At 67.3% G+C, this 56,142-nt stretch carries 53 protein-coding genes and 2 pseudogenes (2 of these 55 only partly in view); 35 read left to right on the top strand and 20 right to left on the bottom strand.

Annotated features, from left to right (window positions below; translation table 11 throughout):
* Positions 1-744, top strand: the 3' portion of a protein-coding gene (locus B1991_RS01140; protein WP_136256863.1) for an NADH:flavin oxidoreductase/NADH oxidase. Its footprint begins 318 nt before the window's first position; only the last 744 of its 1,062 coding nucleotides appear in the window; its start codon lies beyond the left edge, outside the window; it ends in the stop codon at positions 742-744.
* 54 nt (positions 745-798) lie between these two features.
* Positions 799-1,101 carry an Mpo1-like protein gene (locus B1991_RS01135; protein ID WP_136256862.1) on the top strand — a complete coding sequence of 101 codons (303 nt, stop codon included), beginning with the start codon at positions 799-801 and terminating at the stop codon, positions 1,099-1,101.
* A 13-nt stretch (positions 1,102-1,114) separates the two neighbouring features.
* Here the strand turns inward: B1991_RS01135 and B1991_RS01130 are convergent, their stop codons facing one another.
* Positions 1,115-1,504, bottom strand: coding sequence for a cytochrome c (locus B1991_RS01130; RefSeq protein ID WP_136256861.1), 390 nt, complete (start codon positions 1,502-1,504; stop codon positions 1,115-1,117).
* 140 nt (positions 1,505-1,644) lie between these two features.
* Between B1991_RS01130 and B1991_RS01125 the strand changes: the two genes are divergently transcribed.
* Complete coding sequence (locus tag B1991_RS01125) at positions 1,645-2,433, top strand: tRNA threonylcarbamoyladenosine dehydratase (RefSeq protein WP_136256860.1); 789 nt, start codon at positions 1,645-1,647, stop codon at positions 2,431-2,433.
* Positions 2,434-2,530: 97 nt separating this feature from the next.
* On the opposite strand, the gene phbB is transcribed toward B1991_RS01125, so the two are convergent.
* Positions 2,531-3,271 carry an acetoacetyl-CoA reductase gene (gene phbB / locus B1991_RS01120; protein WP_136256859.1) on the bottom strand — a complete coding sequence of 247 codons (741 nt, stop codon included), beginning with the start codon at positions 3,269-3,271 and terminating at the stop codon, positions 2,531-2,533.
* Positions 3,272-3,376: 105 nt separating this feature from the next.
* Positions 3,377-4,243: a tRNA glutamyl-Q(34) synthetase GluQRS gene (gluQRS, locus tag B1991_RS01115; RefSeq protein WP_136256858.1), complete on the bottom strand. Its 867-nt coding sequence runs from the start codon at positions 4,241-4,243 to the stop codon at positions 3,377-3,379.
* Between the two features lie 178 nt (positions 4,244-4,421).
* Here gluQRS and htpG point away from each other — a divergent pair, with 178 nt between their 5' ends.
* The 4 genes from htpG to B1991_RS01095 all read left to right on the top strand — a co-directional run bounded on the left by htpG (position 4,422) and on the right by B1991_RS01095 (position 9,706).
* The gene (gene htpG / locus B1991_RS01110; protein WP_136256857.1) at positions 4,422-6,293 is read left to right on the top strand and encodes a molecular chaperone HtpG; all 1,872 of its coding nucleotides are present in this window, start codon (positions 4,422-4,424) and stop codon (positions 6,291-6,293) included.
* A 176-nt stretch (positions 6,294-6,469) separates the two neighbouring features.
* Entirely contained in the window at positions 6,470-7,867 is a 1,398-nt protein-coding gene (locus B1991_RS01105; RefSeq protein ID WP_168709555.1) for an ATP-binding protein, read from the top strand.
* Complete coding sequence (locus tag B1991_RS01100; RefSeq protein WP_136256855.1) at positions 7,864-8,529, top strand: response regulator; 666 nt, start codon at positions 7,864-7,866, stop codon at positions 8,527-8,529. The genes B1991_RS01105 and B1991_RS01100 overlap by 4 nt, the downstream gene beginning before the upstream one ends.
* Before the next feature lie 79 nt (positions 8,530-8,608).
* Positions 8,609-9,706 (top strand): S41 family peptidase, encoded by a 1,098-nt coding sequence (locus B1991_RS01095; protein ID WP_168709554.1) that lies wholly within the window; start codon positions 8,609-8,611, stop codon positions 9,704-9,706.
* Between the two features lie 286 nt (positions 9,707-9,992).
* Here the strand turns inward: B1991_RS01095 and B1991_RS01090 are convergent, their stop codons facing one another.
* The 3 genes from B1991_RS01090 to B1991_RS01080 form a co-directional block, all read right to left on the bottom strand.
* On the bottom strand, positions 9,993-10,556 hold the full coding sequence (locus B1991_RS01090) for a hypothetical protein (protein WP_246031016.1): 564 nt from the start codon (positions 10,554-10,556) through the stop codon (positions 9,993-9,995).
* Between the two features lie 119 nt (positions 10,557-10,675).
* The gene (locus B1991_RS01085) at positions 10,676-10,972 is read right to left on the bottom strand and encodes a YciI family protein (RefSeq protein WP_136256853.1); all 297 of its coding nucleotides are present in this window, start codon (positions 10,970-10,972) and stop codon (positions 10,676-10,678) included.
* Positions 10,969-11,439 (bottom strand): MarR family winged helix-turn-helix transcriptional regulator, encoded by a 471-nt coding sequence (locus B1991_RS01080; RefSeq protein ID WP_168709553.1) that lies wholly within the window; start codon positions 11,437-11,439, stop codon positions 10,969-10,971. The genes B1991_RS01085 and B1991_RS01080 overlap by 4 nt, the downstream gene beginning before the upstream one ends.
* Before the next feature lie 207 nt (positions 11,440-11,646).
* Here B1991_RS01080 and B1991_RS01075 point away from each other — a divergent pair, with 207 nt between their 5' ends.
* The 4 genes from B1991_RS01075 to cycA all read left to right on the top strand — a co-directional run bounded on the left by B1991_RS01075 (position 11,647) and on the right by cycA (position 16,011).
* Positions 11,647-13,128, top strand: a complete 1,482-nt coding sequence (locus B1991_RS01075) for an amidohydrolase family protein (protein WP_136256851.1) — start codon at positions 11,647-11,649, stop codon at positions 13,126-13,128.
* Between the two features lie 78 nt (positions 13,129-13,206).
* The gene (locus tag B1991_RS01070; RefSeq protein ID WP_136256850.1) at positions 13,207-13,902 is read left to right on the top strand and encodes a histidine phosphatase family protein; all 696 of its coding nucleotides are present in this window, start codon (positions 13,207-13,209) and stop codon (positions 13,900-13,902) included.
* 67 nt (positions 13,903-13,969) lie between these two features.
* Positions 13,970-14,545, top strand: coding sequence for a 2'-5' RNA ligase family protein (locus B1991_RS01065; RefSeq protein WP_136256849.1), 576 nt, complete (start codon positions 13,970-13,972; stop codon positions 14,543-14,545).
* Positions 14,546-14,631: 86 nt separating this feature from the next.
* A complete protein-coding gene (gene cycA, locus B1991_RS01060) occupies positions 14,632-16,011 on the top strand; it encodes a D-serine/D-alanine/glycine transporter (protein WP_136256848.1) in 1,380 nt (459 codons plus the stop codon).
* Between the two features lie 168 nt (positions 16,012-16,179).
* On the opposite strand, the gene B1991_RS01055 is transcribed toward cycA, so the two are convergent.
* Positions 16,180-16,839: a glutathione S-transferase family protein gene (locus tag B1991_RS01055; protein WP_136256847.1), complete on the bottom strand. Its 660-nt coding sequence runs from the start codon at positions 16,837-16,839 to the stop codon at positions 16,180-16,182.
* Positions 16,840-16,949: 110 nt separating this feature from the next.
* On the opposite strand from B1991_RS01055, the gene B1991_RS01050 reads away from it, so the two are divergent.
* The 7 genes and pseudogenes from B1991_RS01050 (at position 16,950) to ubiM (ending at position 27,101) form a co-directional block, all read left to right on the top strand.
* Complete coding sequence (locus tag B1991_RS01050; RefSeq protein ID WP_484335226.1) at positions 16,950-18,653, top strand: AsmA family protein; 1,704 nt, start codon at positions 16,950-16,952, stop codon at positions 18,651-18,653.
* Positions 18,654-19,268: 615 nt separating this feature from the next.
* Positions 19,269-19,976, top strand: a pseudogene (locus tag B1991_RS18945) (M15 family metallopeptidase); the annotation flags it as partial.
* Complete coding sequence (locus B1991_RS01045) at positions 19,974-20,990, top strand: serine hydrolase domain-containing protein (RefSeq protein ID WP_246031017.1); 1,017 nt, start codon at positions 19,974-19,976, stop codon at positions 20,988-20,990. The pseudogene B1991_RS18945 and the gene B1991_RS01045, both read left to right, overlap by 3 nt.
* Positions 20,991-21,096: 106 nt before the next feature.
* Positions 21,097-23,967, top strand: a complete 2,871-nt coding sequence (locus B1991_RS01040; RefSeq protein WP_246031015.1) for a TonB-dependent receptor domain-containing protein — start codon at positions 21,097-21,099, stop codon at positions 23,965-23,967.
* Between the two features lie 52 nt (positions 23,968-24,019).
* Positions 24,020-25,273, top strand: a complete 1,254-nt coding sequence (alr, locus tag B1991_RS01035; RefSeq protein ID WP_136256844.1) for an alanine racemase — start codon at positions 24,020-24,022, stop codon at positions 25,271-25,273.
* A gap of 160 nt (positions 25,274-25,433) precedes the next feature.
* Entirely contained in the window at positions 25,434-25,673 is a 240-nt protein-coding gene (locus tag B1991_RS01030; RefSeq protein WP_136256843.1) for a hypothetical protein, read from the top strand.
* 204 nt (positions 25,674-25,877) lie between these two features.
* Positions 25,878-27,101 (top strand): 5-demethoxyubiquinol-8 5-hydroxylase UbiM, encoded by a 1,224-nt coding sequence (gene ubiM, locus B1991_RS01025; RefSeq protein WP_136256842.1) that lies wholly within the window; start codon positions 25,878-25,880, stop codon positions 27,099-27,101.
* A gap of 49 nt (positions 27,102-27,150) precedes the next feature.
* On the opposite strand, the gene B1991_RS01020 is transcribed toward ubiM, so the two are convergent.
* Positions 27,151-27,558 carry an OsmC family protein gene (locus tag B1991_RS01020; RefSeq protein WP_136256841.1) on the bottom strand — a complete coding sequence of 136 codons (408 nt, stop codon included), beginning with the start codon at positions 27,556-27,558 and terminating at the stop codon, positions 27,151-27,153.
* A gap of 23 nt (positions 27,559-27,581) precedes the next feature.
* The gene (locus tag B1991_RS01015; RefSeq protein WP_136256840.1) at positions 27,582-29,351 is read right to left on the bottom strand and encodes an acyl-CoA dehydrogenase family protein; all 1,770 of its coding nucleotides are present in this window, start codon (positions 29,349-29,351) and stop codon (positions 27,582-27,584) included.
* A gap of 194 nt (positions 29,352-29,545) precedes the next feature.
* Between B1991_RS01015 and B1991_RS01010 the strand changes: the two genes are divergently transcribed.
* Positions 29,546-29,809 (top strand): DksA/TraR family C4-type zinc finger protein, encoded by a 264-nt coding sequence (locus tag B1991_RS01010; protein WP_136256839.1) that lies wholly within the window; start codon positions 29,546-29,548, stop codon positions 29,807-29,809.
* Between the two features lie 156 nt (positions 29,810-29,965).
* Positions 29,966-30,616: a 2'-5' RNA ligase family protein gene (locus B1991_RS01005; RefSeq protein WP_136256838.1), complete on the top strand. Its 651-nt coding sequence runs from the start codon at positions 29,966-29,968 to the stop codon at positions 30,614-30,616.
* A 19-nt stretch (positions 30,617-30,635) separates the two neighbouring features.
* Here B1991_RS01005 and B1991_RS01000 read toward each other — a convergent pair whose 3' ends face one another.
* The 6 genes from B1991_RS01000 to B1991_RS00975 form a co-directional block, all read right to left on the bottom strand.
* The gene (locus tag B1991_RS01000; protein ID WP_168709552.1) at positions 30,636-31,505 is read right to left on the bottom strand and encodes a DMT family transporter; all 870 of its coding nucleotides are present in this window, start codon (positions 31,503-31,505) and stop codon (positions 30,636-30,638) included.
* 226 nt (positions 31,506-31,731) lie between these two features.
* On the bottom strand, positions 31,732-32,271 hold the full coding sequence (locus B1991_RS00995; RefSeq protein WP_136256837.1) for a protein tyrosine phosphatase family protein: 540 nt from the start codon (positions 32,269-32,271) through the stop codon (positions 31,732-31,734).
* Between the two features lie 49 nt (positions 32,272-32,320).
* Positions 32,321-33,802: an ABC transporter permease/substrate-binding protein gene (locus B1991_RS00990; protein ID WP_210772068.1), complete on the bottom strand. Its 1,482-nt coding sequence runs from the start codon at positions 33,800-33,802 to the stop codon at positions 32,321-32,323.
* 5 nt (positions 33,803-33,807) lie between these two features.
* Positions 33,808-34,575: an ATP-binding cassette domain-containing protein gene (locus B1991_RS00985; RefSeq protein ID WP_136256835.1), complete on the bottom strand. Its 768-nt coding sequence runs from the start codon at positions 34,573-34,575 to the stop codon at positions 33,808-33,810.
* Between the two features lie 48 nt (positions 34,576-34,623).
* The gene (locus tag B1991_RS00980) at positions 34,624-35,865 is read right to left on the bottom strand and encodes a putative bifunctional diguanylate cyclase/phosphodiesterase (protein WP_136256834.1); all 1,242 of its coding nucleotides are present in this window, start codon (positions 35,863-35,865) and stop codon (positions 34,624-34,626) included.
* 52 nt (positions 35,866-35,917) lie between these two features.
* Positions 35,918-37,129 (bottom strand): HD-GYP domain-containing protein, encoded by a 1,212-nt coding sequence (locus tag B1991_RS00975; protein WP_136256833.1) that lies wholly within the window; start codon positions 37,127-37,129, stop codon positions 35,918-35,920.
* A 162-nt stretch (positions 37,130-37,291) separates the two neighbouring features.
* Between B1991_RS00975 and B1991_RS00970 the strand changes: the two genes are divergently transcribed.
* Both B1991_RS00970 and B1991_RS00965 read left to right on the top strand, forming a co-directional pair.
* Positions 37,292-37,762 (top strand): PepSY domain-containing protein, encoded by a 471-nt coding sequence (locus B1991_RS00970; protein ID WP_136256832.1) that lies wholly within the window; start codon positions 37,292-37,294, stop codon positions 37,760-37,762.
* Between the two features lie 12 nt (positions 37,763-37,774).
* Positions 37,775-38,299, top strand: coding sequence for an RNA methyltransferase (locus tag B1991_RS00965; RefSeq protein WP_136256831.1), 525 nt, complete (start codon positions 37,775-37,777; stop codon positions 38,297-38,299).
* Between the two features lie 73 nt (positions 38,300-38,372).
* Here the strand turns inward: B1991_RS00965 and B1991_RS00960 are convergent.
* A pseudogene (locus B1991_RS00960) lies at positions 38,373-38,903 on the bottom strand (lipocalin family protein); the annotation flags it as partial.
* Positions 38,904-39,225: 322 nt separating this feature from the next.
* Between B1991_RS00960 and B1991_RS00955 the strand changes: the two are divergent.
* The 3 genes from B1991_RS00955 to B1991_RS00945 all read left to right on the top strand — a co-directional run bounded on the left by B1991_RS00955 (position 39,226) and on the right by B1991_RS00945 (position 41,846).
* Positions 39,226-40,152, top strand: a complete 927-nt coding sequence (locus B1991_RS00955; RefSeq protein WP_136256829.1) for an ABC transporter ATP-binding protein — start codon at positions 39,226-39,228, stop codon at positions 40,150-40,152.
* Positions 40,149-40,910, top strand: a complete 762-nt coding sequence (locus B1991_RS00950; protein ID WP_136256828.1) for an ABC transporter permease — start codon at positions 40,149-40,151, stop codon at positions 40,908-40,910. Before B1991_RS00955 ends, B1991_RS00950 begins: the two co-directional genes overlap by 4 nt.
* A gap of 72 nt (positions 40,911-40,982) precedes the next feature.
* The gene (locus B1991_RS00945; RefSeq protein WP_136256827.1) at positions 40,983-41,846 is read left to right on the top strand and encodes a DUF3014 domain-containing protein; all 864 of its coding nucleotides are present in this window, start codon (positions 40,983-40,985) and stop codon (positions 41,844-41,846) included.
* A gap of 99 nt (positions 41,847-41,945) precedes the next feature.
* On the opposite strand, the gene B1991_RS00940 is transcribed toward B1991_RS00945, so the two are convergent.
* The gene (locus B1991_RS00940) at positions 41,946-42,401 is read right to left on the bottom strand and encodes a cupin domain-containing protein (protein WP_136256826.1); all 456 of its coding nucleotides are present in this window, start codon (positions 42,399-42,401) and stop codon (positions 41,946-41,948) included.
* A gap of 125 nt (positions 42,402-42,526) precedes the next feature.
* Here B1991_RS00940 and B1991_RS00935 point away from each other — a divergent pair, with 125 nt between their 5' ends.
* From B1991_RS00935 to B1991_RS00900, 8 genes are all read left to right on the top strand, one after another.
* Complete coding sequence (locus tag B1991_RS00935; protein ID WP_136256825.1) at positions 42,527-43,939, top strand: NfeD family protein; 1,413 nt, start codon at positions 42,527-42,529, stop codon at positions 43,937-43,939.
* 21 nt (positions 43,940-43,960) lie between these two features.
* Entirely contained in the window at positions 43,961-44,719 is a 759-nt protein-coding gene (locus B1991_RS00930; RefSeq protein ID WP_136256824.1) for a slipin family protein, read from the top strand.
* Between the two features lie 120 nt (positions 44,720-44,839).
* Entirely contained in the window at positions 44,840-45,106 is a 267-nt protein-coding gene (locus B1991_RS00925; RefSeq protein ID WP_136256823.1) for a hypothetical protein, read from the top strand.
* Between the two features lie 381 nt (positions 45,107-45,487).
* Positions 45,488-46,297, top strand: a complete 810-nt coding sequence (locus B1991_RS00920) for an SAM-dependent methyltransferase (RefSeq protein ID WP_210772067.1) — start codon at positions 45,488-45,490, stop codon at positions 46,295-46,297.
* 5 nt (positions 46,298-46,302) lie between these two features.
* Positions 46,303-46,872, top strand: coding sequence for a GNAT family N-acetyltransferase (locus B1991_RS00915; protein ID WP_136256822.1), 570 nt, complete (start codon positions 46,303-46,305; stop codon positions 46,870-46,872).
* A gap of 3 nt (positions 46,873-46,875) precedes the next feature.
* On the top strand, positions 46,876-47,166 hold the full coding sequence (locus tag B1991_RS00910) for a hypothetical protein (protein ID WP_136256821.1): 291 nt from the start codon (positions 46,876-46,878) through the stop codon (positions 47,164-47,166).
* Positions 47,167-47,178: 12 nt separating this feature from the next.
* The gene (locus B1991_RS00905; RefSeq protein ID WP_136256820.1) at positions 47,179-48,954 is read left to right on the top strand and encodes a tetratricopeptide repeat-containing diguanylate cyclase; all 1,776 of its coding nucleotides are present in this window, start codon (positions 47,179-47,181) and stop codon (positions 48,952-48,954) included.
* A 76-nt stretch (positions 48,955-49,030) separates the two neighbouring features.
* A complete protein-coding gene (locus tag B1991_RS00900) occupies positions 49,031-50,704 on the top strand; it encodes a M28 family peptidase (RefSeq protein WP_246031014.1) in 1,674 nt (557 codons plus the stop codon).
* A gap of 227 nt (positions 50,705-50,931) precedes the next feature.
* Here the strand turns inward: B1991_RS00900 and B1991_RS00895 are convergent, their stop codons facing one another.
* Together B1991_RS00895 and B1991_RS00890 are read right to left on the bottom strand one after the other, a co-directional pair.
* The gene (locus B1991_RS00895) at positions 50,932-53,688 is read right to left on the bottom strand and encodes a M14 family zinc carboxypeptidase (protein WP_136256818.1); all 2,757 of its coding nucleotides are present in this window, start codon (positions 53,686-53,688) and stop codon (positions 50,932-50,934) included.
* 75 nt (positions 53,689-53,763) lie between these two features.
* Complete coding sequence (locus B1991_RS00890) at positions 53,764-54,681, bottom strand: alpha/beta hydrolase (RefSeq protein ID WP_136256817.1); 918 nt, start codon at positions 54,679-54,681, stop codon at positions 53,764-53,766.
* A gap of 171 nt (positions 54,682-54,852) precedes the next feature.
* Here B1991_RS00890 and B1991_RS00885 point away from each other — a divergent pair, with 171 nt between their 5' ends.
* Both B1991_RS00885 and B1991_RS00880 read left to right on the top strand, forming a co-directional pair.
* Entirely contained in the window at positions 54,853-55,365 is a 513-nt protein-coding gene (locus B1991_RS00885) for an RNA polymerase sigma factor (RefSeq protein ID WP_136256869.1), read from the top strand.
* A 2-nt stretch (positions 55,366-55,367) separates the two neighbouring features.
* On the top strand, positions 55,368-56,033 hold the full coding sequence (locus B1991_RS00880; RefSeq protein WP_136256816.1) for a hypothetical protein: 666 nt from the start codon (positions 55,368-55,370) through the stop codon (positions 56,031-56,033).
* Positions 56,034-56,071: 38 nt separating this feature from the next.
* Here B1991_RS00880 and B1991_RS00875 read toward each other — a convergent pair whose 3' ends face one another.
* Positions 56,072-56,142 carry the 3' end of a DUF4442 domain-containing protein gene (locus tag B1991_RS00875; RefSeq protein WP_136256815.1) on the bottom strand. 382 nt of this gene lie beyond the right edge of the window, so 71 of the gene's 453 nt are visible here — the last part of the coding sequence; its start codon lies beyond the right edge, outside the window; it ends in the stop codon at positions 56,072-56,074.

The raw sequence follows: 56,142 nt of genomic DNA, 5'->3' as shown, positions 1-56,142 counted from the left end.
AGCACGCTGCGGCCGTGGGATGGGCATGGCCCGGTGCCGGCCGGGCAGGGCGACTGGCTCACCGTGGCGCCCTCGGCGTTGCCGTTCGCTGCCGGCTGGCCGGCGCCGCAGGTGCTGGACGAGGCCGGTATCCGGGCGGTGATCGCGGACTTTCGCGCCGCCGCGCAACGCGCGCTGGCGGCGGGCTTCGAGTTGATCGAGGTGCACGCGGCGCATGGCTACCTGCTGCATCAGTTCCTGTCGCCCTTGAGCAACCGGCGCGAGGATGCCTACGGCGGCAGTTTCGAGAATCGCATCCGTCTGGTGCGCGAGGTGGTCGTCGCCGTGCGCGAGGTGTGGCCGGCCGCACTGCCATTGTGGCTGCGCGTCTCGGCCACCGATTGGGCGGATGCCGGCGGCTGGGACATCGGGCAGAGCGTGGAACTGGCGCGCCAGCTGAAGCCCTTGGGCGTGGACCTGATCGACGTCTCCAGCGGCGGCCTGTTGCCGCACGCGAAGATCCCGCTGGCGCCGGGCTACCAGGTGCCGTTCGCGGCGCAAATCCGCCGCGAGGCCGGAATCGCCACCGGCGCGGTGGGTCTGATCACCGGCGCGGAGCAGGCCGCGCAGATCGTCGCCAATGGCGACGCCGACGTGGTGCTGATCGCCCGCGAGAGCCTGCGCGATCCGTACTTCCCGCGCCGTGCCGCGCAACAGCTGGGTGCGAAGATCGCCCCACCGGCGCAGTACCAGCGCGCCTGGTAGTAACCGTCGCGCGAGGTTTGGCAGAATCGGGGCGTCCGGTCGCGGAGCAGCTGCATGTCAACCTTTCGCAATTTTGCCGAGTTCTACCCGTTCTACCTCGGCGAGCACGCCAATCGCAGCTGTCGCCGAATGCATTTCATCGGCAGCACGCTGGTGCTCGCGGCGCTGGCGCTGGCACTGGTCACGGGCCAGTGGCGCTGGCTGTGGCTGATGCCGGTGGCCGGTTACGGCTTCGCCTGGCTGGGCCACTACGTGTTCGAGAAAAACCGCCCGGCCACGTTCAAGCACCCGCTGTACAGCCTTGCCGGCGACTGGGTGATGTACGCACAGATGCTGCGCGGCAAGATCCGCTTCTGAGCTGCCCCCGCGATCAGCGATATTTGTCGTGGCAGCTCTTGCAGCTCTCGCCTACCGGCTTGAGCACGGTGGCCAGCGCGGCGCAGGTCGTCGGCGCTGCCGCCACGGCTTGGTGCAGGTGGTCCTGCAACTGGCTGGCGTGGTCGGCGAAATCCTTGACGTCCATGCCGAACACCGGCGTGATGTCGCTGGCAGTGGACTCGAGGCGGGCCAGGTGGTGCTGGATATTTGCCGCGTCGCACTGATTGGCCTTGATCGCCCCCTTCAATTCACCCACGTGGTAGCCCAGCGTATGCATCACCGCCGAGGGCATCGGGTTGCGCTCGCTCAGCACGTTCATCACGTTGACGGTGCCGATGATGCCAATCACCAGGCCGAGCAGGATCATCAGGGCAACGCGCATGGACCGACTCCACTTTGAGGATGCAGGCAAGCATAGCCTGCGTGGCTACCGCGAAGCCAAGCCGGGCGCGATAAAATGGCGTTTTTCGGCAGGTGAAATCACATGACCACTTTCACGTGGCCCGTCCGGGCGCGCACGCCATGAGCGAAGCCGATACATCTTCCGAGCGCTTCGCCGGCGTCGAGCGGCTGTACGGGCAGGGCAGCGTGGGTGCGCTCGCGCAGAAGCATGTCTGCGTGATCGGCGTGGGCGGCGTCGGCTCGTGGGCGGTCGAGGCGCTGGCGCGCAGCGGCGTGGGCCGGCTTACCCTGATCGACGCCGACGAGGTCTGCGTGTCCAACACCAATCGCCAATTGCATGCGCTGGACGGCGAGTACGGCAAGTCGAAAGTGGGCGTGATGGCGGCGCGCGCCCATGCGATCAACCCGGCGATCCGGCTGGAGGCGATCGAGCGCTTCCTCACCCCGACCACGTTGGACGAACTGCTCGACCGCGGCTACGACGTGGTGCTCGATGCCTGCGACGCGTTCCGGGTGAAGCTGGAAACCATCGCCTGGTGTCGCCGGCGCAAGCTGCCTATCGTCAGCGTGGGCTCGGCCGGCGGTCGCACCGACCCCACCCAGATCCGCGTGCGCGACTTGTCCCGCACCGAGCACGACGCGATGTTCAGCCTGATCCGCAAGAAGCTCCGTGCCGACTTCAATTTCCCGCGCAACCCGGATCGCTACTTCGGCGTTTCAGCCGTCTATTCGCTGCAGAACGTGCAATACCCGCAACCGGACGGCACCGTCTGCGGCACGCGCCCGCCGGGTGGCGATTCGCTGAACCTCGCCTGCGGCGGCGGTCTGGGTGCGGCCACCCACGTCACTGGCGCGTTCGCGTTCGCAGCGGTGGGCAAGGTGATCGAGAAGCTTCTCGACGAGTCGTAGGGCGGGCACTGCCCGCCATGCCTTTCCACGGAGTGCATCACCGAAGACGGCGGGCAGTGCCCGCCCTACGGTGCTTCCTCCCACGAACTCCGCGAAATCACCAGCCCATGTACTGCCCGCCGTTGATCGCCAGGTTGGCCCCGGTCATCCAGCTGGTTTCCTCGCCGGTGAGGAAGGCCACGGCGTGGGCGATTTCTTCCGGCTTGCCGAGCCGGCCGAGCGGGATCTGCGCCTCGATCTTGGCGCGCACTTCCGCCGGCACGGCCATCACCATGTCGGTGGCGACGTAGCCGGGCGAGACGGTGTTGACGGTGATGCCGAACTTGGCGTTTTCCTGCGCCAGCGAGATGGTGAAACCGTGCATGCCGGCTTTCGCGGCGGCGTAGTTGGCCTGACCGTACTGGCCCTTCTGGCCGTTGATCGAGCTGATCTGCACGATGCGGCCCCACTTGCGTGCGCGCATGCCCTCGATCACCGCGCGGGTGACGTTGAAGCAGGAGTTGAGGTTGGTGTTGATCACGTCCGTCCACTGCTGGTAGCTCATCTTGTGGAACGTGGTGTCGCGGGTAATGCCGGCGTTGTTGACCAGGATGTCCACCGGGCCGCATTTCTCCTCGATCGCGCGCACCATCGCCGCGCAGGATTCGGGATCGGACACATCGCCGCGCACCGTGCACACCTCGATGCCTTCCCGCGCCATCGCCTCGCGCCAGGCCCCGGCCTTGGCTTCGTCGCGGTAATTGGTGGCGACCTTGTGACCCTGTTTCGCCAGATGGCGCACGATGGCGCTGCCGATGCCCCCGGTTCCCCCGGTAACCAAAGCCGTACGCTGGGTCATGCCGTCGATCTCCTGTTTGCCTTAGCCGAACACGTGGATTTCGTCCTTCGCCGTTTGCCGGTCCCCATGGCGCAACGGCGTGGATGACCTCTCACTTATAGCCCATCAGCTGATGGAACTACCGCTGCAATGCGGCAATCGGGCGGGATCGAAATCGACCAGCGCATGGGCCAGCAACTCGTCCACAGCCACCGGACGGTCGGGCAGCGGCCGGCCCAGGAAAGCCAGCGCGCGTCGCAGCGTGGGGGCGGGATCGGCCGGGTCGATCGGCCAGGCACGGGAGGACTTGGAGAGCTTGTTGCCGCTGCTGTCGCGTACCAGCGGCAGGTGCCGGTAGGTGGGCGTGGCCAGGCCCAGGCAGCGCTGCAGCCAGATCTGCCGCGCGGTGGAATCGAGCAGGTCCTGGCCGCGCACGACGTCGGTGACGCCCTGGAAGGCATCGTCCACCACGCAGGCAAGCTGGTAGGAATAGAAGCCGTCGGCGCGGCGGATCACGAAATCGCCGACGGTCTCGCGCAGCCGCTCGCGTTGCGGGCCAAGCAGGGCGTCGGCGAAGGCGATCTCGACATCGGGCACGCGCAGGCGCCATGCCGGCTCACGATCCACCGGGCTGTCGTCGACGCATGCGCCATCGCGGTGGATGCCACCTCCGGCGGCGAGCTGGCTGCGGCTGCAGGTGCACGGGAACACCAGCCCGGTCGCGCGCAACTGCGCGAACGCCTCGTCGTAGGCCGCGCCACGGGTGGACTGGAACAGCACCGGCGCGTCCGGCGCCAGGCCGAACGCCGGCAGCGCGGCGAGGATCGCGGCCGCCGCGCCGGGGACCTCGCGTGGCGGGTCGATATCCTCCATCCGCACCAGCCAGGCACCGTCGGCGTGGCGGGCGCACAGCCAGCTGCCGACCGCGGCCACCAGTGAGCCGAAGTGCAAGGGCCCGGTGGGCGAGGGGGCGAAACGTCCGCAGTACGTCATCGGTTCATTTTATCGGCCGTGCAGCCTTGAAACCGCGGCCTGCCGCCCGAATCTCCGGGCCAGTTGTCGCGTTCCATGGCCGGTTCCGCCGGCGCGGGGATCGTGCGGGGTCGGTCCGCCGAGCATGCCCGAGGGGGCGACGACCCATCATTTCACTTGCACGGAGTTGAACCCGCCCATGAACGCGCCCGTCGCCGAAACCCGCCAGTTCGAAGCCGAGGTCGCCCAGGTCCTGCACCTGGTCACCCACTCGCTGTACTCGCACAAGGAGATCTTCCTGCGCGAGCTGATCTCCAACGCCTCCGACGCCTGCGACAAGCTTCGCTTCGAATCGATCGCCAAACCCGAGCTCTCGGCCGGCGACAGCGAGCTGCATATCGACGTCAGCTGGGATCCCGAGGCGCGCACCGTCACCGTGCGCGACAACGGCATCGGCATGACCCGCGACGAGGTGGTGGCGAACATCGGCACCATCGCCAGCTCGGGCACGCGGCGTTTCCTGGAGGCGATGTCGGGCGAGCAGAAGGCCGACGCGCGCCTGATCGGCCAGTTCGGCGTGGGCTTCTACTCCGCCTTCGTGGTGGCCGACAAGGTTACCGTGATCACCCGTCGCGCCGACGCGCCGGAAGGCGACGGCGTGAAGTGGGAGAGCGACGGCAAGGGCGAGTATTCGCTGGAGCAAGTCGAGCAGGCCGAGCGCGGCACTGCGGTGATCCTGCACTTGAAGGCCGACGAGGACGAGTTCCTCAAGGGCTGGCAACTGAAGTCGCTGATCCGCAAGTACTCCGACCACGTGGCGTTCCCGATCCGCATGCCGGTGGAAAAGGACGGCAAGCCCACCGACGAGTTCGAGAGCATCAACGCCGCATCCGCATTGTGGGCCAAGCCGAAGGCGGAGATTTCGGACGAGGATTACCGCAGCTTCTACAAGTCGCTCGGCCACGATTTCAACGATCCGCTGGTCTGGACGCACAACCGCGTCGAGGGCAGCCAGAGCTTCACCACCCTGCTGTACCTGCCGTCGCAGCCGCCGTTCGACCTGATGATGGGCGGGCGCGACGAGCGCAAGGGTCTCAAGCTCTACATCAAGCGCGTCTTCATCATGGACGCGGCCGAGGAGCTGCTGCCGAACTACCTGCGCTTCGTGCGCGGCGTGGTCGATGCCGACGACCTGCCGCTCAATGTCAGCCGCGAGATCCTGCAGCACAACCGCCAGCTCGACCGGATCAAGGCCGCCTGCGTCAAGCGCGTGCTCGACCTGATCGAGAAGCTAGCCCGCGACGAGCCGGAAAAATTCGCCACCTTCTACAAGGCCTTCGGCAACACCTTGAAGGAAGGCATCAGCGAAGACGCCAACAACCGCGAACGCATCGCCAAGTTGCTGCGCTTCGCCTCGACCAAGGGCGAAGGCGCCGCGCAGGCCGTTTCGCTGGACGACTACATCGGCCGCATGGCTGTCGGCCAGAATGCCATCTGGTACATCACCGCCGACAGCTACGCGGCCGCCGCCGGCAGCCCGCAGCTGGAAGCGTTCAAGGCCAAGGGCATCGAAGTGCTGCTGATGTCCGACCGCATCGACGAGTGGATGATCGGTTCCCTGAGCGAGTACGAGGGCAAGAAACTCAAGAGCGTGGCCAAGGGCGACGTGCCGCTGGACGAGGCCGACAAGAAGAAGCAGGAAGAGGCGGCCAAGGAGGCCGAGCCGCTGCTGAAGAAGCTCAAGGAGCTGCTCGGCGATCGCGTGGGCGAGGTGAAAGTATCCGCCCGCCTGACCGATTCACCGTCGTGCCTGGCGCTCTCCGACTACGAGATGGCCCCGCACCTGGCCCGCCTGTTGCGCGAAGCCGGGCAGGACATGCCGGAATCCAAGCCAACGCTGGAGATCAACCCGCGGCACGCCCTGGTCAAACGCGTCGAGGCCGAGGCGGACGAGGACAAGGCCCGCGACCTGGCCACCCTGCTGCTGGAACAGGCGGAGATTTCCGCGGGCGCGCAGTTGCCGGATCCGGCGGCGTTCGTTCAGCGGATGAATCGGGTGTTGCTGGGGTAAGTTGCCTCGCGCCTTGCCGAGAAGGGAAGCCCGCCGATTGGCGGGCTTTTCTTTGCCTGAGTCCTCGATCGGCACGCTTTACCCGCCAGAAGTCGCCGATGGACGGGCGCAGCGGGGCACCTTGCCTCCGTCCGGGTTCTCCCCTAGCGTGCGCCGACGGTTTGGGGGATCAAGCGGTGAAAGTGTCGATCGGCAAACGGCTGTTCTTCGCGGTACTGCTGGCCTTCCTCGTGGTGGCAGGGATCGGCGTGGAGCTGGTTCGCTGGAAATTGTCAGACCGCGTGCCGCGTCCCTCGACCGATGTGCAGGAAGTCAGCGGATGGGTGGAGCAGCTGTCCGCCCACTATCGAAAGCACGGCGACTGGTCGTTTCTGCCGGCCGACCCCGAGCAACGCCGACGCTGGTTCCTTGACCAGATGCCGGGCGTCGAAGCGAATGGGATGCCGGCTCTCCGTTACCGGTCACCGAACCTCGACTATCGCATCGGTTTGCTGGATGGCCACCGGCGCTTTCTCGCCGGGGTCATCGCGAGTCCGGCGCTGGTCGCCATCGCCTCGGTCGATACCGTGCGGCGATCGATCGTCGTCGACGGTGTCGAGGTGGGCTATCTCGTCGTGGCCAGGTCCCAGAATCCGGACGACGACCTGGCCATCGCGTTCCTGCTGGAGCAACAGAAGAATCTGCTGCTCGTGCTTGCCGTCGGCGTTCTGCTGAGTGCGTTTGCGGCCGCCCTGCTGGCAGCGCATTTCCGCCAACCGATCCGGCAACTGGCCGATGGTACGCGTCGGCTGGGGCAGGGGTATTTTGACGTGCAGCTGCCAACCCGGCGCAGCGACGAGCTGGGCGAGCTGGCGACAACATTCAACCGGGTCGCCGCCCGGTTGAAGGACACCGAGCACTGGCGTCAGCAATGGGTGGCCGATACCTCGCATGAACTGCGCACGCCGCTGTCGGTGTTGCGCGCGCAGCTGGAGGCGCTGCAGGACGGCGTCCGCGCCGCCACGCCCGACACCGTCGCGCTCATGTTGCGTCAGGTGTTGTCGCTGACGGCGCTGGTCGATGACCTGCATGAACTGGCGCGTGCGGATCGGGGGCAACTTCAGTGCGACAAGGCGACGGTGGACGCCTGGCAACTCGTGGCGGAAGTCTTCAAAAGTTTCGGCGAGAAATTTCGTGAGGCTGGGCTCACCCCTTCCCTCGGTGCCGCGCCGCGGCAATCCGCGGTGCTCGCGGATGCGACGCGACTGCGCCAGGTACTGGTCAACCTCTTTGCGAACAGCGTGCGCTACACCGACGCCGGCGGCCGCATCGACGTCCACGGCGACCTGTTCGAGCGCGAGTTGCATATCACGATCGACGACTCGGCGCCCGCCGTCCCGGCCGCCCTCATCGAGCGCCTCGGCGAACGCTTCTTCCGTGCGGAGCCTTCGCGCAACCGGCAACTCGGCGGCGCGGGCCTCGGGCTTGCGCTGAGCAGGCAGCTTGTCGACGCGCATGGTGGCCGCCTTGAATTCGCCGCCTCCGCATTGGGCGGTCTGCGCGTCACCGTCGCGCTGCCGCTGGAAAGCCGATGAGCGCCACCATTCTCATTGTCGAAGACGAAAGCGGGCTTTCCGCCATCGTTGCCGATTACGTCGCTGCGGCCGGATACCGGGCGCAGGCGATCGCCGACGGCCGCGAGGCGCTCGCCAGCATCCGGCGCCAGATGCCCGACCTGATCGTACTGGACCTCATGCTGCCGGGCCTCGACGGACTGTCGCTGTGCAGGACCGTGCGCGGGTTTTCCGCCGTGCCAATCATCATGGTTACCGCGCAGGTGCAGGAGATCGACCGGCTGCTCGGTCTGGAAACCGGCGCCGACGACTACCTGTGCAAGCCGTTCAGCCCGCGCGAGCTGGTCGCACGCATCAAGGCCGTGTTGCGTCGTTCAGGCCCGGCAGCGCCACCCACGCCACGGTTCGAGGTCGATGCCGGTTCGCGCACGGCGCGTATCCACGCGCAACCGCTGGAGCTGACGCCGACCGAGTTCAGCCTGCTCGCTGCGATGGCCAAACGCCCGGGCACGATCTTCTCGCGTGCGCAACTGCTCGACCTGGTCAGCCGCGACAACCTCGAGGTGACCGATCGCGCGATCGACAGCCACATCAAGAACCTGCGTCGCAAGCTCGCCGTGCACCTGCCGGAGGTCGACGTGATCCACTCCGTCTACGGACTCGGCTACCGGCTCGATCTCTGAGCCGTTTCCATCATTCCTCCACATTCCTTGACCACCCTGCGCTCGTCGATTACCGACGAACCTGATGAGGAATGCACAGATGAGCAAGCACAGGAAAACCGCAACACGCATCGCCACGCTGGCCGGCGCCGTCGCGCTGACTGGAGCCGGGCTGGTGCTGTTCGGCATGCCCGGCCACGCGCAATCCGGGCCGCCACAGAAAGACATGACGGTCGACAAGGCCATGCGCAGCGAGGTGGTGGAAAGCATCATCGCCAACCTGAATCAGTCCTACGTCTTTCCGGAAAAGGCCGCCGCGATGGGGAAGCGCCTGCGTGCCCAGCTGCAGCACGGCGACTTCGATGCGATCACCAGTGCCGACAAGCTTGCCGACACGCTGACCGAGACACTGCAACGCGACAGCAACGACAAGCACCTTGAAGTGCGCTACTTCGAACACGCGATCGCCCAGGGCGACGATCAATCTGACTCCGCCGAGAACAAGGCCGCCGAGCTGGCCGAAGGCAAGCACTTCAACTTCGGCATCAACGGTGTCGATCGCCTCAAGGGCGACATCGGCTACATCGACTTGCATCAGTTCGGCCGGCCGGCGATGGTCGCCACCCGCATCGCCGCCGCCATGACCCTGATGAGCGACACCGGTGCCCTGATCATCGACCTGCGCCACTGCGGCGGCGGCGATCCGGAAAGCGTGATGCTGTTTGCCAGTTACCTGTACGACAAGCCCACCCATCTCAACGACGTCTACTGGCGCGACGAGAACCGCACAGAACAGCGCTGGACCACCGCCACGGTTGCCGGCCCGCGCTACGGCGAGGCGCGCAAGCTTTACCTGCTGACCAGCAGCGATACGTTTTCCGGTTGCGAGGATTTCGCCTATGCACTGAAGAACAACAAGCGCGCCATCCTGGTCGGCGAGACTACCGGCGGTGGCGCGCACGGCGGCGGCCCGCATCGGCTGGACGCGCATTTCATGATGTTCGTTCCCTCGGGGCGGCCGATCAGCCCGGTCACGCATACGGACTGGGAGGATGTCGGCGTGGTGCCGGATGTGCAGACCTCGGCGAAGAAGGCGCTGGATGTGGCGCAGGTGGCCGCGCTGAAGGAATTGATTGCCGGGGAGAAGGATGCGGACTGGCGGCAGAGGTTGCGGGAGCGGCTGCACGATCTGGAGTGAGGTGAGGGAGCGTGGGCCGCGGCGTGGTGGGACGGCAGGCAGGCCCAGTGGATGGGTTCGACGGAAACCGTCTGCGGAGCGGGACTGAAGGCGCCGAAAGGCAGAAGCTTTCGGCCCGCTGCGCGGCCTGCCGTCCCCGACTCAACGCCGCGTAGGGACCCCGGATAGAGTGGCGGGCCATCCTGGCTCGCATTCGGTGCGGCGGCTGCGTGGGCGATGTGGGACCTAAGTCGAGCGACTGGTCACTAGAAGTGGCTCTGACCCAGGTACTTTCGGACGTCCGGATTCAGTGACCGCGTCCCGGTGTGCCCATCGGCAGGTCACGGGCGACCGTAGTGGTGCTCCGGATGGACGGAGAAGGCTCGGGGCGCTGGGCAGGGTGGTTCCCGCGGCGGTTCATGTCGTGGGCGTGATGCAGACGCACTCCGCGATCGAACGCGTCCTGGCGGGCGAGCGCGAGCCGGTGGCCGTCGACATGGACCCAGTGCCAGGAACCCGAAGGTACTGGGGAGCCGGACACGAAGGCGAAGCGGGCGTCGTAACCGCCTTCCCGGCGGGGCGTCACCGTCAGCGCCAGGTTGGCGACGAACTGGCTGGCCACGGGACGCCCGTGGTCGGTGGCCGGCTGGTTGATCAATTCGTCCAGGTTCTGGCGCAGCAGCCGATCGAGTCGCGGCGAAAGTTTCATCGCCGGCGAAGCGTCGGTGACCTTGCCCTTGGCGTTGACCTGCACCAGCACCGGCAGGACCTTGGGCGTGAATTCGTTGAGCGAGGCGGAGGACGCCATGGCGGTGCCGGTTCCGGCGAGCAACATCATGGCGGTGAACAGGGCGGGCTGAAGGAACTTCATGATGGCCTCCCGAATGACTCCTGGCGATGGCCGGGGCACGCGGCGGCGTGCCGCTTCCCACGGTCGTCAATGTCCTCTGCGCCAGGCGCTCCGTCAACCGGTCCCGGGCCTAAGCCGCCTCAGTCGCGCGGGAGCTCGCGCACCTCGACGGTGCCGCCCGCCTCGATCACGGGGTTTCCCTCGAGCAGGGCACAGGCATCCTCGATGGAATCCGCACTGACCCGGATGTAGCCGGTGAGCGAGGTCGACAGGGTAGGTGTGATGCCGCGGCTGGAGACGCATACGCCGGCACCGATGGAACTGCCGCCGTTGAACCGGCCCGTGTTGCGCAGGCGATGGAGGTAGGACGCCCAGTCGCCCGTGGGTTGCGCCGAGCCGGGCGGCAAGGCGTGCATCAGCAGGATGTAATCGTTCATTTGCATCGCTCCGACGTCGAACCCGGAATGACATCGTCGTTTCCGTTTTCCCGCTGCCGACCGAGGTCGATCAGCGCGGCGAGCGTCTTGCGGGTGGCGTTGACGCCGTTGACGCCCACGCGCGCGAGCAGCTCGGCGTCGATCTGCTCACGCGCTTTCGCCTGCACGGCCGCAGCGTTGCGGCCGCGTCTGGTCAGGGTCACGAGCAGTTTGCGCCGATCCTTCTCGTCCACGATGCGCTGCAGGTAGCCGCCCGTCACAAGGGCGTCGACGAGCTGGCTGGCGGCCTGCTTGGACACGCGCAAATCCTTGACCAGTTCCCCCAAGGGCATCTCGCCATCGTGCAGCGCCAGGCCGCCGATGAGGTAAAGGCCGTTCGCCGGAATGTCGTTGCAGCCCGCATCGGCCAGCGCACGGCGCATGGCTGCGCCGTATGTGGTTCGGGCATGGCGGAGCAGGGCGGGCATCACTATCTGGTCGTGCGGTGGCCGGGTGCGGGGCATTCGAGCAAATCTGTACGAGTAATTGACAGTCAATGTACTGGACTAAAATGGCGCCGGCAAGCTGGGTGACATGTTCCGCGGCGGGAGGCGTACATTCCATCCTGGCGGCGGCTCCGTGAAACCGCATGCCGGCGGCACGTGTTCACGTCGACAACAGCCTGGGGAACGGTCATGCGATTTCCGTTGAAACTTCGTGGCGTGCCTGCCGCGCCGCTTTTTGCGCTCGTCACGGTTTGCGCGGCCTTGGCGATCGCCACGCCGGCCACAGCCGCGATGCCCGCGTTGTCGCCGGCCGTGCAGGCCTATGTCGCGCATGCCCAGCCGCTGCTGGCGATCACTCATGTGCGGGTGATCGACGGGCATGGCGCCCGTGCGCGCGAGGAGCAGACGGTGTTGTTGCGCGATGGGCGCATCGCGGCGGTCGGGAGCCACGTGGATGTGCCCGAGGGCGCGACGTTCATCGACGGCAGCGGGCAGACGCTGATTCCCGGTCTGGTCGGCATGCACGACCACATGTTCTATCCGGCACCCCGGGTGAACCCGGCGGCGAAAGAGGCGATCTATCCGGAGCAGGCGTCGAGCTTTCCCAAGCTTTACCTCGCCGGCGGGGTCACTACCATCCGCACCACCGGCAGCACCGAGCCGTACACGGACCTGGAGCTGAGGAAGGCGATCGACGCCGGTCGCATTCCCGGACCGAAGATGCACACCACCGGGCCGTACCTGGAAGGCAAGGGCAGCTTTACGCCGCAGATGCACGAACTGGCGGATTCCACCGATGCGCGCAACACGGTGAACTACTGGATCGACGAGGGCGCGACCTCGTTCAAGGCGTACATGCACATCACCCGCGCCGAGTTGTCGGCGGCGATCGCGGCGGCGCATGCGCGCGGGATCAAGGTCACCGGTCACCTGTGTTCGATCGGCTTTGCCGAGGCGGCGGATCTGGGCATCGACAACCTCGAGCACGGCCTCTTCGTCGACACCGAATTCAGCGCCGGCAAGCAGCCGGATGTGTGTCCGGACACGAAGGCCGCCGTGGCGCACCTGGCGACGCTGAAGGTCGACGGTCCGGAAATCCGGGCACTGATCAAGCATCTGGTGGCGAAGCATGTTGCGGTGACCTCCACGCTGCCGGTGTTCGAGACCTTCGTGCCCGGCCGCGCGCCGCAGGATGCGCGGGTGCTGGACGCGATGCTGCCGCAGGCCCGCGTCGAATACCTGAAGACGCGCGAGCGCATCGCGACGATGAAGGATTCGCCGTGGCCGCAGGCGTTCCAGCTTGAGATGGCTTTCGAGCATGCCTTCGTCAAGGCCGGCGGCACCTTGCTTGCCGGTCTGGACCCCACCGGTTACGGCGGCGTGATCGCGGGTTATGGCGACCAGCGTGAGGTGGAGCTGCTGGTGGAGGCGGGCTTCACGCCGGTGGAGGCGATCCAGATCGCCACCTTGAACGGCGCCCGGTTCATGGGCGCGGACCGGGAGATCGGCTCGATCGACGTGGGCAAGGCGGCTGACCTGGTGCTGGTCAGGGGCAACCCGGCGAAGCACATCAAGGACATCGAGAACGTCACCCTGGTGTTCAAGGATGGCGTGGCTTACGACCCGGCGAAGCTGGTCAAGGCGTCGGAAGGTACGGTGGGGTTGCGTTGACGGAGCAGCCCCGTGCACGGGAATGACGGCGTGCAGCAGGTACCATTCGACGTCATACCCGCTGCAGGATGGCTCGTGATGAAGAGGCTGCTCCCCTGGTTGTGCCTGCTGTTGCTGATCGCCCCCTTGCACGCGGCCGACGTGGCGGCGCCGGCTGCACGCACCATCGTGCTGGTGCGCCACGGCTATTACCTGCCTGATACGAAGGCCGATCCGAAGCTGGGGCCGCACCTGGCGCCGCTCGGGGTGGCGCAGGCGCATCTGGCGGGTGCGCGGCTGGCCGGGTTGCCGACGCGTTTCGATGCGATGTACGTCAGCCCGGTGCAGCGAGCGCGCGACACTGCGGCGGTGATCGGCGAGGACTTGCCGGGGCGTCGCTTCGAGGTGGTCGACGACTTGGCCGAGTGCACGCCGCCGACGCGCCGGGCCGCGATCGTGGCGAAGGAAAAGCCGGCCGACCTGGCTGCCTGCAAGGCGCAATTCGATCGCTTGTTCGCGCGCTACTTCAAGCCCGCATCCGGCCACGAACAGACCGACCTGATGGTCTGCCACGGCAACGTGATCCGCAACATGGTGGTGCGCGCGATGGGCGTCGATCCGCAGGCGTGGCTGGAGATGTCGGTGGGCAACGCCAGCATCACCCGCCTCCGGGTGGAGGCCGACGGCAGCTTCAAGGTGATCTCGGTGGGCGACGTCGGACACATCCCGCCGAACCTGCGCACCGGTGCCAGCGGCGATCCCGAGCGCAGCCTGGCGATTCCGGCGTGGCCGTAGCGATGCGCGGGCATGGATTCAACTCGCCGGCGCCATGCGCTGGCAACGAGCACGGAGAGTAACGGGCATGGCGGCGCAGACTTCACTCCCGGGCTTTGCCCCCGCGGCGGCCACGGACCGGCTGTTCCTGGCGGTGTTCCCCGATCAGGCGACCGTGCCGCGATTGAGCGCGCTGGCTGCCGAGCAATGCGCCCGCCACGGGCTGCGCGGCAGGCCGCTGCTGCCGGAGCGTTTCCACGTCACCCTGCTGCATCTGGGCGACTGGGCCGGACTGCCGCCGGATGTGGTGGAGGCCACGATGAAGGCGGCAGCGCGGGTGCGGACCGCGCCTTTCGAAGTGGCATTCGACCGCGTGGCCAGTTTCGACGGCCGGCGCGACAAGCTGCCGTTCGTGCTGCGCGCCGACGGCGGCAATGCAGCGTTGCGCGCTTTCCAGGCGGAACTCGGCGTGCAGCTGCGCGAGGCGGGCGTGACCCCGGTGGGGACCGGTTTCGAACCGCACGTCACCCTGGCGTACGACGCGCGCAAGGTAGCCGCCGAGGCGGTGGCTCCAATCCGCTGGCGCGTCGACGAGTTCGTGCTGGTGCACAGCCTGCTGGGCAGGACGCGGCATATCCGGCTCGGGTGCTGGCCGCTGGCCTGAGCGCAGGCGGTACGCGTGACCCAGGAGTGCACGCGGGCCACGCTTTTCTGTATGTTGTCGCCTTCCTCACCGCAAAGGCACGACGCATGACCGCATTGCCGGGACAACCCGACCACCTGCGCCGCAGCCTTTCCAACCGACATCTGCAACTGATCGCCATCGGCGGTGCGATCGGCACCGGCCTGTTCATGGGTTCGGGCAAGACGATCAGCCTGGCCGGGCCGTCGATCCTGCTGGTCTACCTGATCATCGGCGTGATGCTGTTCTTCGTGATGCGGGCGATGGGCGAGCTGCTGCTGTCCAACCTCGAGTACAAGTCGTTCATCGATTTTTCCACCGACCTGCTCGGCCCGTGGGCCGGTTTCTTCTGCGGCTGGACCTACTGGTTCTGCTGGATCATCACCGCGATCGCCGACGTCATCGCCATCGCGGCGTACACGCAGTTCTGGTTCCCGGGGCTGGCGCCGTGGATTCCGGCGGTGCTGTGCGTGCTCCTGCTGCTCAGCCTCAACCTGGTCACGGTGAAGCTGTTCGGCGAGATGGAGTTCTGGTTCGCGCTGATCAAGATCGTGGCGATCTGCGCGCTGATCGTCACCGGCTTCGCGCTGGTCGCCTGGGGCTTCACCTCGCCCGCCGGGCACCAGGCCTCGATCGCCAACCTGTGGAACGACGACGGCTTCTTCCCCAAGGGAATGAGCGGCTTCTTCGCCGGCTTCCAGATCGCGGTGTTCGCCTTCGTCGGCATCGAGCTGGTCGGCACCACCGCCGCGGAAACCGCCAATCCGCAGCGCAACCTGCCCAAGGCGATCAACTCGATTCCGATCCGCATCATCATCTTCTACGTGCTGGCGCTGGTCGCGATCATGATGGTCACGCCGTGGCGTCTGGTGGAGCCGAGCAAGAGCCCGTTCGTGGAGTTGTTCGTGCTGGCCGGCATCCCCGCCGCGGCCAGCCTGATCAATTTCGTGGTGCTGACGTCGGCCACTTCGTCGGCCAACAGCGGCATCTTCTCGACCAGCCGCATGCTGTACGGCCTGGCCGCAGAGAAGCATGCGCCGAAGACTTTCGGGCGGCTGTCGCGCGCCGCGGTGCCGTCGCTGGGCCTGCTGTTTTCCTGCTTCTGCCTGCTGCTGGGTGCGGCGCTGATCTACCTGATCCCCGACCTGGTCACCGCCTTCACCCTGGTCACCACGCTGTCCGCGGTGCTGTTCATGTTCGTCTGGTCGCTGATCCTGTTCGCCTACATGGCCTACCGGCGCAAGCGCCCGCAACTGCATGAAGCATCCATCTACAAGATGCCCGGCGGCGTGTTCATGTGCTGGGTGTGCCTGGCGTTCTTCGTGTTCGTGCTGGTGCTGCTGAGCCTGCAGACGGACACGCGCGAGGCACTGATCGCCAGCCCGGTGTGGTTCGTGCTGCTGGGCATCGGTTACGCGTGGAAGGGGCGCCGGGCGCGCAAGGCGTAAGCGCGCGATCCATCGGCTCGGCGCGGCATTGACTTGCGCCGTCCCACGCTCCATGCCTCGTAGCCTCGTAGGGCGGGCACTGCCCGCCGCTCTTGATCACATGCAGTATCGAGAGTACGACGGGCAGTGCCCGCCCTGCGACGTTGCGGCGGTTTCCTTCGGATCCACTCAGTCGCGGTCGGGTGCACCGAGCGGGAAGTACGACCGATAGGGCCGCGCCTCGTCCACCGCGCGCGCGAACGAAGGGCGCGCCAGCAGGCGTTGCCGGTAGGCCTGCACGTTGGCGCATTCTGCCGGGATGCGCTGAACCCAGTCGGCATAGAACAGCGCGGGCGCGGCAGAACAGTCGGCCAGACTGAAGTCGCCGCCGGTGGCCCAGGTGCGGCCGGCCAGTTTCCCGTCCAGCCATGCGTAGGCGATGTCCAGCCTGGTGCGCGCTTCGTTCACGCCCCAGGGGTCGCGATCCGCGACGGGGCGCAGGCTGTCGAACACGACCTTTTGCAACGGCGTCTGCACGTAGTGGTCGAAGAAGCGGTCCATCGCGCGCGCCTCCAGCGCGGTGTCGACGTCGAAGGGAATCAGCGGTGTGGCGCCGGGATAATGCCGATCGAGGTACTCGATGATGATGCTCGATTCGATCACCGTGCGTTCGCCGTCGCGCAGCAGGGGCATGCGCCGGATCGGCCACAGCGCGGTGAACTCGGCGTCGGTGGCCGCGTCGTCCGGCGTGAGCACGCGCCATTCGAACGCAATGTCGTTCTCGTACAGCGCGATCAGCACCTTCTGGCAGTAGGAGGAGAAGGGGTGGGCATAGAGCTTGAGAGTCATCACGGAACACCTGGGGTGGGGAGGTACGCGAAGGCGACGAACGAAGGCGCGCGGAATCGACAGGTGAAGCGCGACGCCCCTAGTATCGGTACACCACGGAATTGCGCGAGGTGACGGCCATGAAACGCCTGCTGCTCGGTTTGCTCGGCCTGGTGCTGCTGGTGTTGATCGTGGGGGCCGGCGCCTTGCTGCTGGTCGACGCCAACCACTTCCGCCCGCAGATCCAGGCCAGCCTGGGCCAGGCGCTCGGCCGCGAGGTGACGCTGGGCCAGTTGCATGTGTCGATCTGGTCCGGTTCGTTGGATGCCGACGAGATCCGCATCGGCGACGATCCGGCGTTTGGCGACAAGCCGTTCGTCAGCGCGAAATCGTTGCAGCTCGGCGTGAAACTGTGGCCGTTGCTGCTGCACCGACAGGTGCAGATCACCTCGCTGGCGCTGGACCAGCCGATGGTGCGTCTGGTGGAGAATCGCGCCGGCCGGTGGAACTTCTCCAACTTCGGTGCCGGCAAGACCACGGCACCTGCCGCCAACGCTTCGACCGCGGCGCCACCCGCGTTCAGTGTCGACAGGTTGCGTATCAGCGATGGCCGCATCGACCTGCAGCGGGCGGCCGGCGATGCGCGCAGCTACCGGAAGGTGGATTTGCGCGCCGATCACGTCGGTCTCGGCGCGGCGTTCCCGTTCTCGATGGGCGCCGATATCGCCGGCGGCGGCAGCCTGAAACTGGACGGCACGCTCGGCCCGTGGGAGGCGAAGAATGCGCTGCTGACGCCGGTCGAGGCGCATCTGGTGATGCAGGGGCTGGACCTGGTCGGCGCCGGCCTGATGAGCAGCGCCGACGGCGTCGGTGGCGTGCTCGACATCGACACGCGGATCAGCTCGGCCAAGGGCGTGCTGACGTCGAAGGGCGGCATCGACGCGCGTCAGCTCAAGCTGGTGGCGTCCGGTTCGCCGTCGCCGCAGCCGCTGCGCATCGACTACCAGGCCAGCTACCGATTGCCAGACGGCACCGGCCGCATCGAACAAGGCACGCTGGGCAGCGGCGGCGCGAAGCTTGCCGTCGACGGCAGCTTCGACAACCGCGGCAAGGTGATCGCCCTGGATCTGCGCCTGCGCGGCCAGGCATTGCCGGTCGACGACCTGCAGCCGTTGCTGCCGGTGTTCGGCGTGGTGCTGCCGAAGGATTCGCGCCTCAGCGGCGGCAGCGTGGGCGTCGACCTGCGTGCGCGCGGGCCGCTCGATGCGCTGGTGATCAGCGGGCCGGTGACCCTCGACAACTCGCGCCTGGCCGGCTACAGCCTGGGCTCGAAACTCGGCGGGGTGCTGTCGCTGGCCGGCATCAAGGCGCCGAAGGACACGGTGATCCGGCACGCTGCCGCCACGCTGAAGATCGCTCCCTCCGGCATCCACGCCGATCCGGCCAGCGCGGAGATCGTCGAGCTGGGCAGCTTCACCGGCAAGGGCGGCATGGCTGTCGATGGCCGGCTCGACTTCAACATGCTGGTCAAGCTCGATCGGGCGATAGCCGGTGGGGACCAGGCAAGCGCCGGCCTGCTGCGCAACTCGAAGGCCGGGCGCCTGCTCGGTGGCGTGCTCGGCAGCGCTTCCGAACATGGCGTCGGCGTGCATGTCGGCGGCACCGCGAGCGCGCCCAGCTTCAAGGTCGATCCTTCGGCCGTCGCCGGCTTGCTGGGCGGTGGTGCCAGCCGCAACAGTCCGGCAGCCGAGACCCAGCCGGCGAGCAAGTCCACCAAGCAGGATGCCCTGAACAGCCTGCTGCAAGGCGTGCTGGATTCGCGCAAGAAGCAATAGGGAAGGGTTGATCCCGCGACCGTCGTCAAGTGCCTCGCGGGCAGGTCGGCTGCGTCGACGCAAGGGAAGCGACGAAAGTTCATGGAATGATTTGGGTGAACCCAAACCCCCGGTTATGGACTTTGTGGTGGTATCGGTACGCGTGACGCGACACGCGGGCGTGGCACGTTGCGGCGCCTGTCGTCGGCCGCCTCGGCAACTCGCGGATTCGCAAGATCTTTTGGTTGAGGACGCGGCGTCGTCGGTAGCCGGTTGTGCGAATTTCCTCGTCCCCGGTGCCCTTGCAGACCACCCGAAACACCCTCGCGGCGCCTCGTTGACGCTTCCGAAATGACCGTGCTACACAGCGACGGCAGGCCCCGGTACGGCGCCATGCCATGCGATTGATGGCATCAGGCCGGGGAGTCCGGGACCGGGGCCGGAGCGGGGGCAGGCGCGTACGGAGAGCTTGATCTGGTCAGGCGGCATGGATGCTGTTCATCCATCCACGTTGATCGGTTTTGGGGAGATGCCGTGCGTATCCGGGAATGTCTGCGCGTCGTGTCGCAATATATTGCGCCGGGTTTTCCCTTCGACCGTCCTTCCTCGCGCGAGCGGAAGCGACGCCAGGTTGTCATGCGCTCCGCCCTGCTGCTTGCACTGTGCCTGGCATCGGCGCCGGCGCCGGCGCAGGCCGACACCGCGCCCCACGTCTCGGCGGCGGCCACGATGGAGCAGGCCGGGATGGTCGACATCCGTAGCCTGGTGCCGGACATCTCGCAATCGATCGCCTATGCCGGCAGCGACAACTTCGTCGGCGCGCCGGTCAACGGCTACCAGGCACCGCGCTGCTGGCTGAAGCGCGAAGCCGCCGAGGCGCTGGCGCGGGTGGATGCCGCGCTGCGCGAACGCCACATGCGCCTGCGTGTGTTCGACTGCTACCGGCCGGCGCGCGCGGTGGCGCATTTCGTGCGCTGGGCGAACGACCCCGCCGACCAGCGCACCAAGCCCGCGCACTATCCGGACCTCGACAAGTCGAAGCTGCTCGATGGTTACATCGCGCCGGTCTCCGGCCACAGCCGCGGCGCCACCATCGACCTGACCGTCCTTCGCTGCGATGCAGACAACGCCGGTTGCGAGCCGCTGGACATGGGCACGGCTTTCGACTTCTTCGGAACCCGCGCACACACCGATACGAGCGAGGTCGACGCCGCGCAGCGTGCCAACCGCCACCTGCTGCGCGATGCGATGGAAGCGCAGGGTTTTCGCAACTACGCGATGGAGTGGTGGCACTACACGCTGCACCCCGAACCCACGCCCGACACCCTCTACGACGTTCCGGTGACGGCCCCCGACGGCACCGATCGGGAGTCGGAGATCCAGCGTCTGGTGCAGCCCTATGACGGCGATGTGCCGGGCGTGTCGCTGCTGGTGCTCAAGGACGGCAAGGCGGTGCTCAGTCGCGGCTACGGGCGATCCGATCTGACGCGCGGCACCGAGGCGGGCCCGGCGACCGACTATCGACTCGCCTCGGTGACCAAGCAGTTCACCGCCGCGGCGATCCTGCTGCTCGCGCAGGATGGCAAGCTTTCCATCGACGATCCGGTTAGGCGCTGGCTGCCCTCGCTGCCGCAGGTGGCCGACGGCATCACCTTGCACAACCTGCTCGACCACACCTCCGGCGTGCTGAACTACGAAGACCTGATGCCCGAGCCCTACGCCGGGCAGATCAGCGATGCCGGCGTGCTGGCCCTGCTGGAGAAGGAAAACCGGCTGTATTTCCCGCCGGGCAGCAAGTATCGCTACAGCAACAGCGGTTACGCGTTGCTGGCGCTGGTGGCGGAGCGCGCTTCCGGAATGAGCTTCGCGGACTATGTGCGCACGCGCATTTTCCAGCCGCTGGGCATGCGCAACACGCTGGCCTACGTGGCCGGCGGGCCGCAGGTGCCGCACCGGGCATGGGGTTACAGCAAGTCCTGCGATGGCTGGACACGCACCGACCAGAACGCCTACAGCGCGGTGCTTGGCGATGGCGGCATCTATTCCAACATTGCCGACATGGCGCGCTGGGACGCCGCGCTGTACGACGACCGGCTGCTCGGCGACGCCTCGCGTGCGCTGGCCTTTGGCCACCAGGCGCAGGTTTCCGACACGCCCGAAGCCACGTACTACGGCTTCGGCTGGCGTGTCGCCGGCGACCGGCTGTGGCACTCCGGCGAAAGCATCGGCTTCCGCAACACGATCGTGCGCTGGCCGAAGCAGCACCTGACCGTGGTCGTGCTGAGCAACCGCAACGATCCCACGCCGTATGACCTGGCCGTCTCGATTGGCCGGCTGTTCATGGAGGGCACCCAGTAACAGACCGGGTTTCGTCGACCCGATTCGCGCAGCAGAAAGTTGGTCCAACCGATCCGCCGTTCATCACCCTGAGGGGCACACCATGCACATCCGGCACGACCTCCGATTGAATCTCCTCTGCGCGGCGCTGCTGGTCGCGATTGCCGTCCCGGCCGCGGCGCAGGAGACTGCTCAGCCCTCGCAACCCGGCCAGCCCGCGCAGGTCACTACGCTCAAGGAAGTCACCGTCACCGGTTCGCGCATCAAGCGCACCGATCTGGAGCAGGCGCTGCCGATCACCATCATCGAAAAGCAGAAGATCGACGCGCAGGGCATCACCTCGGCGGAACAACTGCTGCAGTTCCTCAACATCGCCGGCAACGGCGCCGACGGACTCACCTCCGCCGCGGTCGACATGGACCTCGGCGAACTGCGCGGCACCGCCGGCGTGTCGGGCGCGAACCTGCGCGGGCAGGGCTCCGACGCGACCCTGGTGCTGCTGAACGGTCGCCGCGTCGCGACCCATGGCCTGCGCGGCCAGGCGGTGGACCTGAACTCGATTCCGTTCGCGGCAATCGATCGCGTGGAGGTACTGCGCGACGGCGCGTCGGCGATGTACGGCACCGACGCCATCGGCGGCGTGATCAACTTCATCACCCGCACCGACTATCGTGGCGTCACGCTCAACGCCGGTGTCGACGTGACCGCCGACGGCGGCGGTGGCATCACCACCTACAGCGTGCTGGGCGGCATCGGTGATCTGGATCGCGACGGCTGGAACGCGTGGGGCACGATCAACTACCGGCGCGCGCAGATCCTGCGCAGCGGCCAGCGCGACTTCGCCAACAGCTTCCAGCCCGACCGCGGCGTCTCGCCCGACACGCGCGGCACGCCGTTCGCGACGGTGACCAACGCCGCCGGCGGCATCATCAACGACTCGCTGACCGATCCGGATGGCGGCAACGCCATGCGCTACATCAACATCCTCAACCTGCCTGGCGGTGCCGGCTGCGAGAACGGTGGCGCCAACATGGGGCCGTACGATTACCGGCTGTGGGACGGCGGCAGTTCCAAGTACGCCTGCGCCTGGGATTATCCGGCCGCGCAGGCGCTGCAGCAGCCGCAGGACAGCGTGCAGTTCCTCGGCCACGCCACCCGCAAGCTCGGCGGGGATCACGAGTTCTACGTGGAGGCGATGAGCTCGCGCGTGAAGGTTCGGCGCGAGTACGAGCCGTTGCAGCTCACCTCCAGCGCGTCGTCCACCGCCGTGCTCGACCCGAGTACCTGGTATCCGCTGAACGCGGATACGCAGCCGACCTACGACATGATCTACAACGCCATCGCCGACTATTTCGGCACCGGCGACCTGGTGTATGGCAACAAGATTCCGTACCGCTGGCGCTGCATCCCCTGCGGCCGGCGCGAGATCGAGACCACCACCAAGGCCTATCGCCTGCTGGCCGGGGTGAAGGGCAGCATCGGCAGGTGGGATTACGACGTGGGTCTGTCGCGCGCGTCGAGCAAGGCCGAGTCGGTGCTCGCCGGGGGCTACTATTTCTCCAGCGGACTCAAGCAGGCGCTCGGCAGCGGCTTGCTGAATCCGTTCCTGATGCCGAACGAGGCGCAGAACCCGGCCGGCATTTCCGCGCTGCAGGCGGCGTCGGCCACGGGAATCCATCTCTACGGCGGCGAGTCCACGGTCACCTCGCTGGACGCCAGTTTCAGCGGTGGCCTGGGCTTCAGCCTGTGGGGCGGCGAAGCGCAGCTGGCGACCGGCTTCGAAGCGCGGCGCGAGGAGTTCGAGTTTGGCGGCGTGCAGGAGTTGAACGGCTTGCCGCTCAACTACGACACCATCTACCAGGCGCCGTTCGACGAAACGAGCGAGCTGCCCAAGGTGCATCGCAACGTGAAGGCGGTCTATGCGGAGGTCTACCTGCCGATCGTCAAGACGCTGGACGTGACCCTGGCCGTGCGTCGCGACCAGTACGACACCTTCGGCGGCACCACCAATCCGAAGTACTCGTTCAAGTGGCAGCCGATCGAGTCGCTGGCGTTTCGCGGTGCGTACAGCACCGGTTTCAAGGTGCCGGAGTTCACCAAGCTGTTTGCCGGCGTGAACGAGGTCGAGTACTTCGGCCTCGACCTGGCCGACCCGGCCAGTTGTCCCGGTGGCGTGGCCAATTCGACGGTGCCGGGCTGCGAGCTGATCCAGCCGACCATCATCACCGGCGGCAAGACCGACCTGCAGCCGGAGACGGCTCGACAGAAGAGCCTGGGCTTCGTCTACGCACCCACGCCGCGTTTCAACCTCAGCCTCGACTGGTGGGAGATCGAACGCAGCAACACGATCCGCTCGCCCAACCTGCCGACGCTGATCGAGAACTACGACCTGTTCGCGGCCAACTGGATCCGCGACAGCAGCGGCAAGGTGACCGCGATCGACCGTCGCTTCATCAACTCCGGCGGCACCCTGATGAGCGGCGTGGAACTGGATGCCAACCTCACCGGCGAACTGGCCGGCGGCCGCTGGCACGTCAACCTCAACGGCAGCTACATCAACACCTTCAAGGAGAAGCCGCTCGCCAACCAGCCCTACAGCAGCAATGAGGTGGGCGAGTACGTGCAGTTCTACAACCTGCCGCTGAAGTGGAAGCACACACTGAGCCTCGACTGGTCCAAGGGTGATTGGACACACACGCTGAGCCAGATCTATCGCGCCGGCTACAAGGACGAGGAGCCGATCAGCGTTGCCAACGGCAGCTACATCCCGCCGAACTGGAACCCCGACGTCGACGATTACATCCTCTACAACTACAGCCTGAACTGGACCGGCCTGCCGAACACCAAGCTCAGCTTCGCGGTGCGCAACCTGCTGAACACCGATCCGCCGTTCACCGCGCACCAGGTCGACTTCGCCTCGGGCGCCGCGTGGGAGCCGCGCGTGGCCGATCCGCGCGGCCGCTCGTTCTACCTGATGGCCGAATACACGTTCGATTGACCGCTGCATCCAGCTGCCGCCGGTGGACCGGCGGCGGCCACCGGAGAACTCCATGTCCGAGCGCCAGCCCACGCCTCCTTCTCCCGGCCGCCGCCGATTCCTGCTGGCCACCGCGGGGACGGCCGTGGCGCTGGCCGTCGACGCGCACGCCGCGCCTCTGCTCGGCCTGCCGGGGCAGCTCAGGGCGACGGGCGCGTTCAACGCCTGGATCGAAATCGATCCGGCGATTTTCGAGGACAACCTGCGACGGGTCGAGGCCGCCCTGGTCGGCCACCCGAAGATCTGCGCCATCATGAAGGCCGACGCCTACGGTGTCGGCATCGACCTGGTGATGCCCAGCGTCATCAAGGCGTGCATCCCCTATGTCGGCATCGCGAGCAACGAGGAAGCGCGCATGGTGCGCGCCTGCGGCTACAAGGGCCGCGTGATGCGCGTGCGTGCCGCCACGCTGGACGAGATCCACGACGGTCTGCGTTACGACCTGGAGGAGCTGGTGGGCAACCTCGCCCAGGCGCAGGCCATCGGCGCCTGGGCGCGCCAGCGCGGGCGCACATTGCGTGTGCACCTGGCGCTGAACTCGGCGGGCATGAGCCGCAACGGCATCGAGATGCAGACCGCGCGCGGCCGCAATGACGCCGAGGCGCTGGCGAAGATCGAAGGTCTGCGCATCGTCGGCCTGATGACCCACTTCCCGACCGAGCAGCGCGCCGACGCGCTGCAGGGCGTCGAGGCCTTCAAGACGCAGGCCGCGTGGATGTTCGCCCATACCGCCTTGCGGCGAGAACACGTGCTGCTGCATGCCGCCAACTCCTACGCCGTCCAGCACGTTCCCGAATCGCACCTGGACATGGTGCGCCCCGGCGGCGCGCTGTACGGCTATGGCGGCACGCCCAAGCCGCCGTTCGCGCATGTGGCCGCGTTCAAGTCGCGGGTGACCGAGGTGCAGGCCTATCCCGCCGGCGACACGGTGAGCTACGACCGCACCTGCGTGCTCAAGCGCGATTCGCTGCTGGCCAATATCCCCGTCGGCTATTCGGACGGCTACCGCCGCGCGTATTCCAACAAGGGAGCCATGCTGATCCGCGGCCAGCGCGCACCGGTGATGGGCAACGTCACCATGAACACCACCATGGTCGACGTGACCGATATCCCCGGTGTGCAGGCGGGCGACGAAGTGGTGATGTTCGGCAAGCAGGGCGATGCCGAAATCACCCAGGCGGAAGTCGAGCAGGTCACCGGCGTGATCCTGGCCGACCAGTACACGGTATGGGGCGCGTCGAACCCGAAGATCCTGCGCCGCCGCTGAGTGGGCCGCGCCGAGACCTGCGGCAATTTGCTGCAGGCCGGAGCATGGCGCGGATCGTTCGCCTTGGCAGGACTTGACTGGAGTCAAGGCATCGTCGTGCGGTGGGGACCAGCATCCCTCCTGACGGCACCGCACAGGTGCCGGTGAAGCGAGGTACCCCATGGAATTTCATATTGCGCTGACCAGCGCGTCGCCGGAACCGATGGTGGTGCAGGACGCCTTGTTCGACGTCGACCCGACTGCCGTGGTCGACCTGGACATGAGCGGCCTGGTAATGCGCGTGTCCGCGGCGGCGTCCGCGACGGACCTGGTCGAGGTGTTGCGCCAGGTCGGCTGGCCGGTGACGCCGGCGCAGGTAGTGCAGCTGCCGTCGATCTGCTGCGGCGGTTGCGGCGGCTGACGTCGATACGGTGCGGATCGACGAGCGTGCTGCTTGCCCGCCGCCGCCCGCCATTGCCCCAGGGGTGATTTTCAACGCCCCAGTGACGCCATTCCCGCGCAGGCGGGAATCCACTTTCGCCCCGGTGAAGCCAACCCGGATTCCCGCCTTGGCGGGAGCGGCGCACGCCAGGGCAGTCGTTCCCGTCCCCAGGAGCATCCCGCCATGTCGTTCGACATCGTGATCATCGGCGCCGGCCCGGCCGGCTTGTGCTTCGCCCGTTCGCTGAAAGGCAGCGGCCTGCGCATCGCGCTGGTGGAGCGGCAGGAAGAGGCGGCGCTGATCGCGCCGGCCGACGACGGCCGCGAGATCGCGATTACCCACCACTCGCAGCGGCTGCTGCGCGAGCTGGGCCTGTGGGCGCGCCTGCGCGAGGAGGAGATCGGCGCGCTGCGCGACGCCATGGTGCTCGACGGCAACGACCGCGACGGTCTGATGTTCCGCCACGGCGAGGCCGGCACGGAGCAGCTGGGCTGGCTGCTGTCGAACCACGCGATCCGTCGCGCCGCGTACGAAGAAGTGATGGCGCTACCCGAGGTCGAGCGCATCACCGGCGCGCGGGTCGAGGCGGTGCGCACCGGCAGCGAAGGCGCGGAGGTCGTGCTGGACAACGGCGACACGCTGCGCGCGCCACTGCTGGTGGCGGCGGACAGTCGTTTCTCCGAGACGCGGCGCGCGATGGGCATCGGCGCGCAGATGCGCGACTTCGGCAAGACCATGCTGGTGCTGCGCATGCGCCATCAGGTGCCGCACGAACAGGTGGCGTGGGAGTGGTTCGGCCACGGCCAGACCCTGGCCCTGCTGCCGCTGCACGATGCGCATGCATCCTCGGTGATGCTGACCCTGGCCCCGCCGGCGATGCGCGAGTTGCTGGCGCTGGACGATGCGGCGCTGGAAGCCGCCATGGCCGCACGCTTCGGACACCGGCTGGGCACGATGAGCGTGGCTGGCCCGCGCTGCGCCTACCCGCTGGTGGGTGTGTACGCGAAGCGTTTCGTGGCCGAGCGCTTTGCATTGGTCGGCGACGCGGCGGTGGGCATGCACCCGGTCACCGCGCATGGCTTCAATTTCGGCCTGCTCGGGCAGGATCTGCTGGCGCGCGAACTGCGTGCCGCGCACGCCGCCGGCCAGCCCATCGCCGCGCCGGCGCTGCTGGCGCGCTACGAACGCCGGCTGCGGCTGGCCACGCGGCCGCTGTACCTGGCCACCAACGCCCTGGCCGGCCTGTACACCGACGACCGCCGCCCCGCGCGCGCGTTGCGCAAGCTGGCGCTGGGCGCGGGCGCACGGCTGGCGCCGTTCCGGCGGCTGGTGATGGCGGGGCTGACCGCCGAACATGGCGGCGTGCCGGCGCCGCTGCGGCGGCTGCGTCCGCGCATCCCGGCCTGACCGGGGAGCGCAGCACGCCACGCTCCGGCCTGCGCCGGAGCACCGCCGGTCATGGTGCGAGGCTGGAGGCGATGCGCACCTCGCCGGTCAGCACCTTGTGGATCGGGCACTTGTTGGCGATCTGCAGCAGGCGCTCGCGCTGTTCGTCGTCCAGCGCGCCCTGCAGGGTGATCACGCGGGTGATGTCGTTGCCCGATTCGGGCGTGCCGTCGGGATTGAACGCGAGCTCGACGTCGACATGTTGCAGCGGCCACTGCTTGCGCGCCGCGTACATCTGCAGCGTGATCGCGGTGCAGGCGCCCAGCGCGGACAGCAGCAGCCGGTGCGGCGCCGGGCCGGTGTTGGCGCCGCCTTCCTCGAGTGGCTCGTCGGCGTGCCAGGTATTGCCCTGGTCGTCGGTGAAATCGACCGCGTACGGCGCATTGCCGGTGCTGGCGCGGACGGTGGGGATGCTCATGGCGGGTACTCCTTCGTCGGGTTTCAGATCACGTCCCACAGGTAGCCGTCGTGCACGAGCACCGCGCCGGCCAGCTGCTCGATCGCCGCGTCCTCGTTGCGCTCCAGCCCGCGCACGTTGCGTGCCATGCGCCGGCGCGCCTGCCGTGCGAACACTTCGGCGATGCTCACGGCTTCGTCCGCGGCCGGGTGCGACTGCTTGGCCAGGGCATCGGCGCGCGACAGCACGCACAGGCCCACGAACAGGTCGATCGCGATGTCGGCCAGGCGCTTCTGCGCGTACTGCATGTCGGCCGCCTTCTTGCCGTAGCGGCGCAGCAGCGCGTCGGACGACTTGGACAGCTCCACCGTGTACTTCTCGTAGGTGGCGGCCACCTTGCGCAGCCGCGGCGACAGCTCGTGCGCGATGCGGTCGATGCCGTAGCCGGTGGCCTCGCGCATGCGCCGGCCGGTGTAGCTGCCGAGCACGCCGAAGCCCTTGATCGGCTCGTTGAAGATGTCGCCCACCGCCGCCTTCAGCTCGCTGAGGCCCGCGCCCACGCCCTTCAGGCCGGACAGCGCGACGTACAGCCGCAGGATCTCGTTGGTGCCCTCGAAGATCGACAAAATGCGCGTGTCGCGGGTGATCTGCTCGTACGGGAACTCGCGCATGAAGCCGTTGCCGGCGGCGATCTGCAGCGCCTCGTAGGAGGCGCGCTGCACCGCCTCGCTGGCGAACACCTTGCTCATCGCCGCCTCGACCGAATAGTCGCTGCCGCCGGCGTCGATCAGGTGGGCCACCATCCACACCGCGCTCTCGGCGGCAAAGCAGTCCACCGTCATCTGCGCGATCTTCTCGCGCACCAGGCCGTACTCGGCGATCGGCTGGCCGAACTGCTTGCGCTCCTTCGCCTGCGCGCAGGCCAGGCGGATCAGCGTGCGCATGCCGCCCACCGCGCCGCCGCCCAGGCCGGTGCGGCCCGAGTTGAGGATGCTCATCGCCACCTTGAAGCCCTTGCCGACCGGGCCGAGCACGTTCTGAGCCGGCACCCGCACGTCGGCGAACGCGACCGTGGTGGTGCTCGATGCGCGGATACCCATCTTGTCCTCGTGCGGGCCGTGGCTGACGCCCGGCCACGCGGCTTCCACGATGAACGCGGTGAGCTTGCCCTCGGGCGTGTCGGTACGCGCGAACACGGTGTAGAAGCCGGCAATGCCGCCGTTGGTGATCCAAATCTTCTCGCCGGAAAGCGTCCAGCTGCCGTCGTCGTTGCGCGTCGCCTTGGTGCGGATCGAGGCGGCATCGGAGCCGGCGCCGGATTCGGTGAGGCAGAACGCGGCGATCATCTCGCCGGTGGCCAGCTTCGGCAGGTAGCGCTGCTTCTGCTCGTCGCTGCCGAACAGCAGCAGGCCCTTCATGCCGATCGAGCTGTGCGCGCCGATGGTCAGCGAGACCGAGCTGTCGTGGCTGGAGGTCTGGCCCAGCACGCGCGCGTAGGCGCCATTGGACAGCTCCATGCCGCCAAATTGCTCGGGGATGATCAGGCCGAACAGGCCCATCTCGCGCAGCGCCTGGATGAACTCGGCCGGCTGCTCGGCGTCGCGGTCGTACTGCTTCAGCGCGGCGGCCTTGTCGGCCAGGAATTCGTCGATCGCGTCGGTCATCGCCCCCAGCATCTCGCGGTCGCGCGCGCGGATCTGCGGGTAGGGGAACAGGTTCTCCTCCAGGATGTTGCCGAGGAACAGCTGTTTGGCGATGCTGTCGTCGCTGCGCAATGCCGTGTCAGCGGGGGTGGCGGGCGACGACGGATTCATGGCAAGTTCTCGGTGGCGGAATCTTTCCCATTCTGGCACTTCCACCGGGCCGGGCCATGCCGCCCATTGCCGCACCCGGCGCCGCGTGCCCGGCCATCGGCGCTGGGCGCGGGAAACGGCTTGAAACGCTGCGTCGGCGCACCCAAGTCTTCAGCGAGACAGTGTCGTACTGTCGGGTTTGCGGAGGTGGAATCATGGCAACCGGCTGGGCCGGAGACGGCGCCGTGCAGGATCAGATCGACGCCACCGTCAACGACGGTGTGCAGCGGGCGCGCCAGCAATTGCGCCAGGGTCCGGGCCTGACCCATTGCGAGGAATGCGAGGCGCCGATCCCCGCGGCGCGCCGCGCCGCCGTGCCCGGCGTGCGTCTGTGCGTGGCCTGCCAGCAGGAGCGCGACAGCGAGCGCGCCGCCGGCCTGTACAACCGCCGCGGCAGCAAGGACAGCCAACTGCGCTGAGCCGGGGTCGGGAGCCGGGCAGCATGGATGGCGGCGGGTGTTCCGGTCACTGGCGAACGCCGCGGCCGGCGACGCGGATCACACCCGGCTTGCAGGGCAGCGGAGTATCGTGTTGCGACCAGCATTCGTCACAGCGACTGTCGTGGAGGTACCGGTTTGACCCCGACGCCCCCCGCCGAACTTGCCGCAGGCATCGACTATTTCTTCGCGGTGCGCCCCGACAGCCAGGCGCGCGCGGAGATCGCCAACGCGGCTGCACGTTTTCGCCGCTCGCAGCGTGCCAGCGGCGTGCCGGTGGCGGTCGACAACCTGCACCTCGCCTTGTGTCCGGTGGGCCGGCCCGAACGGCCGCAGCTGTCGCTGGAGCGCGCCATGCTGGCCGCTGGCGCCGCGGTGCGGGGCAACGCGTTCACGGTCACGCTGGACGCCGCTATGCGCTGCATCCCCAGCGGGGGACAGTTTCCCTTCGTGCTGTGCGCGGACCCGGTCACCGCCGTGGCGGCGCTGGAGCTGCGCAAGGCGATCGCCGCCGCGCAGCGCGCGCAGGGTCTGCAGGTCAGCGGCGTCTCCAGTTTCCATCCGCACGTGGCCTTGCAGCACGGACCGGCGATCGACGCGATCGAGGAGTCGATCAGCCCGATCCAGTGGCGCGCGGCGGAGTTCGTGCTGATCCGCAGCTTCTTCGGCCAGGCCAGCCACGAAGTGATCGGTCGCTGGCCGCTGGCGAGCGCACCCGCCCCGGCCGTGGTCGACATGTTGGCCGAACTGGCCAACATGCCTGACTTGCCGGCACCTCCTGACGAATGAGGCGCCGGTCCGCGGATAGCTAGATCGGCGGCTCTGCCCGGGCCTGCGGCGTGCTTGCACGCCGCTGCCGCGCCAGCGCGTGTTCGCGCTGGGCGATGTAGAGGCTGGCGCCGATGATGATGGCCGCGCCCAGCGCGGTGTAGTGATCCACCGCCTCGCCGAAGATCCACCACGCCAGCACCGCCACGATCAGCAACTGCAGGTAGCTGAAGGGCGCCAGCATGGAGGCTTCGGCCAGGCGCAGGGCGCGCGTCCAGCAATAGTGGCCGCCGGTGCCCAGCGCACCGGAAAGCCCCAGCCACGGCCAGATGTCCGCGTGCGGCCATTGCCACACCGCCAGCGCCGCGGGCAGCGACAGCGGCACCCACAGCAAGGTGGTCAGCAGCACGATGCGGTCGGCCGGTTCGCTGCCGGTCAGCGACTTGATGCTGATCGTCACCGCGCCGGTGAGGCCCGCCGCCAGCAGCGCCACCAGGCTGCCCGGCGCAAACGCGGCGCTGCCCGGGCGCACGATCACCAGCACGCCGATGAAGCCGGCGATCACCGCACTCCAGCGGCGCAGTCGCACCACCTCGCCGAGAAAGATCACCGCGCCGATGGTCACGAACAGCGGCGAGGAATACGACAGCGCCACCGCCTCGGCCAGCGGCAGGTTCACGATCGCCCAGAAGCCGGCCAGCATGCCGCCCATGCCCAGCACGCAGCGCATCACGTAGAAGCCGAAGCGCGGCGTGCGCAGCAGCGACCAGCCCGGCCCGATCAGCAGCGGCAGCGCGAACAGCGCGCCGAACGCACTGCGGAAAAACGTGATCTGGAACGGATGCAATTGCGCCGAGGCCAGCCGGATCGACACCGCCATCAGCGCGAACAGGCTGGCGCTGGCCAGCATCAGCAGCACCGCGCGTGAGGGCAGCGCGGAAGGTGGCGACGAGGGGAGGGTGGGAGCCAGGGCCGGTCGCCGCAACGATGAAGGTGGCGCGCATGGTAACGCAACCGCTCTTCGCAGCCGTAGGGCGGGCACCGCCCGCCGCTTTTGGTCACGGGACCACGAAGAGCCGGCGGGCAGTGCCCGCCCTACGGCACCGCTGGATGGGCGCGGCGCGGGGTGGTTTTCCTTACCTTCCGTGTTCCTTGCCGCCCGACCACGCCTGCAGGCGTTCGCGCACGGCCGGCTCCAGGCTCTTCATGCCCCAGCGACGGCCTTCCGCCAGCGCCGCGTCGCTCGATTTGCCGCCGATCAAGGCGGCGCGCAGCGCGATCATCGCACCGACCCGATTGCTGCTGGCGCAATGCACCAGGGTCTCCCGCACGCCGGCCTCGCGCAGCAGGCGATCGAACTGCGCCACGTTGTGGCGGGTCAGGTCGGCGGCGCCGTGGATCGGCAGGTTGTGATAGCCGATGCCGGCCGCGCGCATCGCGGCGGCCTCGTCGAAGCGCGGCGTCTCGCTGTCGACGCTGAGGTCGATCACCTGCGCGATGCCGGCCGCCTTCAGCGCGGCAACGTCACCCGCCTGCAAGCGGCCCGAGGCCACCCGATGCGGCGCCGGGAACGACGCGTTCGGCAGACCGGCCAGCGCGGCCTCGGCCGGTGCGGCAGCGTGCACGGCGAGCGGGGTGATCGCCAGAAGCAATGACCACAACAGGGATCGAAGCATGTATGCAATCTCGCGATGAGCCATCCACAGGATAGCCGACGCCACCGGCCTACTGCCGCGGCTGCAGCCGCAGCCCGCGCGGCGTCAACCATCGCTCGACCAGTTCGAACAGGCCTTGCACCAGCAGCGCCAGCACCGCGGCCGGGATCGCGCCTTCCAGGATCAGCGGGATGCTGTCCAGCCGGATGCCGGTGAGAATCGGCTGGCCGTAGCCGCCGGCGCCGATCAGCGCGGCCAGGGTGGCCGTGCCCACGTTGATGACCGCGGCGGTCTTGATCCCGGCCAGGATCGAGCGCATCGCCAGCGGCAATTCGATGCGGCGCAGCCGTACCCGCTGCGGCAGGCCCAGTGCCGCGGCCGATTCCATCAGTTCAGGCGCAATGCCGACCAGGCCGGCATGCGTGTTGCGCACGATCGGCAGCAGGCTGTACAGGAACAGCGCGGCCACCGCCGGCCAGGTGCCGATACCCAGCAACGGGATCATGAACACGAACATCGCCAGCGACGGCACCGTCTGCAGCACGCCGGTGGCGGCGATCACCAGTTGCCCAAGCCGGCGTCGACGTGCGGCGACGATACCCAGCGGGATGGCCAGCGCCAGCGCCAGGCCGAGCGAGATCGCCACCAGTTCGACGTGTTCCACGCTGCGCTGGCGCAGCCGCTGCCACAGGCCGCGCCGCCCCGCCTCGATGCGGGTACCGAGGAAGTCGGCGGCCACCACGCTGTCGCGGCGACCGTCCAGCTTCACCGCGGCGTTCATCGCGCGCATCGCCTGCTCGTAAATGCGGTCGGCGAGGTGGCGCAGTGCGGCGACGAAGGCGGGTTCGTCCCGCTCCAGCGCCAAGCGGTACAGGAACACTGCCTGGTAGCGCGGAAAGTAGTGCTGGTCGTCGATCAGGGTACGCAAGTGGTAATACGGGATCTCCGCGTCGGTGCTGTACAGGTCGATCGCATCCACCGCGCCGCTGGCCACGGCGCGGTAGGACAGCGCGTGGTCCAGCCCGCTGACCTTCGTTTGCGGCAGGGCGTAGGCGCGGCGCAAACCCGGCCAGCCGTCGCCGCGATCCATGAACTCGTTGGAGAAGCCGAAGCGCAATGACGGGTGCGCGCGCAGGTCGGAGATGCGGCGGATGCCCAGCCGCGTCGCCTCGTCCTGGCGCATGCCGATCGCATAGGTGTTGTCGAAACCGAGCGAGTCGGTGATGCCGATGCCCAGCGGCTTCAGCCGGGCGCGCAAGGTGGCGATGTCGGCGTCCGCCGCCACGCCGTGCAGCAGCTCCTGGGTCAGTGTGCCGGTGTATTCGGGGTAGGCGTCGATGTCGCCCTGCTGCAAGGCCTTCCACAGGATGCGGGTGCCACCCAGTTCGCGCTCGTGCACGGCCTGGACGCCGGCATCGCGTGCGGCCAGGCGCGCGATCTCGCCCAGGATCACCGACTCGGTGAATTGCTTGGAGCCGATCCGCACCGGTTGTGCGAGTGCCCGCACGGGCAGCACGCACGCGAGCAGCACGATGGCGAGGCGGGCAGGCATGCCGGTCATGGCGCGGCCGGCAGCGTGCGTTGCGCCTGCACGAACTGGCGCACGAAATCGTCGGCCGGACGGTCGCGCAGATCCGCGTAGCTGCCGTCCTGCACCACTGCGCCGCGGCGCAGCAGCACCAGCCGGGGGGCGAACCAGGCCGCCTCGGCCAGGTCGTGGGTGACCACGATCACGGTCTTGCCCAGCTCGCCGAAGAGGCGCTGCAGTTGCCCCTGCAGTTCGTGGCGCACGATCGGGTCCAGCGCACCCAGCGGTTCGTCCAGCAGCAAGGCGTCGGGGTCGACCATCAGTGCACGCATCAGCGCCACGCGCTGGCGCTGGCCGCCGGAGAGTTCGGCCGGGTAGCGCGCCAGCGCGTCCGGCGGCAACCGGGTGAGTTGGGCCAGCGCCTGCGCGCGCTCGCGGATACGTTGCGGTTCCCAGCCCAGGTGTTGCGGCAGCAAGCCCAGATTGCCCAGTGCGGTGAGGTGCGGGAACAGCCCGCCGTCCTGGATCACGTAGCCCACGCGGCGGCGCAGGGCGAGCACGTCGGCCGGCTGCAGGGCGTGGCCGTCCACGCGAACGCAGCCGCTGTCGCTGCGCTCCAGCCCCAGCAGCAGGCGCAACACGGTGGACTTGCCCGAACCGCTGCTGCCGATCAGCGCGGTGGTGCTGCCGGCCTCGAATGTCAGCTCGATCGGCTGCAGCGCCACGACGTTGCCGTAGCGCTTGCTGGCGCCGTCGAGCGCGAAACGGATGCCGCCATCGACCTCAGCGGCGGACATGGTTCCGGTCGCGGTGGGAGCCAACCCGCAGCGTGGTCCGGCGCGCGTTCACGCGGGCGGCACCGTCGTGGCGAAACGGGCGAGGAATTCGGCGGCCGGTTGCGGCCGGCCCAGGTGGAAGCCCTGGCCGAAGTCGCACCCCATCTCGACCAGCAGCGCCTGCGTGACCGGATCCTCGATGCCTTCGGCAGTGGTGGTCAGGTCCATGTGGTGGGCCATGTTGATGATCGCGCGCACCAGCTTGGCGGTGTGCGGCTCGCTGCGGATCGCGCCGATCAGCGACTGGTCGATCTTCAGCTCGGTGGCCGGGAACTGGCGCAGGTAGGCGATCGAGGCGTAACCGGTGCCGAAATCGTCGATCGCGATGCCGATGCCGCGGTCGCGCAGCCGGCGCAGCACCTGCACGCTCAGATCGAGGTCGTTGACCAGGGTGGTTTCGGTGATCTCCACGATCACCGCGGTCGGCGGCACGCCCCAGATTTCCAGCGCACCGAGCAGTTGCTCGACCATGCCCGGGCGCGACAGCACGCGCGGCGAGAAATTGATCGCGAAGCGCAGGCCCTGGAACGACGACAGGCTGGCCACGTGGCGCAGGGTGGTGTTCATGCTCCAGCGGGTGAGCACCGAGATCAGGTCGCTCTGCTCGGAGAACGGCACGAAGTTGGCCGGCGAGACCTCGCCGTGGCTGGGGCTGCTCCAGCGCGCCAGCGATTCGGCGCCGGCCAGGCGGTCGCTCTGCAGGTTCCAGATCGGCTGGAAGAACACCTGCAGGCGGTTGGCGTCCAGCGCCTCGCGCAGTTCGTCGTAGAAGATCTCGACCTGGGTGTCGTGCGGCTCATAGACCACGTACAGCTCGCCGCGCCGCTGCGCCTCGTCCAGCGCCATGCTGGCGCGGCGGCACAGGCGGTCGGCGCCGGGGCCGTGGTCGGGGTACAGCGCGATGCCCATCACCGGCCGCACCAGCCAGGGTGAGGCGGTGCCGTCCAGCGGTTGCTCGAAGGCATGGATCAGGCGTGTGCCGGCGAGCAAGGCGTGGTTGGCGCTCAGCATCGCCGGCAGCAGCACCACGAAGCCGTCGTCGCCCGCGCGGAACACGCGATCGATCGGGCGCAGCGAACGCTGGATCAGCGCATGCGCCATGTCCTCGGCCTGTTCGCCCTGGGCGTAGCCGAAGCGCAGGCTGATCTCGCGCAGGCCGGGCACGCGCAGCATCAGCACGGCGAAGCGCTCGTCCTCGCCGGCGGCGATGTGGGCGTCGATCTGCTCGAAGATGTGTTCGCGATTCAGCATGCGGCGGCGGGCCAGTGGGGGAGCGGGCGGACGGGCGGCAAGGTTGCCATCATTACAGGAAGAAGCGGCTGGCATCGATGCCGTAGTCGCCGACCGCCAGGCTGCGCACGATGTCGACCTCGTCCTTGTCGCCCAGCTGCATCAGGTCCACCGGGCGAAAGTCCTCCAGCGGCTGCTTGTTCGGCGTGCTCAGGATCGCCACGCGCGGGCGCAGCCGGCGCACCTGGTTCTGCGCCATCACGATCGCCACCTCGCCGGTGCTCAGCTCCACCAGCGAACCGGTGGGATAGACGCCCAGGCAAACCTGGAATTGCTCGACCACCTCGGCCTGGTGCAGGCGGTTGCGCGCGGCGTAGATCTGCTGCAGCGCCTGGGTGCGGGAAATGGGTGCGCGATAGGGGCGGGCGCTGGACATCGCATCGTAGCTGTCGATGATGCCCAGCATGCGCCCGCTGATCGGGATGGCGTGGCCGGCCAGGCCATCCGGATAGCCGCTGCCGTCGTGCCGCTCGTGGTGGGTGCGCACGATGTCGAGCACGTCGAGGTTGGCGATGCCGGCTTCGTCCAGCAGGGCCAGTCCGTGATCCACGTGCGAGCGGATGATGTCCACCTCGCTGGGCGCCAGCGAGCCCGGGTATTGCAGCAGCTGCTCCGGCAGGCGCGTCTTGCCCACGTCCATCAGCAGGCCGCCGGCGGCGAGGCTGAAGATGGTTTCTTCATCGAAACCCATGTGCCGGCCGAATGCCGCGGCCAGCGCGCTGCAGCTCACTGCGTGGCTGTAGGAGTAACTGTCGCTGCGGCGCAGGCCCTCGACCAGGAAGAACGCGTCCGCGCTGCGCAGCACGGTGGCCACCAGCGGGCGCACCGCCTGTTCGACGTGTTCCACCGACAACTCGCGACCACTGGTCACGTCCTCGAACAGGCCGTCGATGATCTGCGAGGCGTTCTCCAGCGCGGCGCGGGCGCGCGGCGCCTCATCTTCGACCGCTGCCAGGTCGGCGTAGTGGGTGCTGCTGTTGAAGCGGAAGCGCGAGGCATCGGAGCGCGTCAGCGCCAGCGGGGCATCCTGCGGCACCAGTCGGCGGGCGTCGATCCAGACCTCGCGACACAGTCGCTGCAGGATATCGATATCTTCCAGCCGGGTCAGCGCGACACCTTGCAGCGCGAACGGTGTCTCTTCCCATGGCCGATCCAGCCGGCACACGAACATGCCCAGCTGCAGATCGGCCACGTCGATTCGACGCTCTTCGATTTCGAAAGCCACGCTTGCTCCGGCCGGGTGGTGGGCGCCGAATTCCGGCAGCGCGGTCGCGCTTCAGCGTCCAGCGGCGAGGTTAGCAGCAGTGCGGATCGTCGCGCCAACGGCTGGCCGCTGCACCGTGCGGCGGCGTACCCTGTGCGCCCTCGTTCCGTGGACGCCGCCTCCATGCCGCTGTCGCACCGCCTGATACGTTTCGTTCGTACCGGCCATCTCTACCTCGGCGTGTTCACCGCGCCGATGCTGCTGTTCCTGGCGCTGAGCGGTGGCCTGCAGACTTTCGGCCTGCATGAGGCCAGCCGCGGCAGCAGCTACGCGCCTCCGGCGTGGCTGGCCAGCATGGCGCAACTGCACAAGAAGCAGACCCTGCAGGTGCCGGTGCGGCGCCCGCGCCCGGCGGCAACGGCGGCCGAGGCGGCGCCGGTCGCGCGGGCAGCGGTGCAGGTTGCGCCCGCGGCGCCAGGGACGCGGCGCAACCTGCTGCCGATGAAGATCTTCTTCGCCGTGGTCGCGCTGGGCCTGCTCGTGTCGGTATGCAGCGGGCTGTACATGGCCTGGCGCTTCACTCGCCGGCCGCAGCTGTTCGGCGCCGTGCTGCTGGGCGGGGTGGCCGCGCCCCTGCTGTTGTTGCTGGTCTGAGCCGGCTGCGGCATGCCGAACCGCCAGCTCGACCACACGCAGCATCGACCGGCGCGCCCCGCGTTCGCGCTGCGCTACCTGGTGCACGACTTCGAGGTGCCGATGAACGTGGGCAGCGTGTTCCGCATTGCCGACGCGCTGGGGGTGGAGATGATCCACCTCACCGGCGCTTCGGCGGTGCCGCCCAACCGCAAGTTGCGCAGGACCTCGCGCGCGACCGAGCAGCACGTGCCGTTCCGCCACGACGACGATCCGCTGCCGCTGCTGCACGAACTGAAAGCCGCCGGCTACCGCATTGTCAGCCTGGAGCTCACCAGCGCCAGCATCGACATCCGCGACCTGCCGGTAGCCGCGGGCGAGCGCATCTGCCTGGTACTCGGTTCGGAAAACCGCGGCGTGAGCCAGGCCCTGCTGGATGGCTCCGACCAGACCGTGCACATTCCCATGCTGGGCGTGCATTCGTCGATGAACGTGGCCACCGCCTGCGCGATCGCCACGTTCGAGATCATCCGCGCGTTTCCGGTGCCGCCGGCTTGATGTCGCGGTCGTGGAGAGGTGGGGTTTCGGTCGGCGCGGGCGCGCGTCCCGCGGGTCGATCCGGCGCACCGGCGGGTGCGGTCATCATCAATCGGTCGACCGGATAACCACGCTGGCGCGAGTGTTCCACGAGGGTCTGCAACAGCGCGGGATCCATCGTGGGCCGGCGCGAGAGGATCCACAGGTGGTTGCGACCAGGGCCGCCGATGACCGCCCACCGGTAGTCGGCGTCCACCTCGATCACCCAGTAGTCGGCCCATGCCATCGGCAGCCAGGTCAGCCAGGCGGGCGCGAAGCGCACTTCCAGCGCGGCAGGCTGGCGTTTCTTCATCCGCGCCACCCCATCGACGGACATCCGGCCCTTGCGGGTGCGGCAGGTGTTGTGCACGTGGATGGTGCCGTCGGGGTTCGGCGTGTACGTGGCGGTGACGGCATCGAGGCACTCGCGCTCGAAGTACATCGGCAGGCGCGCGATTTCGTGCCACTGGCCGGCGTAGCGATGCAGGTCCAGCGACGGCACCGGCCGGTTCGGCAAGCTGGTGGCGGCAGCGGACCAGGCGATGGCCATGCTCGCCACGATCAGCAGCCGGCAGCACATGCGCATGGTCTGGCTCCGCAGGAAGTGCGTGGCGCGATGGGGGAAGGATTGCGGAACTTCGGTGTCCGGTCTAGCGGTAGCGCGCTTCCTGCAGGTCGATCTCGCGTACCAACCGGCGCGAGACTTCATCGGAAACAACGGCGACGCGTCGGTACTGCTGGAAGGGATCCCCAATCCGCGAGCGCAACGCACCCGCCCCGAATGGTCACCGCTCCTGCGGAGGCAGGGGCGCGGGGAAATTGGCCGTATTGCCGGCGGCTGGTCGTGGCGCGGCCAAGGGCATACCATCGCCCGTTCCCGTCGCCCGTCCCCAGGCCCAGGAGATCGCGTGCAGCCGATCATCGACGTCAGACAGCTCAGCAAGACCTACGCCTCCGGTTTCCAGGCGCTCAAGCCGATCGACCTGCAGATCCGCCAGGGCGAAATCTTCGCGCTGCTCGGCCCCAACGGCGCCGGCAAGACCACCCTGATCAGCATCGTCTGCGGCATCGTCAACCCCAGCGCGGGCAGCGTGCTGGCCGGCGGCCACGACGTGGTGCGCGAGTACCGCGCCGCGCGCTCGCAGATCGGCCTGGTGCCGCAGGAGCTGACCACCGACTCGTTCGAGACGGTGTGGAATACGGTCAGCTTCAGCCGCGGCCTGTTCGGCAAGGCGCCAGACCCGGCGTACATCGAAAAGGTGCTGAAGGACCTCTCGCTGTGGAGCAAGAAGGACAGCAAGATGATCACGCTGTCCGGCGGCATGAAGCGCCGGGTAATGATCGCCAAGGCGCTGTCGCACGAGCCGCGCATCCTGTTCCTGGACGAACCCACCGCCGGCGTCGACGTGGAGCTGCGCCGCGACATGTGGACGATGGTGCGCGCGCTGCGCGCCAGCGGCGTCACCATCATCCTGACCACGCACTACATCGACGAGGCCGAGGAGATGGCCGACCGCATCGGCGTGATCAACAAGGGCGAGCTGATCCTGGTGCAGGACAAGGCCGAGCTGATGAACAGGCTCGGCCGGCGGCAGCTCACCTTGCAGTTGCAGTCGCCGCTGGCGGCCATCCCTGCCGGACTTGCCGGCCACGCGCTGGAGCTGTCCGCTGACGGCCAGCAACTGGTCTACACCTTCGATGCGCAGGCCGAGCGCAGCGGCATCGACGTGCTGCTGCGCCGGCTGGCCGAACTGGGCATCGACTTCAAGGATCTCAGGACCAGCCAGAGTTCGCTGGAGGACATCTTCGTGGACCTGGTCAGGGAGCGCGCATGAACATCCATGGCATCCGCGCGATCTACCGTTTCGAGATGGCGCGCACGCGGCGCACGCTGCTGCAGAGCATCGTCTCGCCGGTGATCTCCACCTCGCTGTACTTCGTGGTGTTCGGCGCGGCGATCGGCGCGCACATGAACGGCATCGACGGGGTCAGCTACGGCGCCTTCATCGTGCCGGGCCTGATCATGCTGTCGCTGCTCACCCAGAGCATTTCCAACGCCTCGTTCGGGATCTATTTCCCCAAGTTCGTCGGCACCATCTACGAGATCCTGTCGGCACCGGTGTCGCCGTTCGAGATCGTCGCCGGCTACGTCGGCGCGGCGGCCAGCAAGTCGATCATCCTGGGCACGATCATCCTGGCCACCGCGCGGCTGTTCGTCACCTTCGAGATCGCGCACCCGCTGTGGATGGTCGCGTTCCTGGTGCTCACCGCGGTGACTTTCAGCCTGTTCGGCTTCATCATCGGCATCTGGGCGGACAACTTCGAGAAGCTGCAACTGGTGCCGCTGCTGATCGTCACGCCGCTGACCTTCCTCGGCGGCAGTTTCTACTCGATCCACATGCTGTCGCCGTTGTGGCAGAAGGTGACCCTGTTCAACCCGGTGGTGTACCTGATCAGCGGGTTCCGCTGGAGTTTCTACGGCGTGTCCGACGTCGGCGTGGGGATCAGCCTGGGCATGACCCTGGTGTTCCTCGGCATCTGCCTGGGGCTGGTGTGGTGGATCTTCCGCAGCGGCTACCGGCTGAAGGCGTGAACCGTGCCGGTTGAACGAATCGAGCGGGCGCCAGTCCCAGCATTATCCTGAAGACAACCCGAGGGGAATCGCATGCGCAAGCAGGCATCAACCGGAAGCTGGATCGCCGCGGCGATCGTGGTGATCGTGCTGGTCGGCGCGGGCGTGTGGCTGGTGCGCCGGGCCATGCAGCCGGAGCTGACCAGCCCGCCGGCGGCGGAAACCGCGACCCCGGCATCGAGCCGCAGTGCAGCGGCGGCACCGATCCAGCATCCGATCGCGCAGGTGCAGGCCGCCCCGGCCAGCGCCTCCACCGCACCGCTGCCGGCGCTGGATCAGAGCGACGACGACGTGCTGGCCGCCTTGCAGCGGCTGGCCGGCGACAACGAGCTGTCGCTGCTGCTGGTGCGCCCGCAGATCATCAACCGCATCGTGGCCAGCATCGACGCCATGCCCGGGCGCAGCCTCGGCGGCATCATGATGCCTGCGCGCCCGCCCAAGGGCGCCTTCGTCACCGGTGAAATGGACGGCCAGACCGTGATCGGCGACGCCAACGCCGCGCGCTATGCGCCGTACATGGCGATCGTCGAGCAGGTCGACCCGCAGGCGCTGGTGGCCTGGTACGTGCACGCCTATCCGCTGTTCCAGCAGGCCTACGAAAACCTGGGCTATCCGCACGGCTACTTCAACGACCGCCTGATCGTGGTGATCGACAACCTGCTGGCCGCGCCCGAACCCGCCGCGCCGCCGGCACTGCTGCCGTCCAAGGGCCAGTACGTGTTCGCCGATCCGGCGCTGGAGGCGCGCTCCGCCGGCCAGCGCCTGCTGCTGCGCACCGGAGCGGCCAACGAGGCGAAGATCAAGGAGCGACTGCGCACGATCCGCAGCCTGCTGGTCGGCCAGCACCTGCAGCCTGCCGCAGCGGGTTCGGCCACTGGAGCCGCCACGCCGAAATAGCCAGGCTGCCGACTCATTGACGGGTAGGAGCCCGCTTGCGGGCGATGCTCTCGCGAATCCCGAATCCCGGCTACGAAAGCATCGCCCGCAAGCGGGTTCCTACGGATACGGCGAGCCGTCCTTGTGCGTGTAGACGCCGGCGGCGCTGTCCCAGTGCAGGTCGATGTCGGGGTAGTGGCAGCGGTCGTTCGCGTGGCGACTGCCGATCTCCAGATAGACGGCTGTTTGCGCGCTCCGGTTGACCAGGTGATGACCGTCGGAACAGTTCTTCGGGAACGCCGCGAACTCGCCCGTGTGCAGCGGCTGCTCGCCGTCGTCGGTGATCAGCACCAGCTCGCCGGACAGCACGCAGACGAACTCGTCCTCCTCGGTATGCCAGTGTCGCTGGCTCGACCACGTGCCGGGCGGAAGCCGGGTGAGATTGACGCCGAAATCGACGAGGCCGCCGGCATCGCCCAGCGCCTGCTTGATGCGCGCGCCGGCGAGTGCGGCGAACGGCGGCGGATAGCCGGAGCCCTTGCGCTCGGGCACCTGGTTGATGTCGATCTTGGGCATGGTGGTTCTCCGGAGTGGACGGCGATTGTCCATCGAACGCATGCCGCCCCGTGAATGAGCGCTTTCTGTACACGGGACCGGCTACAGTGGGCCACGTCGCGAAACCGTGCGTGGAGGACGGAATCATGATGCGTCGCTGCGCTGTGCTCGTTCTGATGCTGGGCTGGCTCGTGCCATTGGCCTCGCTGCACGCCGACGCTCCGGTCGCGGGCACCACGGCGGCGCCTTCGGCGATGGTGGCGCGGATCACCCTGGACGGGCCGATCGGACCGGCCGCGGCGGAATACTTCGACGATGCGGCGCAGCGCGCGGTGGCCGACGGGGCGGTGGCGATCATGTTGCAACTGGACACCCCGGGCGGGCTGTCCGAGTCGATGCGCCAGATCATCGGCCGCATGCTGGCGCTGCCGGTGCCGGTAATGGTCTACGTGGCGCCCGGTGGTGCCCGCGCCGCTTCGGCCGGCACCTACATCCTCTACGCCGGGCAGATTGCCGCGATGGCGCCGGCCACCCACCTGGGCGCGGCCACGCCGGTATCGCTGGGCGGCGCCACGCCGTTGCCGTTGCCGGTGCCGAAGGCGGAGCCGGCCAAGGCCGGCTCCGCCGCACCGCCCGCGCCGGACGAGGCTGGCGGCAGTGCCGAATCGAACAAGGTGCTGAACGACGCGATCGCCTACATCCGCTCGCTGGCGCAGCTGCGCGGCCGCAACGCGGCCTGGGCCGAGCAGGCGGTGCGCGGTGCCGCCACGCTGACCGCCAGCGAGGCGGCGCAGCAACACGTGATCGACTTCGTCGCCAGCGACGTGGCCGACCTGCTGGCGAAAGCCGACGGACGCGTGGTGCGCGTCGGCGAGCGCCAGCTGACCCTGCAGCTGAAGGGCGCCACCGTGCGCGACTACGCGCCGGGCGCGCGCACGCGCTTCCTCGGCATCATCACCAACCCGACCATCGCCTACCTGCTGCTGCTCGGCGGCATCTTCGGCCTGGCGCTGGAGGCGATGCACCCCGGTGCAATGCTGCCGGGCATCGTGGGTGCGATCAGCCTGCTGGTGGGGCTGTACGCCTTGCAGTTGCTGCCGGTGAATTACGCCGGGCTGGCGCTGATGGCGCTGGGCATCGGCCTGCTGGTGGCCGAGGCGGTCAATCCCACGGTGGGTGCGTTCGGCGTGGGCGGGCTGGTGGCCTTCGTGATCGGCTCGGTGATGCTGATGAAGACCGGCGTGCCCGGCTACGCGGTCAACCTGGGCGTGATCGGCGGCATCGCGGTGGGCTTCGCGGCGCTGCTGGGCACGGTGGTGTGGCTGGTTTTTCGCGCGCGCCGCGCACCGCCGTTCGGCGGCGAGGCCGCGATGGTCGAGGAAACCGGCCGCCTGCTGGAACCGGTGACCGCCGACGGCGAGAGCTGGGCGATGCTGCACGGCGAGCGCTGGCGCGTGCGCTGCGCGGTCGAGCTGCCGGCAGGCGCGGCGGTGCGGGTGGTGTCGCGGCAGGGTTTGCTGTTGCGGGTCGAGCCGGCCGCTGCCGTCGCGGCCGTCTGAGATTTTTGACAGGAGAAAACCATGTTCGGATTCGTCGGTGTACTGATCATCCTCGGCATACTGCTGCTGTTTGCCGCGATCAAGATCCTGCCGGAGTACCAGCGCGGCGTGGTGCTGACCCTGGGCCGCTATACCGGCACCAAGGGCCCCGGCCTGGTGCTGCTGATCCCGGTGGTGCAGCACATGATCCGGGTGGATCTGCGCGTCACCGTGCTGGACGTGCCGCCGCAGGACGTGATCTCGCGCGACAACGTCTCGGTGCGCGTCAACGCGGTGGTGTATTTCCGCGTGGTCGACTCGGACAAGTCGGTGCTGGAGGTGGAGAACTTCCTGCAGGCCACCAGCCAGCTGGCGCAGACGCGGCTGCGCTCGGTGCTGGGCCAGCACGAGCTGGACGAGATCCTGTCCCAGCGCGAGTCGATCAACCACACCTTGCAGGTCACCCTGGACGAGGCCACCGACCCGTGGGGCATCAAGGTGATGAACGTCGAGATCAAGGACGTCGACCTCAACGAGACCATGGTGCGGGCGATCGCGCGCCAGGCGGAGGCCGAGCGCGAGCGCCGCGCCAAGGTGATCCATGCCGAGGGCGAGTTCCAGGCCGCCGAGAAACTGCGCGATGCCGCCGGCGTGCTGGCGCAGCAGCCGCAGGCGCTGCAGTTGCGCTACCTGCAGACGCTGGCGGACATGTCCAGCGGCGGCAAATCCTCCACCGTGGTGTTCCCGCTGCCGCTGGACCTTATCCGGCCGCTGATGGAGGCATTCCCGTCGAAGCAATGAAACTGATCCGCGATGGTGGTATCAATCCGCTGAAGTCTATGGCGGGTGATCTGCCGCCTGTGGCAGTATGAAACGCGCAGTTGCGGATGCGCTGCACAAACCATTCCAAGGGAACTATCAATGTCGAACATTATCGATCTACTCGAAAAGATTGGGCAGGATGCAAGGCTTCGTCACGCCTCATCCGACGATATGGATCAAGTCCTCACACGTGCTGAAATTGATCCAGAGGTGCAGGCTGCGATCTTGGCCAAGGATCAGTCACGCCTGGAGGACTTGTTGGCAGCAAGTAACGTCTGTCTGGCGCTAATTCCAAGTATCGAATGCTTGATGCTGATTGGCACGAATACAGATGAGGACGATCGAGACCAGAGGCAGTGCGCCTGAGTGGAGACACTGAGATAGTAGACACGGCGGTGGCTTAGCGCCTCTCGCAGCGTTGCACGGTGTGGAAGCTCTTGCGGTCAGATCAAACTGATTCAGTCGTGCGGTATCTGAAAAGACGCAGGCTATGCCTGCGTCTTTTCGCACCAGAACAAGCTTAACCGAAGCTTGGCAGGTGTACCCAAGTGTCTCTCAGATACCTCGCCGTTCACCCTGAGCGTAGGCCTGTAGTAGGGCCGGAGTCGAAGGGTGATGGCCGGCGCGCGCTTCGACCGCGCTTGCTATCGCAAGCTACGCTCAGCGCGAACAGTCATGGTTGGCTGAGTTTCGTCGCTAATCAGGTAATCCCATGAGTTTTTCATCAAGCTTAAGGGCAGACAATAAATGAAAGAGCTAGATCCTACGGGTAGCCTGGTCTGCGTGGGCCTGGGCATGACCCTGGGTTCGCACCTCGGCCCGCTGGCGCGCAGCTACATCGAGCAGGCCGACGTGGTCTTCGCCGGCCTCTCCGACGGCGTCGTCGAGCTGTGGCTGCAACGCATGCATCATGACGTGCGCAGCCTGCAGCCGTACTACCGCGAGGGCAAGTCGCGCATGCAGACCTACCGGCAGATGGTCGAGGCCATCCTCGCCGAGGTGCGCGCAGGCAAGAAGGTGTGCGGCGTGTTCTACGGCCACCCGGGCGTGTTCGCCTGGGCACCGCACAAGGCGATCGAGGTGGCGCGCGGCGAAGGCTATGCCGCGCGCATGGAGCCGGGCATTTCAGCGGAGGACTGCCTGTACGCTGACCTGGGCATCGACCCTGGCCGCGTCGGCTGCCAGCACTACGAGGCCAGTCAGCTGCTGTTCTACCGGCGCCGGATCGACCCCACCGCCTACCTGGTGCTGTGGCAAGTGGGTCTGGTCGGCGACCAGTCGCTGGCGCGCTTCTCCACCGGCCCGGCCTACCGGCAGCTGCTGGTCGAGGTGCTGGCGCGTGACTACCCGCTGGATCACCCACTGACCATCTATCGCACACCGACCCTGCCGATCCACGCGGCACGCATCGAGCAGTGCACATTGGCGGGTCTGCCGCAGGCGGAGATCGACATGGCTGACACCGTGGTGCTTCCGCCGGCGCGGCCCCTGGAGGTGGATGCGGCGATGCGGGCGCGGCTGGCCGAACTCGATCAAGCCGAATCCGTCCGAGCCTGAGATCGATGTCCATACCGACACCGGAAACGCTTTCATGCGAGGCCGAGCGGCCGCGCCTGCGTCCGCTGGAGGCAGGCGATGAAGCCTTGTTCCATGCGCTCTATACCAATCCCGAGACCATGCGTTACATCGACGAGCCTTGGACACCAGTGGCGGCTGCAAAGCGGTTCCGGGAAGTCATTCGCCGCCAGGGCAAATCGCCCCTTTGCGGCCGCTTCCTGATCATTCTGGGGGGCAGCGCCCAGACGCCATTGGGTATTTGTGGCATGACACACTATGATCCGGTGACCATGCGGATCGAGGTCGGTATGGTGCTGCTGCGGGAGGGACGCCGATCGGGGATCGGGAGAGGAGCATTGACGGCCCTGGTGGATCTTGCGTTTGAAGAAGCGCAGGTCAACGAGGTGTACGCTCGCTTCGCTCCGCAGAACGTGGCGGCCAGGAATTTGGTGACCCGCATCGGCTTTGAGCCGAGCCGTGCAGTCAATAATGGGGAACAGACGTCGACCATGAGCGAATACTCAGTTTCCCGTTCGATATGGTGCATCGACAAGACGACAAATATTCAGGGGTAACCAATGTCCAAAGTGATCGATTTTCTTGAGCGGATGGGTCAGGACGCGCGACTGCGCGCTGCACCCTTGGAAGAGGTGCAGCTTGCGCTAGAGCAGGCGCAAGTTGGCCCCGAGGCAAGGGCTGTGATTCTGGCCGGGGATCAGCAACGCTTGGATGCGTTGTTGGAGGGACTCAATGTCTGTCTGGCGTTGTGTCCGGCGGAGGAAGAAGAGGATGGGGGTACAGAGGAAGAGCCATCCAGAGAGGACGACGAAGAGACCGCGTCCAAGTCCCTGTCCCACGTCGTGGCGTAGGCGGACTGGATCATGGTCTACCGAGGCAGCGGCGTCTTGGTGTTCCTCGCCGGGTGTGCGCTGTCTTTTCGCTTGTTCGCGGGGGTATCTCCGGAGGTTACTGGTGGCACGGCCGAAGTACTGCTCAAGCAGGCGGATGGCATCAAGACGTCGAATCAGGGCGAGTTCACTGCGTTGCTGCGGCGCTTGGGTGACGGCTCGCTTGAATTGTCCCAGGAGCAGCGGCTGTATCTGGAATACCTCGAGGCTTGGCAAGTCGCCTACCGCGGTGACTACAAGACTGCGATAACTTTGCTTGACCGGGTCATGGCTCAGTCCGGTGACCCGACCTTGCGGGTTCGGGCAGGCTTCACTGCGGTCAACATACTGGGCATCGCAAGTCGCTACGAGGAGGCGTTCGCGCAATTGGATCCGCTGGTGGACCAACTGCCCCAGGTTGCGGACAAGGAAACTCGGCTGACGGGCCTGAGTGTCGCCGCGCAGTTCTATTCCGAAGCCGGGCAGTACGATCTGGCTACGGACTATGCAAACAAGCTGCTCTCGGAAAATCCGGTTGGTCAGGGGGCCTGCAGGGGCAGGTATTTCAAGCTGGAAGCCCTCTTCAAAAGCGGCCAGTTGCGGTCGGTTGGCGAACAATTTCGCGACGGTGTCGAGGTGTGTGCGAAAGCAGCCGAGCCGATCTTCGGAAATCTGATCCGAAGCTATGCCGCCAAGGCCGAGCTGGATCAAGGCAAGCCTGACAATGCCATCAAGCTCCTTCGGCAGGGATACGCGGAGGTAAAGGAAACACACTACCCGCCTTTGATCGCTCTCTTCGATGCAACCTTTGCGCAGGCGTTCTGGAAGGTGGGGGACCAAACATCGGCGAGGCGTTTTGCGCAAAGTGCGATCGATAGTGGAATAAAAAACGAGTACACGGAACCGCTGGTTACTGCCTATCGGTTGCTGTATGAACTGGACAAGCAGCGGGGGGATTTGGCGTCGGCGCTTGCCTGGCACGAAAAGTACATGGCGGCGAACAAGGGCTATCTGAATACTGTCAGTGCCAAGGCCTTGGCTTATCAGACGGTCGCGCAGCAGGTACTGACCACGAAGATGCAGGTCGACACCCTGGCCGAGCAGAACAAGATCCTGCAACTGCAGCAGGCGCTCGGCAAGAAGGCGATGGAGGCCAGCCGGTTGTGGATCATCCTGCTGGTGCTGCTGCTTGGCTTCATCGGATTCGTCGCCTACCGGATCAAGCGTTCGCAGCTCAAGTTCATGAAGCTGGCGCGACGCGACGGGCTCACCGGCATCTTCAACCGGCAGCATTTCGTCAGCGAGGCCGAGCGGTTGCTGCAGTACTGCTGCAAGTCCAATCGTGATGCTTGCCTGGTCCTGCTCGACCTGGACCACTTCAAGCTGGTCAACGACACCCACGGTCATGCGGTGGGCGATCGGGTGTTGAGGCGCGCGGTCGCGGCGTGCCAGGCGCACTTGCGTTCCACCGACCTGTTCGGGCGACTGGGTGGCGAGGAGTTCGGCATGCTGCTGCCTGAGTGCAGCCCGGATCAGGTGCTCGCCCGGGTCGAGCAGATGCGCCTGGCGATCGCCGCGGTATCGATCGGCGAGGGCGGCGCGATCGTGACGGTTTCGGCCAGTTTCGGCGTGGCGTCAGCGGCAGCCTCGGGCTATGAGCTGCGCCAGCTGATGACCGATGCCGATGACGCGCTGTACGAGGCCAAGCGCGAAGGCCGCAACCGGGTCAATCTGTCGACGAGTCGCGGGGCGCAGTTGAGCCTGGTGTGAGTCGGCCGGCCTCCCTGCGTGTGACGCGTGTTGTGACGACCATCGTTTTGCCCACGGGAGCCCACCGATGCGCACCATGAGTTTTTTCCTGCCTGTCGCCGTTTGCCTGGCCGTGCTGTCGCCGCCGGCCGCCGCCGGGGAACCCGCCGCCGATTCGGTAACGCTGGCGCCTGCGATCAACGCCACCGATTTTGCCCGCTACGAGAAGACGCTCAGTTCCGACGACTTCGGCGGGCGCAAGCCCGGCACGGTCGGGGAGCAGCGCACGCTGGATTTCCTGATCGGCGAGTTCAAGCGCATGGGCCTGCAACCGGGCAACCACGGCTCGTGGTTCCAGACCGTCCCGGCGGAAAGCACCCTGCTGCTCAACGACAAGGTGAAGCTGCAGATCACCGCCGGTGCGCAGCACGTCAGTTTCGCCAACCAGGACGACATGGTGGTGCAGACCCTGCAGGGGAAAGCGCAGGTCGACTTGAAGGACTCGCCGGTGGTGTTCCTCGGCTACGGCGCGGATGCGCCGAACTGGCACTGGAACGATTACAACGGCGTGGACGTGAAGGGCAAGACGGTGATCGTGCTGGTCAACGATCCGGGCTTTGCCAGTCGCGATCCGAAATTGTTCAACGGTCGCGCCATGACCTATTACGGACGCTGGACCTACAAATATGCCGAGGCCGCGTTGCAGGGCGCGGCGGCGTGCTTCATCGTGCACACCAGCGACGCGGCTGCGGGTTATCCCTTCACCGTGCTGCAGAACGGCAATCGTGGTCCGCAGCTGAGCTTGCCCTCCAGCGTCGATCCCGCGCCGCGCCTGCCGGTAGCCGGCTGGCTCACCCATGCCGCCGCCACGCGCCTGTTCGCCGCCGCCGGCAAGGACTTTGACGCGCTCGCCGCGGCGGCCGCGAAACCGGGGTTCAAGGCCGTGCCGCTCGGCGCGACCGCCTCGATCAGCCTGAAGAACAAGATCGGCCACTTCGAATCGAAGAACGTGCTGGCGATGATCCCCGGCGACTACAAGCCCGACGAGGTGGTGGTCTACACCGCGCACTGGGATCACCTGGGCACCGATCCGTCGCGGCCGGGACACAAGGTGTACGGCGGTGCGATCGACAACGGCACCGGCCTGAGCATGCTGCTGGAAATCGCCGGCGCTTTCGCGCAGCAGCGCACGCCGCCCGAGCGCAGCATCCTGTTCTTCATGCCCACGCTGGAGGAATCGGGCCTGCTCGGCTCGCAGTACTACGCGGCGCAGCCGGTGTTCGCGCTCAACCGCACCGTGGCCGACATCGCCGTGGACGCGCTGCCGATCATCGGCCGTGCGCACGACATGACGGTGATCGGCAAGGGCCAGTCGCAACTGGAGGACATGCTGGCCGACGTGCTGAAGAGCCAAGGCCGGGTGATCTCGCCGGAGACCACGCCGGAGAACGGTTTCTACTTCCGCTCCGACCATTTCAATTTCGCCCGCGCCGGCGTGCCGGCCATGCTGGCCAGTTCGGGCCTGGATTTGCTTGACGGGGGCGAGGCGGCCGGTCGCAAGGCGGCGGAGGATTACACCGCGCACCGCTACCACACGCCGAACGACGTATTCGATCCGGCCTGGGATTACTCGGGCATCCTCGAAGACACCCAGGCGCTGTACGAACTGGGCCAGTACCTGAGCCACGCCGGCGTGTGGCCGGCCTGGTATGCCGACAGCCCGTTCAAGGCCAAACGCGACAAGATGATGGCGCCGCCGGCCAAGCCGTAGGCACGTTTCGCCTAGTTGCTGTAGGAGCGCACCCTGTGCGCGATGCTCTTCGGCCACGCGGCAAAGGCATCGCGCACAGAGTGCGCTCCTACAAGGAACCCGCGCATCGTAGGGCAGGCACGGCCCGCCGGCTTTTGCTTTTGCCGAATCCCGAATCCCGAATCCCGAATCCCGAATCCCGGCTCAGGAGCATCGCCCGCGAGCGGGCTCCTGCGCGGGTGCCCGGCTCAAGGTTTCGCGGGCCCATCCAGCTTGTCGAAATGGACGATGGCGTTGAGCACCAGCGGGTAGCTGCCGATGGTCTCGCCGCGCCACATCGGGTTGCTGGCGAACAGCAGCACGTGGCCCTTGCCGTAGCGCGCGTCCACCACGGCGGCGCGCTCGGCCATCTCGCTGCCATGGTCGAGCAGGCCGGCGATCAGCAGCTTGTCGGCAGCGGCGAAGCGCAGGATCACCTTGGGCCGCTGGTCCGTCGGAATCACCCAGGGATTGTTGCGCAGCTGCTCGGCGTTGAGCGGCGTGGCCTGCCATGGCTTGACGTCGGGCAATGTCTCGGGTTCGACGGCGGCGCGGCCCTCGGGCGTGTCGGTGTCGTGCGGGCCACCGCGGCCGGTGGCGCGCTGGAAATCCTTCGCGGTCGGCAGGCCGCGGTCGCCGGTGATCAGGTTGGACACCTTGAACGATTGCCCCTCGGCGCTGTACATCGCCAGGTCGTCGCGCGTGTAGCTGGCGGCGATCGGGCTCTTGCGGTCGACGAACTGCGCCTGCAGCACGCTGCCGACCACCTTCAACTTGTCGGTCGGCGTGATCGAGACGCCCGGCGCCAGGCCCACGTCGATCGCGAAGCGCGCGCTGTCCTCGGCGGTGATCAGCAGGCCGCCTTCGTGCACGAAACGCTTGAGGTTAACCACGCCGGATTCGCCCAGGCCGGGTCGGATGTCGTCGGTGCTGTCGATGCGGCCGATGTTGGGCGTCAGTTCGGTGGTCTTCCACGGCATCGGCTCGCCCCACATCGGCAGGCCGTCGATGATGCGGCGGCTGCCGGTGCCGCCGATCGGGCCGAACAGGATCACGTCGTACTTCGCGCGCAGGTCGCCGAGTTTCGCCACGTCCTGGGTGCTGATGTAGTCGTACTTCACCTGCAACCGGTCCAGCGCCATGCGCCACCAGCCCTCGGTCTGCGTGCTGAGCCAGGTGTGCATCACCGCGATGCGCGGGAGTTTCGCGTTCGGCAGGTCGATCGCGGCCAGCCCCGCCGGCACGTCCACCACGGCATCCAATTTGCGCATCGGCGCCTTCAGAATGGCATTGTCGGTGACGCGCACCACCTCCACGTCGAACAGGTCGCCCATCGACCAAGCGGTATCGTCGTAGGGGTGCTGCTGCGGATCCTTCGGCGACCAGTACTGGCGATCGAGCAGGGTGTCGGCGATGCGCGAGTAGGGCTGGTCCATGCGCACGACGATGCTGCCGGCTGGGAAGCGGCGCGTGTCAGCCTTCTTTTCCTTGCCGTCCTCATCCCTGGTCGCCGGCAGCGTGATCTTGATCGCTGCGGTGCTGCGGCTCAGCTCCACGTGCTGGCGTTGCAGGATGCGCAGCAACTGCGCCTGCGAGCCTGGGCGCGCGTCGTCAGCGGGGAACACGTAGGCGGCCGGGCCGGCGTTCTGCGGCTTCTCGATCGAGCGCTTGCTCTTCAGGTAGTAGTTCTTCAGGAACAGCTGGCCGTTGTCGGAGAAGTACTTCAGCGCGGTGAGCAGGCCGGTCTGCTGGTAGTTGTTGTTGTTGCGCTGCGACCAGGTCACCACCGGCAGCGGCGGGTTCGGCTTGTACCAGGTGCGCTGGTATTCCTCCGGCTCCAGGATGCGCTTGACGGTGTCGGCGCCGTCGTTGCCGAAGGTTTCGTAAAGCCGGCTGATGCCGTTGTGCATGGCGGCGATGAACATCAGGTAGCCCGGGCTCCAGGTGTCGAAGTCGCCGTGGGTGAACACGCCGGGCATGCCGAACTTGGTCATCTGCTGCACGTTGTCCCAGCCCAGCTGTTGCCATTCGCCGGTGAGGATGGGATCGATCCAGGCGTTGTACGGGCCGTCGCCGACGGTGTTGTCGTACAGGAAAGGCACCGACTCGTGCAGGTCGTGCAGCACCTGCGCATGCCATCCGACGAAGGTGTCGGCGACGTTGCGGGTGAGGTTCAACGTCATCGCCATCGCGTCGCGGTTGTTGTCGTGCGCCACGTAGTGGCCCCAGTACAGCAGCCGCGGATAGTTCTGGTCCGGGTGGGCGCGGTGCCAGTTGTAGCGGTCCACCTGGCGGTCGCGGCCGTCGACCTCGACGATCGGCGTGATCAGGGTGATCACGTGCGAGCGGATGTGCTGGATGTACGGCGCGTCGTCCACCGCCAGCCGGTAGGCCAGTTCCATCAGCGCGGTGGGCGAGCCGGTCTCGGTGGAGTGGATGGTGCCGGTGATGTAGTAGACCGGGGTGGACTGGGCGATCAGCGCGTCGGCGGTAGCGTCGTCCATGGCGATCGTGCGCGGGTCGGCCAGCTTGGCCAGGCGCGCGTTGTTGGCGTCCAGCTCGGCCAGCAGATTCTCGTCGGCCACCGCCACCGCGATCATCGGGCGGCCCTCCTCGCTCTCGCCGATGGTGAACACCTTCACCCGCGGACTGGCCGCAGCCAGCGCGCGGAAGTAGCGATAGACGTCGGTCGAGTAGGGCAGGTAATCCGGTGCGCCGGCGATGTGGCCGAGCACCTTCAGCGGCGTGGGTACGGTGGCCGAGGCGGGCAGGTAGTCGGTCAGCGGCGAGTTGAACTGCGCATCGGTGGTGTCCTTCAGGATCTGCGCCGTGTACGCCTGGTCGATCGGCTGCGCCGGGTCACGGGCGTAGGTGATCGAGCCGTTCGGATCGGTGGCGGCGAAGACACTGCAACTGGCCAATGCCAGCAGGGCGATCAGCGGCAGGCGGCGGGCGGGCATGGCCATGGTTTCCCCTTCGGCAACGTGGCAACGGATTGCCGCACTGTGCCAGAAAGGAGGCGCGCGTGCCGCGCCCCTGTTTCATCGCCGATGGCTTGCGAGCTTGCCTCCGGGTGTTCCTTCCGGAGGCGCGCGAGCGGGCGTCGACCGTTCCACCCGGAGGAATCCATCGGCCTGCAACCAGTCGCGGAATTCCTCGATCCAGTGGTCGCTGCTGGTGCCCTGGTGCAGCATGCCGAAGCCATGGCCGCCGGCGCTGAAGACGTGCACCTCCGGGCGCGTGCCGGCCTTGAGCAGGGCATCGCGGAATTGCGCAACGGCGCCGCGGGCGATCGGATCGTCCTGCGCCCAAGCCATGAACACGGGCGGCAGCTTCGCCGGGATGGCCGGCATCGTGCCGAACGGGGCGCCGTAGATCAGTGCGGCGAAATCGGGCCGGGCCGCTGCATCGGCTTGCAGCAAGGCGCCGCTGGCAACCATGCCGCCGGCGGAGAAGCCGACGATGCCGACCCGATCCGGTGCCAGCCGCCATTCCCGTGCATGCCGGCGTACCAGCCCGATCGCCTGGATGGCATCGGCGATGCCGTAGTGGCAGGCCTGGTCCATGTCCAGGTCCTTCGGTATGCCTTGCTCGCGTTTTTGCTGCGTGCGGTATTTCAGTACGAAGGCGGCAATGCCGCGGTGCTGCAACCAGCGTGCTACCTCGTTGCCCTCGCGATCGATGGCCAACGCGACGCAATAGCCGCCCGGCGCAACGATCACTCCGGCGCCACTGGCCTGGTCGGGACGGGGCAGGTAGACGGTCAGCGTGGGCTTGACGACGTTGATGATGACGGTGCCGGACGGGGTGTCGTGCGCCACGATCTCGCGCTGGGTCCAGTGTTCGGACCCCGGCGCGACGCCGGGCCAGAGTTCCAGCGTGCTCTGCGCGCAGACCATGCTGGTCAGCAGCGACAAGGCGACTGCCATGCAGAACCGCGGATGCCAGGCACGTTGCACGGGTCCTCCGGACGGTTGCGGCGGCTTTGGCCGCGTCGGGCAGGTATCGTCCTCCGCTGCGGGGTGGCGTCAAGTGCCTGATTTCCGATCGAAGGAATGCGGCAAGTCGTTCCCGTGATTTTTTTTGCCGCCCGGCGAATCATGGATGAAACCGACGGAGACGCCACGCCGATGACCAGCCGGGAACACCAGCGACGCTTCGAATCGCTGCTGCGCGAGCATCGCCGCATCGTGTTCAAGGTGGCCGGGTTGTACAGCCGCAGCGTGGCCGACCGCGAGGACCTGGTGCAGGAGATCAGTGCCCAGCTTTGGCGATCGTTCGGTCGCTACGACGAGGCGCGGGCGAAGTTCTCCACCTGGCTGTACCGCATTGCGCTGAACGTGGCGATCTCGCAGGCGCGGCGCTGGCCCGCGATGGACCGCCATGAAGCGCTGGACGCCCATCACCTGGACTCCATCGGCGGCGAGCCGGTGGCCGAACCCGACGAGCGCGTGGAGGCGTTGCACGCCTTCATCGGCCAGCTCGATCCGCTCAACCGCGCGCTGATCCTGCTGTACCTGGAAGACCGCAGCTACTCCGAAATGGCCGAGGTCCTCGGCATCAGTGAAACCAACGTGGCGACCAAGATCAGCCGCATCAAGCAGAAACTGCGCGGCCAGATGACCGCATCCTCCGGAGCATGACGATGGAACTCGACGAGATGAAGCAGGCCTGGGCCCGCATGGAAACCCGCCAGGACGGCATCGAGGAACTGCTGCGGCAGGATTTCCGCGATCGACGCATGGAGAAGTCGCGCGCCTCGATGCGCCGCACGATGTGGTGGCTGGGGCTGGAAGTGACCGGCTGGATCGTCTTCGTGGTGTGGGCGGCCTCGTTCTGGGTGGCGCACCGGCATGTGCCGCATCTGCTGGTGATGGGCCTGCTGCTGCACGTTTACGGCATCGGTGCGATCTGGTCGTGCGCCACGCAGCTGTTCCTGCTGGCGCGGATCTACCTGTTCGATGCGCCGGTGCTGGTGTTGCAGCGGTGGCTGGCGCAACTGCGGCGGTTTCGCGTCTACAGCACGTTGGCGCTCGGCCTGCCGTGGTGGTGCCTGTGGTTGCTGGTGACGCTGGTGGCCATCGCGGATTTCACTGGTGTGGATCTTTACGCGGCGGGGGAGTCGTGGATCTGGACCACCATGGCGGTAGGACTGGTCGGTATCGGCATCAGCGTGTGGCTGGCGCGGCGTCTTGCGGGGAAGCCGGTTCGCTCGCGGTTCCTGCAGCGCATCGTCGACGACATGAGCGGCCGCAACCTGCTCGGCGCGTCGCGGCAGCTGGAGGAGATCGCACGTTTCGAACGGGCGTGATGACCCGCTGGGCGCAGGGCGGACGCCGCCCGCCGCGATCAGCGCGCCTTGGGCTTGAGCCGGACGTAGATCTGCTTGCGTACGACGGCGATGACCTTGCCGGAGGCGG

The sequence above is a fragment of the Rhodanobacter lindaniclasticus genome, assembly GCF_004799035.1.
Taxonomy (GTDB): Bacteria; Pseudomonadota; Gammaproteobacteria; order Xanthomonadales; family Rhodanobacteraceae; genus Rhodanobacter; species Rhodanobacter lindaniclasticus.
Note: the sequence above shows the minus strand (reverse complement) of the source record. Positions and strands in the feature narration are given on the sequence as shown.

Bases quoted from the DNA above. Each gene is read 5' to 3' on its own strand.
- B1991_RS01135 (WP_136256862.1), top strand. From the start codon at position 799: ATGTCAACCTTTCGCAATTTTGCCGAGTTCTACCCGTTCTACCTCGGC.
- B1991_RS01130 (WP_136256861.1), bottom strand. From the start codon at position 1,504: ATGCGCGTTGCCCTGATGATCCTGCTCGGCCTGGTGATTGGCATCATC.
- B1991_RS01125 (WP_136256860.1), top strand. From the start codon at position 1,645: ATGAGCGAAGCCGATACATCTTCCGAGCGCTTCGCCGGCGTCGAGCGG.
- phbB (WP_136256859.1), bottom strand. From the start codon at position 3,271: ATGACCCAGCGTACGGCTTTGGTTACCGGGGGAACCGGGGGCATCGGC.
- gluQRS (WP_136256858.1), bottom strand. From the start codon at position 4,243: ATGACGTACTGCGGACGTTTCGCCCCCTCGCCCACCGGGCCCTTGCAC.
- htpG (WP_136256857.1), top strand. From the start codon at position 4,422: ATGAACGCGCCCGTCGCCGAAACCCGCCAGTTCGAAGCCGAGGTCGCC.
- B1991_RS01100 (WP_136256855.1), top strand. From the start codon at position 7,864: ATGAGCGCCACCATTCTCATTGTCGAAGACGAAAGCGGGCTTTCCGCC.
- B1991_RS01095 (WP_168709554.1), top strand. From the start codon at position 8,609: ATGAGCAAGCACAGGAAAACCGCAACACGCATCGCCACGCTGGCCGGC.
- B1991_RS01090 (WP_246031016.1), bottom strand. From the start codon at position 10,556: ATGAAGTTCCTTCAGCCCGCCCTGTTCACCGCCATGATGTTGCTCGCC.
- B1991_RS01085 (WP_136256853.1), bottom strand. From the start codon at position 10,972: ATGAACGATTACATCCTGCTGATGCACGCCTTGCCGCCCGGCTCGGCG.
- B1991_RS01080 (WP_168709553.1), bottom strand. From the start codon at position 11,439: ATGCCCGCCCTGCTCCGCCATGCCCGAACCACATACGGCGCAGCCATG.
- B1991_RS01075 (WP_136256851.1), top strand. From the start codon at position 11,647: ATGCGATTTCCGTTGAAACTTCGTGGCGTGCCTGCCGCGCCGCTTTTT.
- B1991_RS01070 (WP_136256850.1), top strand. From the start codon at position 13,207: ATGAAGAGGCTGCTCCCCTGGTTGTGCCTGCTGTTGCTGATCGCCCCC.
- B1991_RS01065 (WP_136256849.1), top strand. From the start codon at position 13,970: ATGGCGGCGCAGACTTCACTCCCGGGCTTTGCCCCCGCGGCGGCCACG.
- cycA (WP_136256848.1), top strand. From the start codon at position 14,632: ATGACCGCATTGCCGGGACAACCCGACCACCTGCGCCGCAGCCTTTCC.
- B1991_RS01055 (WP_136256847.1), bottom strand. From the start codon at position 16,839: ATGACTCTCAAGCTCTATGCCCACCCCTTCTCCTCCTACTGCCAGAAG.
- alr (WP_136256844.1), top strand. From the start codon at position 24,020: ATGTCCGAGCGCCAGCCCACGCCTCCTTCTCCCGGCCGCCGCCGATTC.
- B1991_RS01030 (WP_136256843.1), top strand. From the start codon at position 25,434: ATGGAATTTCATATTGCGCTGACCAGCGCGTCGCCGGAACCGATGGTG.
- ubiM (WP_136256842.1), top strand. From the start codon at position 25,878: ATGTCGTTCGACATCGTGATCATCGGCGCCGGCCCGGCCGGCTTGTGC.
- B1991_RS01020 (WP_136256841.1), bottom strand. From the start codon at position 27,558: ATGAGCATCCCCACCGTCCGCGCCAGCACCGGCAATGCGCCGTACGCG.
- B1991_RS01015 (WP_136256840.1), bottom strand. From the start codon at position 29,351: ATGAATCCGTCGTCGCCCGCCACCCCCGCTGACACGGCATTGCGCAGC.
- B1991_RS01010 (WP_136256839.1), top strand. From the start codon at position 29,546: ATGGCAACCGGCTGGGCCGGAGACGGCGCCGTGCAGGATCAGATCGAC.
- B1991_RS01000 (WP_168709552.1), bottom strand. From the start codon at position 31,505: ATGCTGGCCAGCGCCAGCCTGTTCGCGCTGATGGCGGTGTCGATCCGG.
- B1991_RS00995 (WP_136256837.1), bottom strand. From the start codon at position 32,271: ATGCTTCGATCCCTGTTGTGGTCATTGCTTCTGGCGATCACCCCGCTC.
- B1991_RS00990 (WP_210772068.1), bottom strand. From the start codon at position 33,802: ATGCCTGCCCGCCTCGCCATCGTGCTGCTCGCGTGCGTGCTGCCCGTG.
- B1991_RS00985 (WP_136256835.1), bottom strand. From the start codon at position 34,575: ATGTCCGCCGCTGAGGTCGATGGCGGCATCCGTTTCGCGCTCGACGGC.
- B1991_RS00980 (WP_136256834.1), bottom strand. From the start codon at position 35,865: ATGCTGAATCGCGAACACATCTTCGAGCAGATCGACGCCCACATCGCC.
- B1991_RS00970 (WP_136256832.1), top strand. From the start codon at position 37,292: ATGCCGCTGTCGCACCGCCTGATACGTTTCGTTCGTACCGGCCATCTC.
- B1991_RS00965 (WP_136256831.1), top strand. From the start codon at position 37,775: ATGCCGAACCGCCAGCTCGACCACACGCAGCATCGACCGGCGCGCCCC.
- B1991_RS00950 (WP_136256828.1), top strand. From the start codon at position 40,149: ATGAACATCCATGGCATCCGCGCGATCTACCGTTTCGAGATGGCGCGC.
- B1991_RS00945 (WP_136256827.1), top strand. From the start codon at position 40,983: ATGCGCAAGCAGGCATCAACCGGAAGCTGGATCGCCGCGGCGATCGTG.
- B1991_RS00940 (WP_136256826.1), bottom strand. From the start codon at position 42,401: ATGCCCAAGATCGACATCAACCAGGTGCCCGAGCGCAAGGGCTCCGGC.
- B1991_RS00935 (WP_136256825.1), top strand. From the start codon at position 42,527: ATGATGCGTCGCTGCGCTGTGCTCGTTCTGATGCTGGGCTGGCTCGTG.
- B1991_RS00930 (WP_136256824.1), top strand. From the start codon at position 43,961: ATGTTCGGATTCGTCGGTGTACTGATCATCCTCGGCATACTGCTGCTG.
- B1991_RS00925 (WP_136256823.1), top strand. From the start codon at position 44,840: ATGTCGAACATTATCGATCTACTCGAAAAGATTGGGCAGGATGCAAGG.
- B1991_RS00920 (WP_210772067.1), top strand. From the start codon at position 45,488: ATGAAAGAGCTAGATCCTACGGGTAGCCTGGTCTGCGTGGGCCTGGGC.
- B1991_RS00915 (WP_136256822.1), top strand. From the start codon at position 46,303: ATGTCCATACCGACACCGGAAACGCTTTCATGCGAGGCCGAGCGGCCG.
- B1991_RS00910 (WP_136256821.1), top strand. From the start codon at position 46,876: ATGTCCAAAGTGATCGATTTTCTTGAGCGGATGGGTCAGGACGCGCGA.
- B1991_RS00905 (WP_136256820.1), top strand. From the start codon at position 47,179: ATGGTCTACCGAGGCAGCGGCGTCTTGGTGTTCCTCGCCGGGTGTGCG.
- B1991_RS00900 (WP_246031014.1), top strand. From the start codon at position 49,031: ATGAGTTTTTTCCTGCCTGTCGCCGTTTGCCTGGCCGTGCTGTCGCCG.
- B1991_RS00895 (WP_136256818.1), bottom strand. From the start codon at position 53,688: ATGGCCATGCCCGCCCGCCGCCTGCCGCTGATCGCCCTGCTGGCATTG.
- B1991_RS00885 (WP_136256869.1), top strand. From the start codon at position 54,853: ATGACCAGCCGGGAACACCAGCGACGCTTCGAATCGCTGCTGCGCGAG.
- B1991_RS00880 (WP_136256816.1), top strand. From the start codon at position 55,368: ATGGAACTCGACGAGATGAAGCAGGCCTGGGCCCGCATGGAAACCCGC.